General features: G+C 72.3%; 59 protein-coding genes (2 of these 59 running past the window's edge). 27 read left to right on the top strand and 32 right to left on the bottom strand.

The window, feature by feature from the left end; translation table 11 throughout:
* On the bottom strand, positions 1-1,058 hold the 5' portion of the coding sequence (locus ABD419_RS09915) for a BTAD domain-containing putative transcriptional regulator (protein WP_344485206.1). Its footprint begins 64 nt before the window's first position; the window shows 1,058 of its 1,122 coding nt (coding positions 1-1,058); its start codon is at positions 1,056-1,058; its stop codon lies beyond the left edge, outside the window.
* A 293-nt stretch (positions 1,059-1,351) separates the two neighbouring features.
* Here ABD419_RS09915 and ABD419_RS09910 point away from each other — a divergent pair, with 293 nt between their 5' ends.
* Together ABD419_RS09910 and ABD419_RS09905 are read left to right on the top strand one after the other, a co-directional pair.
* A complete protein-coding gene (locus ABD419_RS09910; RefSeq protein WP_344485203.1) occupies positions 1,352-1,891 on the top strand; it encodes a hypothetical protein in 540 nt (179 codons plus the stop codon).
* Positions 1,892-1,914: 23 nt separating this feature from the next.
* Positions 1,915-2,310: a hypothetical protein gene (locus ABD419_RS09905; RefSeq protein ID WP_344485200.1), complete on the top strand. Its 396-nt coding sequence runs from the start codon at positions 1,915-1,917 to the stop codon at positions 2,308-2,310.
* A 49-nt stretch (positions 2,311-2,359) separates the two neighbouring features.
* Here ABD419_RS09905 and ABD419_RS09900 read toward each other — a convergent pair whose 3' ends face one another.
* From ABD419_RS09900 to ABD419_RS09885, 4 genes are all read right to left on the bottom strand, one after another.
* The gene (locus ABD419_RS09900; RefSeq protein WP_344485197.1) at positions 2,360-2,518 is read right to left on the bottom strand and encodes a hypothetical protein; all 159 of its coding nucleotides are present in this window, start codon (positions 2,516-2,518) and stop codon (positions 2,360-2,362) included.
* 89 nt (positions 2,519-2,607) lie between these two features.
* Positions 2,608-3,237, bottom strand: a complete 630-nt coding sequence (locus ABD419_RS09895; protein WP_344485194.1) for a LysE family translocator — start codon at positions 3,235-3,237, stop codon at positions 2,608-2,610.
* A gap of 11 nt (positions 3,238-3,248) precedes the next feature.
* Positions 3,249-3,836: an isochorismatase family protein gene (locus tag ABD419_RS09890; RefSeq protein ID WP_344485192.1), complete on the bottom strand. Its 588-nt coding sequence runs from the start codon at positions 3,834-3,836 to the stop codon at positions 3,249-3,251.
* On the bottom strand, positions 3,805-5,193 hold the full coding sequence (locus ABD419_RS09885) for a chorismate-binding protein (RefSeq protein ID WP_344485189.1): 1,389 nt from the start codon (positions 5,191-5,193) through the stop codon (positions 3,805-3,807). The genes ABD419_RS09890 and ABD419_RS09885 overlap by 32 nt, the downstream gene beginning before the upstream one ends.
* On the opposite strand from ABD419_RS09885, the gene ABD419_RS09880 reads away from it, so the two are divergent.
* Entirely contained in the window at positions 5,185-6,435 is a 1,251-nt protein-coding gene (locus ABD419_RS09880) for a chymotrypsin family serine protease (RefSeq protein ID WP_344485186.1), read from the top strand. The two genes, ABD419_RS09885 and ABD419_RS09880, sit on opposite strands and share 9 nt — an antisense overlap.
* 157 nt (positions 6,436-6,592) lie before the next feature.
* On the opposite strand, the gene ABD419_RS09875 is transcribed toward ABD419_RS09880, so the two are convergent.
* The 3 genes from ABD419_RS09875 to ABD419_RS09865 all read right to left on the bottom strand — a co-directional run bounded on the left by ABD419_RS09875 (position 6,593) and on the right by ABD419_RS09865 (position 9,336).
* Entirely contained in the window at positions 6,593-7,918 is a 1,326-nt protein-coding gene (locus ABD419_RS09875) for a TfuA-like protein (protein ID WP_344485184.1), read from the bottom strand.
* A 3-nt stretch (positions 7,919-7,921) separates the two neighbouring features.
* Complete coding sequence (locus tag ABD419_RS09870; protein WP_344485181.1) at positions 7,922-9,016, bottom strand: YcaO-like family protein; 1,095 nt, start codon at positions 9,014-9,016, stop codon at positions 7,922-7,924.
* 143 nt (positions 9,017-9,159) lie between these two features.
* On the bottom strand, positions 9,160-9,336 hold the full coding sequence (locus ABD419_RS09865) for a hypothetical protein (RefSeq protein WP_344485178.1): 177 nt from the start codon (positions 9,334-9,336) through the stop codon (positions 9,160-9,162).
* Positions 9,337-9,785: 449 nt separating this feature from the next.
* On the opposite strand from ABD419_RS09865, the gene ABD419_RS09860 reads away from it, so the two are divergent.
* Complete coding sequence (locus ABD419_RS09860; protein WP_344485367.1) at positions 9,786-10,262, top strand: lamin tail domain-containing protein; 477 nt, start codon at positions 9,786-9,788, stop codon at positions 10,260-10,262.
* 211 nt (positions 10,263-10,473) lie between these two features.
* Here ABD419_RS09860 and ABD419_RS09855 read toward each other — a convergent pair whose 3' ends face one another.
* Positions 10,474-11,487 carry an MsnO8 family LLM class oxidoreductase gene (locus ABD419_RS09855; RefSeq protein WP_344485175.1) on the bottom strand — a complete coding sequence of 338 codons (1,014 nt, stop codon included), beginning with the start codon at positions 11,485-11,487 and terminating at the stop codon, positions 10,474-10,476.
* A gap of 284 nt (positions 11,488-11,771) precedes the next feature.
* Here ABD419_RS09855 and gadC point away from each other — a divergent pair, with 284 nt between their 5' ends.
* From gadC to ABD419_RS09830, 5 genes are read left to right on the top strand one after another with little or no spacing between them, the layout of a single operon-like run.
* Positions 11,772-13,238: a glutamate/gamma-aminobutyrate antiporter GadC gene (gene gadC, locus ABD419_RS09850; protein WP_344485172.1), complete on the top strand. Its 1,467-nt coding sequence runs from the start codon at positions 11,772-11,774 to the stop codon at positions 13,236-13,238.
* 10 nt (positions 13,239-13,248) lie between these two features.
* On the top strand, positions 13,249-13,695 hold the full coding sequence (locus tag ABD419_RS09845; protein WP_344485169.1) for a hypothetical protein: 447 nt from the start codon (positions 13,249-13,251) through the stop codon (positions 13,693-13,695).
* Positions 13,696-13,740: 45 nt separating this feature from the next.
* On the top strand, positions 13,741-15,051 hold the full coding sequence (locus tag ABD419_RS09840) for a dipeptidase (protein WP_344485364.1): 1,311 nt from the start codon (positions 13,741-13,743) through the stop codon (positions 15,049-15,051).
* The gene (locus ABD419_RS09835) at positions 15,048-16,169 is read left to right on the top strand and encodes a M24 family metallopeptidase (RefSeq protein ID WP_344485166.1); all 1,122 of its coding nucleotides are present in this window, start codon (positions 15,048-15,050) and stop codon (positions 16,167-16,169) included. Before ABD419_RS09840 ends, ABD419_RS09835 begins: the two co-directional genes overlap by 4 nt.
* Positions 16,166-17,629, top strand: coding sequence for an MFS transporter (locus ABD419_RS09830; protein WP_344485165.1), 1,464 nt, complete (start codon positions 16,166-16,168; stop codon positions 17,627-17,629). The genes ABD419_RS09835 and ABD419_RS09830 overlap by 4 nt, the downstream gene beginning before the upstream one ends.
* A 40-nt stretch (positions 17,630-17,669) precedes the next feature.
* On the opposite strand, the gene ABD419_RS09825 is transcribed toward ABD419_RS09830, so the two are convergent.
* Entirely contained in the window at positions 17,670-18,233 is a 564-nt protein-coding gene (locus ABD419_RS09825; RefSeq protein ID WP_344485163.1) for a GrpB family protein, read from the bottom strand.
* Positions 18,234-18,269: 36 nt separating this feature from the next.
* Positions 18,270-18,947 (bottom strand): hypothetical protein, encoded by a 678-nt coding sequence (locus tag ABD419_RS09820; protein WP_344485161.1) that lies wholly within the window; start codon positions 18,945-18,947, stop codon positions 18,270-18,272.
* Between the two features lie 81 nt (positions 18,948-19,028).
* Between ABD419_RS09820 and ABD419_RS09815 the strand changes: the two genes are divergently transcribed.
* From ABD419_RS09815 to ABD419_RS09805, 3 genes are all read left to right on the top strand, one after another.
* A complete protein-coding gene (locus ABD419_RS09815; protein WP_344485159.1) occupies positions 19,029-19,403 on the top strand; it encodes a nuclear transport factor 2 family protein in 375 nt (124 codons plus the stop codon).
* A gap of 67 nt (positions 19,404-19,470) precedes the next feature.
* Complete coding sequence (locus ABD419_RS09810) at positions 19,471-19,854, top strand: nuclear transport factor 2 family protein (protein ID WP_344485157.1); 384 nt, start codon at positions 19,471-19,473, stop codon at positions 19,852-19,854.
* Between the two features lie 162 nt (positions 19,855-20,016).
* Positions 20,017-20,202: a DUF1737 domain-containing protein gene (locus ABD419_RS09805; RefSeq protein WP_344485154.1), complete on the top strand. Its 186-nt coding sequence runs from the start codon at positions 20,017-20,019 to the stop codon at positions 20,200-20,202.
* A gap of 55 nt (positions 20,203-20,257) precedes the next feature.
* On the opposite strand, the gene ABD419_RS09800 is transcribed toward ABD419_RS09805, so the two are convergent.
* Together ABD419_RS09800 and ABD419_RS09795 are read right to left on the bottom strand one after the other, a co-directional pair.
* Positions 20,258-20,878, bottom strand: a complete 621-nt coding sequence (locus ABD419_RS09800) for a LysE family translocator (RefSeq protein ID WP_344485151.1) — start codon at positions 20,876-20,878, stop codon at positions 20,258-20,260.
* 9 nt (positions 20,879-20,887) lie between these two features.
* Positions 20,888-21,589 carry a metallophosphoesterase gene (locus ABD419_RS09795; RefSeq protein WP_344485149.1) on the bottom strand — a complete coding sequence of 234 codons (702 nt, stop codon included), beginning with the start codon at positions 21,587-21,589 and terminating at the stop codon, positions 20,888-20,890.
* 46 nt (positions 21,590-21,635) lie between these two features.
* On the opposite strand from ABD419_RS09795, the gene ABD419_RS09790 reads away from it, so the two are divergent.
* Positions 21,636-22,214 (top strand): CGNR zinc finger domain-containing protein, encoded by a 579-nt coding sequence (locus ABD419_RS09790; protein ID WP_344485146.1) that lies wholly within the window; start codon positions 21,636-21,638, stop codon positions 22,212-22,214.
* Between the two features lie 162 nt (positions 22,215-22,376).
* On the top strand, positions 22,377-23,576 hold the full coding sequence (locus ABD419_RS09785) for an MFS transporter (RefSeq protein WP_344485144.1): 1,200 nt from the start codon (positions 22,377-22,379) through the stop codon (positions 23,574-23,576).
* A gap of 16 nt (positions 23,577-23,592) precedes the next feature.
* On the opposite strand, the gene ABD419_RS09780 is transcribed toward ABD419_RS09785, so the two are convergent.
* From ABD419_RS09780 to ABD419_RS09760, 5 genes are all read right to left on the bottom strand, one after another.
* The gene (locus ABD419_RS09780; protein WP_344485142.1) at positions 23,593-24,369 is read right to left on the bottom strand and encodes an SDR family NAD(P)-dependent oxidoreductase; all 777 of its coding nucleotides are present in this window, start codon (positions 24,367-24,369) and stop codon (positions 23,593-23,595) included.
* A 111-nt stretch (positions 24,370-24,480) separates the two neighbouring features.
* Complete coding sequence (locus tag ABD419_RS09775) at positions 24,481-25,773, bottom strand: hypothetical protein (RefSeq protein WP_344485140.1); 1,293 nt, start codon at positions 25,771-25,773, stop codon at positions 24,481-24,483.
* Positions 25,770-26,279 (bottom strand): SigE family RNA polymerase sigma factor, encoded by a 510-nt coding sequence (locus ABD419_RS09770; RefSeq protein ID WP_344485137.1) that lies wholly within the window; start codon positions 26,277-26,279, stop codon positions 25,770-25,772. Before ABD419_RS09770 ends, ABD419_RS09775 begins: the two co-directional genes overlap by 4 nt.
* Before the next feature lie 108 nt (positions 26,280-26,387).
* Complete coding sequence (locus tag ABD419_RS09765; protein WP_344485135.1) at positions 26,388-27,071, bottom strand: FMN-dependent NADH-azoreductase; 684 nt, start codon at positions 27,069-27,071, stop codon at positions 26,388-26,390.
* A gap of 66 nt (positions 27,072-27,137) precedes the next feature.
* Positions 27,138-27,707: a TetR/AcrR family transcriptional regulator gene (locus ABD419_RS09760; protein WP_344485133.1), complete on the bottom strand. Its 570-nt coding sequence runs from the start codon at positions 27,705-27,707 to the stop codon at positions 27,138-27,140.
* Between the two features lie 89 nt (positions 27,708-27,796).
* Between ABD419_RS09760 and ABD419_RS09755 the strand changes: the two genes are divergently transcribed.
* Entirely contained in the window at positions 27,797-28,762 is a 966-nt protein-coding gene (locus ABD419_RS09755; protein WP_344485130.1) for an alpha/beta fold hydrolase, read from the top strand.
* 36 nt (positions 28,763-28,798) lie between these two features.
* Here ABD419_RS09755 and ABD419_RS09750 read toward each other — a convergent pair whose 3' ends face one another.
* Positions 28,799-29,572, bottom strand: coding sequence for a VOC family protein (locus ABD419_RS09750; RefSeq protein WP_344485127.1), 774 nt, complete (start codon positions 29,570-29,572; stop codon positions 28,799-28,801).
* A gap of 208 nt (positions 29,573-29,780) precedes the next feature.
* On the opposite strand from ABD419_RS09750, the gene msrA reads away from it, so the two are divergent.
* Entirely contained in the window at positions 29,781-30,335 is a 555-nt protein-coding gene (gene msrA / locus ABD419_RS09745; protein WP_344485124.1) for a peptide-methionine (S)-S-oxide reductase MsrA, read from the top strand.
* Between the two features lie 24 nt (positions 30,336-30,359).
* Here the strand turns inward: msrA and ABD419_RS09740 are convergent, their stop codons facing one another.
* Both ABD419_RS09740 and ABD419_RS09735 read right to left on the bottom strand, forming a co-directional pair.
* Positions 30,360-30,902 carry a maleylpyruvate isomerase N-terminal domain-containing protein gene (locus tag ABD419_RS09740; protein ID WP_344485121.1) on the bottom strand — a complete coding sequence of 181 codons (543 nt, stop codon included), beginning with the start codon at positions 30,900-30,902 and terminating at the stop codon, positions 30,360-30,362.
* A 47-nt stretch (positions 30,903-30,949) separates the two neighbouring features.
* Positions 30,950-32,665: an IlvD/Edd family dehydratase gene (locus tag ABD419_RS09735; RefSeq protein ID WP_344485118.1), complete on the bottom strand. Its 1,716-nt coding sequence runs from the start codon at positions 32,663-32,665 to the stop codon at positions 30,950-30,952.
* A 152-nt stretch (positions 32,666-32,817) separates the two neighbouring features.
* Between ABD419_RS09735 and ABD419_RS09730 the strand changes: the two genes are divergently transcribed.
* Positions 32,818-33,501 carry an SDR family NAD(P)-dependent oxidoreductase gene (locus tag ABD419_RS09730; RefSeq protein WP_344485115.1) on the top strand — a complete coding sequence of 228 codons (684 nt, stop codon included), beginning with the start codon at positions 32,818-32,820 and terminating at the stop codon, positions 33,499-33,501.
* 3 nt (positions 33,502-33,504) lie between these two features.
* Here ABD419_RS09730 and ABD419_RS09725 read toward each other — a convergent pair whose 3' ends face one another.
* Together ABD419_RS09725 and ABD419_RS09720 are read right to left on the bottom strand one after the other, a co-directional pair.
* The gene (locus ABD419_RS09725; RefSeq protein WP_344485112.1) at positions 33,505-34,908 is read right to left on the bottom strand and encodes an FAD-binding oxidoreductase; all 1,404 of its coding nucleotides are present in this window, start codon (positions 34,906-34,908) and stop codon (positions 33,505-33,507) included.
* Between the two features lie 114 nt (positions 34,909-35,022).
* Positions 35,023-35,781 (bottom strand): DeoR/GlpR family DNA-binding transcription regulator, encoded by a 759-nt coding sequence (locus tag ABD419_RS09720; RefSeq protein WP_344485109.1) that lies wholly within the window; start codon positions 35,779-35,781, stop codon positions 35,023-35,025.
* Between the two features lie 48 nt (positions 35,782-35,829).
* Between ABD419_RS09720 and ABD419_RS09715 the strand changes: the two genes are divergently transcribed.
* Together ABD419_RS09715 and ABD419_RS09710 are read left to right on the top strand one after the other, a co-directional pair.
* The gene (locus tag ABD419_RS09715) at positions 35,830-36,201 is read left to right on the top strand and encodes a DUF4406 domain-containing protein (RefSeq protein ID WP_344485106.1); all 372 of its coding nucleotides are present in this window, start codon (positions 35,830-35,832) and stop codon (positions 36,199-36,201) included.
* A 39-nt stretch (positions 36,202-36,240) separates the two neighbouring features.
* The gene (locus ABD419_RS09710) at positions 36,241-37,017 is read left to right on the top strand and encodes a metallophosphoesterase family protein (protein WP_344485103.1); all 777 of its coding nucleotides are present in this window, start codon (positions 36,241-36,243) and stop codon (positions 37,015-37,017) included.
* A 52-nt stretch (positions 37,018-37,069) separates the two neighbouring features.
* On the opposite strand, the gene ABD419_RS09705 is transcribed toward ABD419_RS09710, so the two are convergent.
* Positions 37,070-38,332 carry an MFS transporter gene (locus tag ABD419_RS09705; protein ID WP_344485101.1) on the bottom strand — a complete coding sequence of 421 codons (1,263 nt, stop codon included), beginning with the start codon at positions 38,330-38,332 and terminating at the stop codon, positions 37,070-37,072.
* 83 nt (positions 38,333-38,415) lie between these two features.
* On the opposite strand from ABD419_RS09705, the gene ABD419_RS09700 reads away from it, so the two are divergent.
* Positions 38,416-38,925 (top strand): Lrp/AsnC family transcriptional regulator, encoded by a 510-nt coding sequence (locus tag ABD419_RS09700; protein ID WP_344485361.1) that lies wholly within the window; start codon positions 38,416-38,418, stop codon positions 38,923-38,925.
* A gap of 16 nt (positions 38,926-38,941) precedes the next feature.
* On the opposite strand, the gene ABD419_RS09695 is transcribed toward ABD419_RS09700, so the two are convergent.
* The 4 genes from ABD419_RS09695 to ABD419_RS09680 all read right to left on the bottom strand — a co-directional run bounded on the left by ABD419_RS09695 (position 38,942) and on the right by ABD419_RS09680 (position 43,446).
* Entirely contained in the window at positions 38,942-39,370 is a 429-nt protein-coding gene (locus ABD419_RS09695) for a GNAT family N-acetyltransferase (RefSeq protein ID WP_344485099.1), read from the bottom strand.
* Positions 39,371-39,440: 70 nt separating this feature from the next.
* Complete coding sequence (locus ABD419_RS09690) at positions 39,441-40,241, bottom strand: Nif3-like dinuclear metal center hexameric protein (RefSeq protein ID WP_344485096.1); 801 nt, start codon at positions 40,239-40,241, stop codon at positions 39,441-39,443.
* 110 nt (positions 40,242-40,351) lie between these two features.
* Positions 40,352-40,750, bottom strand: a complete 399-nt coding sequence (locus tag ABD419_RS09685; RefSeq protein ID WP_344485093.1) for a cupin domain-containing protein — start codon at positions 40,748-40,750, stop codon at positions 40,352-40,354.
* A 170-nt stretch (positions 40,751-40,920) separates the two neighbouring features.
* Complete coding sequence (locus ABD419_RS09680; RefSeq protein WP_344485090.1) at positions 40,921-43,446, bottom strand: carbohydrate-binding protein; 2,526 nt, start codon at positions 43,444-43,446, stop codon at positions 40,921-40,923.
* 324 nt (positions 43,447-43,770) lie between these two features.
* On the opposite strand from ABD419_RS09680, the gene ABD419_RS09675 reads away from it, so the two are divergent.
* The 3 genes from ABD419_RS09675 to ABD419_RS09665 all read left to right on the top strand — a co-directional run bounded on the left by ABD419_RS09675 (position 43,771) and on the right by ABD419_RS09665 (position 45,502).
* Positions 43,771-44,799, top strand: a complete 1,029-nt coding sequence (locus ABD419_RS09675) for a LacI family DNA-binding transcriptional regulator (RefSeq protein ID WP_344485087.1) — start codon at positions 43,771-43,773, stop codon at positions 44,797-44,799.
* A gap of 80 nt (positions 44,800-44,879) precedes the next feature.
* Entirely contained in the window at positions 44,880-45,302 is a 423-nt protein-coding gene (locus tag ABD419_RS09670) for a hypothetical protein (protein ID WP_344485084.1), read from the top strand.
* Entirely contained in the window at positions 45,299-45,502 is a 204-nt protein-coding gene (locus ABD419_RS09665; RefSeq protein ID WP_344485081.1) for a helix-turn-helix transcriptional regulator, read from the top strand. The genes ABD419_RS09670 and ABD419_RS09665 overlap by 4 nt, the downstream gene beginning before the upstream one ends.
* Before the next feature lie 53 nt (positions 45,503-45,555).
* Here ABD419_RS09665 and ABD419_RS09660 read toward each other — a convergent pair whose 3' ends face one another.
* From ABD419_RS09660 to ABD419_RS09650, 3 genes are all read right to left on the bottom strand, one after another.
* The gene (locus ABD419_RS09660) at positions 45,556-47,271 is read right to left on the bottom strand and encodes an FG-GAP repeat domain-containing protein (RefSeq protein WP_344485078.1); all 1,716 of its coding nucleotides are present in this window, start codon (positions 47,269-47,271) and stop codon (positions 45,556-45,558) included.
* Between the two features lie 151 nt (positions 47,272-47,422).
* A complete protein-coding gene (locus ABD419_RS09655) occupies positions 47,423-47,788 on the bottom strand; it encodes a hypothetical protein (RefSeq protein ID WP_344485075.1) in 366 nt (121 codons plus the stop codon).
* A gap of 102 nt (positions 47,789-47,890) precedes the next feature.
* Entirely contained in the window at positions 47,891-48,133 is a 243-nt protein-coding gene (locus tag ABD419_RS09650; protein WP_344485072.1) for a hypothetical protein, read from the bottom strand.
* A 308-nt stretch (positions 48,134-48,441) separates the two neighbouring features.
* Here ABD419_RS09650 and ABD419_RS09645 point away from each other — a divergent pair, with 308 nt between their 5' ends.
* The 4 genes from ABD419_RS09645 (at position 48,442) to ABD419_RS09630 (ending at position 51,259) form a co-directional block, all read left to right on the top strand.
* The gene (locus tag ABD419_RS09645) at positions 48,442-49,134 is read left to right on the top strand and encodes a hypothetical protein (protein WP_344485069.1); all 693 of its coding nucleotides are present in this window, start codon (positions 48,442-48,444) and stop codon (positions 49,132-49,134) included.
* Positions 49,135-49,149: 15 nt separating this feature from the next.
* On the top strand, positions 49,150-49,314 hold the full coding sequence (locus ABD419_RS09640; protein ID WP_344485358.1) for a hypothetical protein: 165 nt from the start codon (positions 49,150-49,152) through the stop codon (positions 49,312-49,314).
* Between the two features lie 102 nt (positions 49,315-49,416).
* Positions 49,417-49,959 (top strand): anthrone oxygenase family protein, encoded by a 543-nt coding sequence (locus ABD419_RS09635; protein WP_344485066.1) that lies wholly within the window; start codon positions 49,417-49,419, stop codon positions 49,957-49,959.
* A gap of 199 nt (positions 49,960-50,158) precedes the next feature.
* Positions 50,159-51,259, top strand: coding sequence for a PP2C family protein-serine/threonine phosphatase (locus ABD419_RS09630; protein WP_344485063.1), 1,101 nt, complete (start codon positions 50,159-50,161; stop codon positions 51,257-51,259).
* A gap of 77 nt (positions 51,260-51,336) precedes the next feature.
* On the opposite strand, the gene ABD419_RS09625 is transcribed toward ABD419_RS09630, so the two are convergent.
* Positions 51,337-54,095 carry the final stretch of a DUF5979 domain-containing protein gene (locus tag ABD419_RS09625; protein ID WP_344485060.1) on the bottom strand. The gene runs 4,219 nt beyond the window's last position, so the window shows 2,759 of its 6,978 coding nt (coding positions 4,220-6,978); its start codon lies beyond the right edge, outside the window; its stop codon occupies positions 51,337-51,339.

The following is a 54,095-nucleotide window of genomic DNA, read 5'->3' as shown; positions in this document are numbered from 1 at the left end:
ACCGCCGGGATCTGGCGGACCATGTCGGGTCGCAGGGGTGTGCGGGCTCCGTCGCGGGTGAGGACGTCGCGGTGCGCTTCGCGGAGCCGCTGACCGGGGTCGATGCCGAGCTGGTCGCGCAGGGCGGCGCGGACGCGGTCGTACGCGGCGAGCGCCTCGGCCCGGCGGCCCGCGGCGGCGAGGGTCGCGACCAGGTCGGCGTGGAGGGGTTCGTGCAGCTCAAGGCGCTGCGCGAGCCCTCGCAGGCGCGGCAGGACCTGCTCGCATGCGCCGAGTTCGCGAGCGGTCGCGGCGTACGCGCGCAGCAGCTCCGCGTACTCCTCAGTCAGGGCGGTCGCCAGGGGGTGGTGACGCAATGAGTCCACATCGGATTCACCGCGCCACAGCGCGGCCGCCGCGGCGTACTCCTTCAGGGCGCGTTCGGGATCGGCCTCGACCCGGCCCGCCGCGGCGAGACTGCGGAAGCGCAGGAGGTCGAGGCGCTCGGGGCCCGCGACCAGGCGGTACCCGCCGGGGGCGGCCACGATCGCGCAGGTCGGGGGCGCGGCCGGGCGGACGAGCCGCCGCAGCCGCGCGATGTACGTGTACAGCAGGTCCACGGCCGTCGGCGGGCGCCGCTCGCCCCACAGGAGGTCCATGAGCGCTTCGCGGCGTACGACCTCGTCGGCGCTCAACGCGAGTCGCAGCAGCAGGCTCCGGGCCTTCTCCGCGCCAAACGGCACCGCGGCGCCGTCGCGCCATACGGTCAGCGGCCCGAGGACCCCGATGACCAGCTGCGGCGCGGCGCCGGTCCGCGACTCGCGCGGCGCGGCCTCCGAAGTCGCCGCGGCCGGGCCGAACATCGCCGGCACCTCCTCAGGTGGCAGGCCGAGGGCGGACGCGAGCCTGCGGGCCGACTCGCGCCGCGGCCGGCCACTGCGCCCCTGCTCCAGGTCCCGCACGGCCGCCAGGCTGACTCCCGACCGCTCGGCGAGCTCGCGCTGCGTCAGCCCGGCGCGCTCGCGGTGGCGGCGCACGAGCGCGCCCGAGATCGTCCCTGGTCGATGCCCTTCGGCCATTGTCACCACCGCGCTCGTCGATCCGCCGTCATGGTGACCATTCCAGCGGGCACCGCCGGGACCGGCAAGGCGGTTCACCGGCGGCGCACAGGCGGAATCGGTCCGCCGGAGCGGGAGGCCCCGCGGCGCCGCGTCCATCCGCCGGTCTCCCGCCGGTGTCGTGCCTGGTCAAATTGCAGAGGCCATCGGGTGTCAGGTCCCGCCGCAGGGCACGCCGCAGCGCGGCGTTCGATCCGTCCGGCGCCGGGACGGCCCGGTGCGCCTCCACCTCACCCTGCTCAAATGAGAGACAGATGGCAATCAGATCGAGACTGCTCGCGTCACTCGGCGTGGCGCTCGCGATGATCCTGGCGGCCGGATTCGGCGTCGCCGCACCCGCGGCGGCGGGCTCGGACGGCGCCTCCGCAGCCGCCGCCGAGGCCGACCTCGGTGCGCTGCTCGACGTCACGTACGAGTCGCAGCCCGACGGCTACATCCAGGTCACCGAGTACGAGAACGCCACCGAAGTCACCGCGGTCGCCGCCGCCTGCACAGTGACGGCGCGCGCGTACAAGCCCACGAAGTCCGGAGGGTACGTCCGCGGCGAAGGCTATTTCAAGCTGGCGGGCTGCGGCACCAGCCCGTTCAAGATCACCTTCAGCCTCGAGATGTACGTCGGCGGCTACTGGCTGGAGGTGGCCACGTACGACTACACGGTGAAGCCGCCGGCCAGTGGCTATCCCCGCGTCGCCGCGACCTGCAAGCGCGGGTCGTACAGCACCGAGCTGCTCGTCCAGCGCGGCAGCACCGAGAAGTACGTGACCGGCGACGCCCTGAGCGTGACGTCATGCTGACCCAGAACGGAACGAGGAGCAACATGCGACTGCGCCGACTGATCGCCAAGGCCGCGATCGCTTGGATGGTGTTCGGGGCCGGATCGGTCGCGGCGGTCATGCCGGCGTCGTCCGCATCGGCTGCGGAGGCCGCCGGCTGCACCGTCACCACCAGCATCAGCGGCCCGAACAAGGTCGGGTCGAACGTCAACGGCGTCCTGCGCATCACGGTGTCCGGATGCGCGGGCCGGTACTGGACGGAGTACAGCTACCTCAACGGGCCCTCGAACGACGCGCGCACGGTGACCTACAAGGGCAACCGCAGCTACTCGGTGCTGCTGAGCGCCCCGTGCCGGAACGGGACTTACCGGCTCATCCTGCAGATCATCGGCTCCGGGTTCGACTCCTACGACGAGCAGGCGAAGACCATCCGCTGCTGATCCCGCGCCAGTGAGGGCGGGCCGCCGGTCGGCGGCCCGTCCTTCGGGGTCAGTAGCAGTAGGTGCTGGCGGGGATCTCGGGCCGGGTCTCCGGACGCGACCAGAAGATGATGCCCGCGCTGTTGTTCCCGGTCTGGTCGTAGAAGCCGTAGCTCTTCCAGGTGCTGGTGGTAGCGGTCGCGACGGTCCCCTGGAACGAGCCGTCCACGAAATTGGGCAGTGCTTAGCCTGCCAGGGCATGACACGAACAAGTGTCACGCCTTCCTTGCCCCTCCGGACCCTTCCTGATCCAGCCACTCAGGCGAACAGTGTGTACGCGGCGAGGGCGAAGAATGCGGTGCCCGAGATTCGCGCCATGGTTCTGAGGGAGAGTCTGCCGACGAATCGGCGCATGCCGTTGGAGGCGAGGACCCATGTCGAGTCGGGGATCGTGGCGAGGAGGACGAACACGATGCCGAGTTGCACGATCTGCCAGGCGGCGCCGCTCGACGTGCTTGAGACGAACTGGGGCAGGAATGCCAGGAAGAACACGGCGGTCTTCGGGTTGAGCACCCCGACCACCAGCCCTTGTGTGAAGGCTTGGCGAGCGGAGACCGCCGGCACCGCGTCCTCGGTGGTGCTGCTGAAGGTCCGCTTGTCCTTGGAGAGCCAGCCTTTGACACCGAGCCAGATGAGGTAGGCCGCGCCGAGGAGTTTGACCACGGTGAACGCTTCGGGGCTCGCGACGATGAGCGCGGACACGCCGACCGCAGCGGCGACCACGTGGGCGAGGTATCCGATTTCGACGCCTGCGACGGCGGGCAGTCCCGCCCGCCAGCCCGCCGAGAACGTGGTGGTCACGACGAAGGCGACCGAGGTCCCCGGTGCGATGACGATCGGCAGGCTGGCGAGGCAGAACAGCAGCAGCGTCTCAGGCGAGATCCACACGCAGGCGCACCCTACCCGTTCCCGGCGGTCAGGGCGTCGATCGCGGTCTTCGCTGTCCAGATGGAGGCGCAGAGGCGGGCGACGTACTCGGTAGCGGCAAGGTGCTGCTCCTCGGTGTACGCCATCATCGCGTCAGCGATGAAGAACGGCTTGATCCCTCGCTTGAATGCGTCGAAGGCGGTGAGCAGGCAGCCGATATCGGCGTAGATGCCGCAGATGAGGAGCTCGGAGCGGTCCAATTCGCCGAGCACCGATTCGAGCTTCGTGGCGTAGAACGCGCTGTAGATCCGTTTGACGATCTGGACCTCGCCGTCGCGGGGCGTCAGGTCGGGATGGATCGTGTGGTGGGCGGGGTCGTCGTGCATGCCCATGCCGTGGAAGTCCCGCAGCAGACCCCGGTGTTCGGGGGTCAGGCTCGGTTCGGCGACGCTGTAAACGACCGGGATCGACAGCGACCGGGCGGATGCGATGAGTCCGGCAGTGGTCCGCAGCAGGCGGGCCCGCCCGGCCTCCGGGAGCGAATTCGTGTAGAACAACTGCATGTCGTGGACCAGGAGGACGCTCTTGTCAGCTTGCGGCGTCCAGCCCACGCGGTCCATCTGCCGCCAGTCGATTGCTTTCGGACGCGTCGATCCTACTCACCGCCGACCGGACGCCATGGGCGGGTGCGGGCAGTGGTTTGAGTTCGGCGCCAAGGTATTCCCCTATGGCCTGCATGCCGAGGCAGACGCCGAAGACGGGAATGCGCCGGCTGGTGGCGTAGGCGAGGACGCGGCCGGTCCCGAACTCGCCCGGTGACCCCGGGCCGGGTGAGAGGACGATCAGGTCGGGGGACGCCTGGTCGAGGAACGCTTCGGCGATCCCGGTCCCCCGGTCGGAGCGGATGGTCGTCGTATCGCAGCCCGCCCGCCGGAAGTAGTCGGCGAGGGTGTGGACGAAGGAGTCCTCGTGGTCGACGATCAGCACCCGCAATCCCTGGGGCGTAGGCGGGTCCGGCGGAACCTCCAAGTCCGGTCCGCCGGGATGCTGGTCGATCGCATCCAGCAGCGCGGCCGCCTTGAGGGCGCACTCTGCTTCCTCGTACGCGGTCACCGATCGTGCGAGCAGGCTGTTCCCGGCGCGGACGCGCGCCATCCCGTCGACGAGGTGGACGGCGCGGATCGTGATGCCGAAGTCCATGTCCCCGTTGCACAAGAACGCCCCGAACGCGCCCGCGTACCATCCCCGGGCGCTCGTCTCGGTCGCCTCGATGAACTGCATCGCGCCGATCTTGGGCGCACCGGTCACGGTGACGGCCCACATGTGGCTGATGAACGCGTCCAGGGCCGAGTAGCCGTCCCGGAGCGTGCCGGTGATGTGCTCGACGGTGTGCATCAGCCGCGGCGTGGTCTCCACGTCGCGGTGCGCGATCACCTGCACCGATCCGGGCTCGCACACCAGGGACTTGTCGTTGCGGTCGACATCGGTGCACATGACCAGCTCCGAGTCGGCCTTGTCCGAGAGCAGGAGGTCGCGCAGGATCTGGAAGTCCTCGATCGCGTTCGCGCCCCGGGCGGCGGTCCCGGCAATGGGCGCGGATTCGATCCGGCGGCCCCGGGATCGTACGAACAACTCCGGCGAGACGATGACGAGGTGCTCTGCCCGGCCCAGGTTCAAGTGCGCGGCATATGGTGCCGGGTTGGCCGCGAGGACCCGTTCGTAGAGGGCACTGGGCGAGTCGGTGAACGCCCGTTCATAGCTCTGGCGTCCGCCAAACGATAGACGGCCCGCAGGCTCCTCCCGTACCACTTCGCGAGCCGTGAAGACGCTAGCGCGTGCCGCGCCGAGCAGGCGCGGGTTCCCGCCGGTGTCCTGCCTGAGTACCGCCTCGATCTGGAGCGTCCGATTCGTTTGAATATGTTCACGATGGACGTTCGATGAACGCCCCACATGGACAGGAACGATGCGATGGCTCATCATCCGATCAGCGGCCGTACCCCCTCGAAGCGCCTCCTCCGACGGCTGACCGGCGCAGCCGTGCTCTGCGCCGCCCTCCTGGTGCCGGACACGGCCGCGCAGGCACAGGAAGACCCCGACCCCGCCGACCCCTCCCTGCTCCAGTCGGACGCGGAGGCACTCGAAACCGACCTCGCGCTCATCGCCGAGGCACATGGATGGACCGTCGCCCAGGCCAGAGCCCAGCACGTGGCCGCCGAAGCCGTCGAGGACGCGGCCTGGGCCGTCTACGAGCGGGCGCCGGACACCTTCGTCGGCACGGTGCTCTCGCTGACACCTGGCGGCACCCCCTCGCTCCTCCTCAAAGGCCCCGCCGACGACTGGACCACCAGCCTCGCCGCCTCCGGCGCCGTTCCGATCGACATCGTCGACAAGCAGCCGTACTCGTTCACCGAACTGCAATCACTCAACGACCGGCTCATCGACTCCCTCACCGCCCTGGGATACAAGCAGATCTCGAGCGGCGAGGACGTCCTCGCAGGGACCGTCGTCGCCGAGGTCCAGGCCGAACCCGGTCTCCGCTCGTCCAGCGCCGAGATCGAGGCGCTCCTGCCGCCCGACGTCGCGGCCGGCGTCGACCTGGCCGTCACCGACGCCCTCGCCTCCGGATTCGACCACGCCTACGGCGGCGCGCGGGTGCGCAACGGCGCCAGCAACAAGTGCACCAGCGGATGGACCGTCGTCGCCCCGGGCGGCACCACCGGCGTCACGACCGCCGGCCACTGCGACGGCATCGACGGCATCCTCGAGGACGGCGTCGGCGCCTGGGCTCTCACGCACCGGCAGGAGCACATCGGCCGGTACGGCGACGTCGAATGGAAGACCTCCACGCACGCGGAGCCGGCCAAGTTCTACCCCTCCGCCGGTACGCTGCGGACGACGCGCGAAGTCGAGCTCCTCGTCGAGATGTCCCTCAACGAGAGCGTCTGCCTCTACGGCCGCTCCTCGAACGACCGCGACTGCGGCTCCCTGATCAAGAGCAGGGCCCACAGCTGCACCATCGACGGCGTCGGCGTGCGCAACCTGATCCGCACCAACCGCGACATCGGCATCGGGGGCGACTCCGGAGGCGGATGGTCCTACGCGAGCACTGCTTACGGAGGACACACCGGCTGGTGCACCGTCAACGGCGCCACCCGTGACGTCTTCTCCGCCGCGGACCTGTTCTCCTCGGCGATCGGCGTCCGCGTGCGAACCGCCTGACCGTCACCATCCGGGCCTCGGCGCCGTCGCAAGGAGACAGCGCCGAGGCCCGCACACCTCCCCCGCCCTCACCGCCATGCCGAGCACCGGAGTCGGGCCGGAGCCTGTGGTCGCAGCCCGCCCGAGCGTCCGAGTCGACGACCGACCGCCTGCCGACTCAGGCGAGGTGTCTCCACAGGTCCTCTCCGAGTTCGGCGAGGATGAACTGGCGGCAGACCTCGACGGCGCCATCGAAACCGCGGAAGCCCCGGTCGCGGGCCGCGGCGTCGCACTCCTCCGTCGTAGATTCGCCCAGGCGCCACAGCTGCATCAAGTACCGGCGGACCGCACCGAACTCCAGCCGGTGCACGTCGACGCCGAGCGCGGCGGCGCGGTCGTTGACCGAGTACGCCCGGGCGACCGACTCCACTGTGGCGGCATCCGGTGGCGGTGCCGGCCGGTCGCGGCCGGGCGGAGTCGCGCCGGAGCCGGCGCTGCGGACCAGGAGGCGCCCCAGCGCCTCTCCGGCGTCCAGCGTGGCGTCCTCGGCCGCGGTGAGCCAGCGCCGTCGCTGCTCCGTGGTGAGGTCTTGCACGCGCAGGCCGCTGTCCGCGGCGGCACGCTTGGCCGACTCCAGCAGCTGCGAGGCGGTGCACCCGTCCGCCGAGGGTTCGCCTGCGATCCAGGCCAGCACGCGGTCCCGCCACCGCTGCGGATAGTCGGGGTCGAAGATCTGCTGGTACTGGCGCTGCGCCAGCGACGAGATGCGCCGTGTGCCCTGGACCGCCCCCGCATGGCGGTCGATCCACTCCGCCAGGTGCCCGGTCCGCCAATCCTGCTCGACCCAGGCGCCCGGGTCGGTCGGCTGGAACGCTCCCTCGGCGAGGAGGCGCAGCGCGGTGAGGGCGTCGCGGTGTTTGGCGCCGCGAAGGTCGGGATGCTCGGCCAGCCAAGAGCGGAAGCCGGCGATCCCAGGTGCCTCCAGCGTCGCCAGGCGCTGAGGACTGCGCTCGGTGTAGTGCACTTCGCGGAGCACCGCGGCGATGGCGGCGCGTTCGGCGCCGTCGACGGCGCCCGCCAGGTGGGCGTCGAGCAGGTGGGACTCCAGATCGACCATCGCCGCCGTCAGCTGCTCGACCTCGGGGCCTTGCGTGTGGGTCACGGCCACATCCGCATCGGCGTCGAGGAGGCCCTCCTTGTATTTTCGGTAGACCTCGCCGACGCCGATCATGCCGTACACGTTGAGTTCGGCCGCACGCAGCGCGCCCATGCTGGAGCATCCGGCGACGGTGGCGCCGACCGCCATGAGCGCCAGAATCTCCTTGTGGCGCACCGAGGCCGCCTGGTGGAAGACGCCGTCGATGATCAGCACCTGATCGCCGGGACCGACGTCAAGGCGTAGGGAGTCGCCGTGGCGGATCGGCGGATGCGGCACCGCCGCGGGGAACGCCGCGAGGACCTGGTCGGGACTGAGCGTGGGGCCGCAGAAGACGTGCGCTGTCACCGGCTACTCCGGACGCGGGAGTTGATGGCGGGAGAGGAAGGCGAGGCCCGGGCTCAGGGTCTTCACCACCGCGAAGTCCTCGGCCGCATCGGGCCCGGTCAGGACCACCCGCATCGGCGCGGTCCCGGTGGCAGCGGTGATCAGCTCCACCAAGCGGTCTGATTCCTCGTCGTCGGTGCCTGCGGAAGGCGGGGACTCCCCCGCCACTTCTGACCACGGCGTCGTCTGCGGCACCGTCCTCGGGGGTCGGGCCGTTTCGCCTCGGTAGACGCGGGGATCGAGGTCGTCGCGGGTACCGGCGATGAACGTCAGCCGGGACTGGGCGGCCTCGGTGACGGCCCGGGACAGCGCGATCTCGGGGGACGTGTGCGCCCCCGCCCCGCCGAACACCGTGCCCATGTCGGGCATCCACAGACAGCAGGTGAAGCACTTGACGGTTCGCCACCGTTCAAGGGAGGCGTCGGTGATCTCCAGGCGGCCGCCCGCCGAGCGGACGAGTCTGATGAGGTCGGCGCAGTGCGGATCGGACACCGAGTCGGGGGCCACGACGACTCGCTCGCCGACCGGTCGCCGTGCCAGCGCGGCGGTGCAGTCGCGTTCGATCTGCTCGTACAGCGCGTGAACGGTGGCCTCTGCCACGGTGTTCCCCGAAGCCAGTCCGTTGGAACTGGACGAGAGGTGATGGCCGCGCCAGGCCGTGTCCGTCATGCCGATGCGCACCGAATCGCGGGGGACGAGCGTCTCGCCGCCGGTGAGCACCTCGGCGGTGATCCAGTCGAGTCGGGTGTGGTCGGTGAGCAGGCTGCCGTCCACCTGCTCCAGATCGGTCACGGCGTACGGCAGGTCCAGTTCCGCCGCGGCGATGCCCCTGCGCTCCGCCGTCGGCACGGCGTGCTCCGCGTGCCATAGTTCGATCGCCTCCATGGCCGCGGAGACCCGGGCGTGGGTGAGCGTCGCCCCTTTCCCCTGTGAAACCGACAGGGTGGCTGCCAAGGGCCGCACTGACATCACCACCGGGATCCCGATGACGTCCAGACCGGTGACGTCGGCGAGGCGGGTGATCCCGTAATCGCCCAGGCGGCGGGTGATGCGCTCCAAGGTGTGGGACGGGTCCCGAGTCCGGCGGGTGCCTGCGAAGGTCCTCAGTTGCGGCACTGGCATCTCCTGGCGTGAATCGGCGGAGCCGTGCCCGCGAAGCGGGGCTCCGCGGGCACGGTGATTCGGCCCAGCGGCCGCATCGCTCAGTTGTAGGCGGGGGCTTCGCTGTGGGAATGGGCCCATTGGGAGATCGCGTGCACCGGATCGTCGCCGGGCCCGGCGGCGTCCGCGCCCGCCGCGGGGCCGTCCGTGGCATTGGCGGTACTTAGGAGGCGGCTGATGAACTGGTCGGTGATCTCGACGTCAGGTGCGGTGTTCATAGCGTGTGTACTCCAATGCGACAGGGGAAGCGGGACCCGAAGTGGAACCAGTCTGACCGCGGAAGGCGGCCTGCACAAGGCGGAATACCGGCGGTCCAGCGGCGGGAATGCAGCCATCGACGGCGCCGCCGTCCCATGGAGGCGCCACAGCGATCTCCTCAGCCGTGCCGTACCGGCTCAGCAAATCCGCCAATTCCCGCCGCGGTCGATGCCATACCAAGGCAATTAATTCCTTTACCGGCATCATTCGCAAAGTGGGAATCTCAGGGATTTATAACACGGCCTTCGGGAATGGAGAGGCCGCAGGCTGCGACAGGGGCAGGCATGTTCCCCACTGCAATTCCGAGGAGTGCTATCGTTCATTTTCAGCCGCTCGAAATTGCACACGGCATGCAATTCGATCCGACATTCGAATTCGCAAGAATGGGGACATTCTGGTGCTTAAGAAGATGCTTATCGCCGTCGGCCTGGCCGTCGTCACTCTCGCCGCCACCGCAACTCCGGCCGCCGCTACGGAGTACCAATCGGCCCTCAAGATCCGCGGCATCCAGTACAACGCGCCCGGCACCGATGACAACCGCTGCTCGGGCGGGAACACCTCCGAGGAGTACCTGACCATCAAGAACTACTCCAAGACCGCGACGATCAACCTCCGGGGCTACCTGGTGAAGGACGCTGCCGGCAACAGCTTCAAGTTCACCGCCGACCACTACCTCCAGCCCAACGACTACGTCCGGCTCCGCGGCGGCAACGGTAGCGATTCGGACAAGAACAACGTCGTCTACCGGGACAACTGCAACTTCATCTGGAACAACACCGGCGACTCCATCTATCTCTACAAGCCGTCGGGCGCGGGCGCGGACTCCCACTCCTACAAACCCTCGCGTGATGACGCCGACGGCAACGGCTACATCACCTTCCACTAAGCTCCGCAGCGCGCAGGCGCACTACACGATCGGGTGATTGCGGGAGCGGCTCAGTGACGCGACCTCGGCGATGCGGACGTCGCTCCCGTGGAATTGATCGAACTCTTCTCGACATTGATGAGTTCCGTTGCCTGAAATGAAGAAGATCCCGCTAATGCAGCAATTGCCGGCATTCTCATCCTGGACTGAGTGCTGAGTTCGCACACATGACTCAGTGGCTTGCCAGGCCGGAGAGTTCGGCGAGGCGGCGGTGGGAGTCGAACAGCGCCTTGCGGTCGTAGGAGGTGGTACCGATGAGGAGTTCGTCCGCACCGGTCGCTTCGACCAGGTCCGCCAGACGAGGGGCGACCTCGTCGGCGGTTCCGTAGACCGCGCCCGCGAGCGCCTGTTCGAGATACATGGACTCGCGGTGGGTCTTCGCGGCCGCGCGGATCTCGGCCGGGGGCCGCAGGGGCGGGAACTCGCCTTTGGTGCGGGACAGCGCGGTGGACCAGTATTCGGGGAGCAGCAGGTCTTCGGCCGCTTCGCGGGTCGCGGCGACGGCGACGGTCTGCGCCACGAGGACGTACGGCTCAGATCGCCACACGGAGGGCCGGAAACCGAGCCGGTAGTCGTCGATCTTGGCGCGTGTGGCCGCGAGATCTTTCGAAGCGGCGATGACCAGGCCCACGCCGTGCCTGGCGGCGTACTCGCCGCCTGATCCCACCGCCAGGACGAAGGGTTCGGGGCGCAGCCCTTCGCCTGGCCGCGCGTGCACGCCCGGGTGAAATCGCTGTTCGCCGGTGAAGTAGCCGAGGAGTTCGGTCAGGAGGTCGTCGAAATCGTCGCCGTCGTCCAGGTCGCGGCCCAGTGCCGCGCGGACGGCCGGGACGAATCCGAGGGTGCGGCCCAGGCCCATGTCGATGCGGCCTTCGAACAGGGACTCCAGGACCCCGAACTGCTCGGCGACCACCAGCGGCCGGTGGTTGGGCAGCATCACGCCGCCGGTGCCGACCCGAATTCGGTCGGTCGCCGCCGCGACTGCGGCTGCGAGCACGGTGGGCACCGAACCGGCGATGCCGGGGACACTGTGGTGCTCGGCCACCCAGTAGCGGTGGAAGCCCAGTGCCTCGGCCTGCTTGGCGTGGCTCACGACCTCCCGCAGGGTCTCAGCGGCCGTCTCGCCCTCGGCGATGACGGCGCGATCGAGCAGTGACAGCCGAACGGGTCGCGGCGGAGTCCTCATATGCCGCGCAACACCCGCGACGCCGCGAATGTTTCTCGCTCTACTCAGATCGTGCCCGGTCTCACCGCCCTGTCGCATCGCTGCCGAGTCGTACCGAACGACCCGGCAGCGGGCCGTCTTCATGACGTTCGCCGAAGGACTTGAAACCAGTGCTGAGATGTGCGGCGCGCCGGGTGGAGCTGGGCGAAGACACCGCTGTAGTTCGACCGAATCCCCTGCTGTCGCCGCGACCAGGCCATACGCTCAGTGCGGTATGCGGTCCGGGATCAGGGGCGGGAGTTTCGATGAGCGCACAGGATGCAGCGGCCGGAGGCGCGCCCGCCGGCGCGGCGGCGCCCGCGCGGTTGCCGGTCGTCAACTACATCTCGTGGGTGACGCTGGCGTTCATGATCACCAGTTCGGTGGCGAGCCTGCGGGCCGCGCCCTCGATGGCGGTCTACGGGCTCGCCGCGGTGTTCCTGTACCTGCTGCCGGCCATCGTGTTCCTGCTGCCGACCTCGCTGGTCTCGGCCGAGCTGGCCTCGGGCTGGAACGGCGGCGTCTACAAGTGGGTCAGCGAGGGGATCTCCGCCCCGATGGGGTTCCTGGCCGTGTGGTGCCAGTTCGCGATGACGATCTTCTACTACCCGAGCCTCCTGGCCTATGTGGCCTCGACGCTCGCGTACGTCTTCGACCCGTCGCTGGCCTCGAACGGGCTGTGGACGGCGGCGGTGATCATGGTCTGCTTCTGGTCGGGCGTGTTCGTCTCCTCGCAGGGCACGAAGTCCGTGGCCGGGCTCTCAAGCCTCGGCCTGATCATCGGGACCCTCCTGCCGGGCGTGATCCTCGTCGTCCTCGGCACGGTCTTCCTCGGCCAGGGGAACGAGCCGGCCGCGCCGATGGACTCCGACCACCTGCTGCCCGCGTGGGCGGGCCTGGCGAGCCTGGTCCTCATCGTCAACAACTTCCTGTCCTATTCGGGCATGGAGATGAACGCGGTCCACGTCTCCTCGCTCCGCAAGCCGGGACGGGAGTTCCCGCGGTCGATGTTCCTCGCCGTCGCGCTGGTGCTGCTGATCTTCATCCTGCCGGCGCTGGCGATCTCGTGGGTCGTCCCGGCCTCGGAGATCAGCCTGACCTCGGGTGTCATGCAGGCGTTCGACGCCGTGTTCGGGCAGTTCGGGCTGACTTGGATGACCCCACTGCTGGGGATCATGCTCGTCATCGCCTCCCTAGGCGGCATGCTCACCTGGCTCGCCGGGCCATCGAAGGGCCTGCTGCTGGTCTCGCGCAAGTACGGGTACCTGCCGCTGGGCCTCCAGAAGCTCAACAAGCACGGCGTGCAGCAGAACCTGCTGGTCATCCAGGGCCTGATCACCACGGTCATCGCGCTGCTGTACGCGTTCATCCCGGACGTCTCCAGCGCCTACTGGATCCTGTCGGTCATCACCACCCAGGTCTACCTCGTGGTCTACCTGCTCATGTTCATCGCCGCGATGCGCCTGCGCCGCATCCGGCCCGACCACCCGCGCGGCTTCCGCGCCCCGGCCCTGCACCTGCTGTGCGTGGTCGGCCTGCTCGCCTCCGTCGCGGCCATGCTCATCGGCTTCGTGCCCTCCAGCCAGTTCGGCGGCGGCAGCACCCTCCAGTACGTCCTCATCGTCGGCGGCGGCCTCGTGGTCGTGGGCCTGCTGATCCCGTGGCTGTTCTACCGGTTCCGCAAGCCCTCGTGGAAGAGCGCCGACCCCGAACTCACCGAGGCCATCGAATAGGAGGCCGGACATGACCAGCACCGTGAACGAGCAGGGACGCTTCAAGGACCCGGGCCGGCGCCGGCGGACCACCTTCTGGGTGATCGGCGCGGTCCTGGTCGTCCTCGCGGTCGTCGGCATCGCTCTCTACCGCGGCGGGGCCGAGGACCGGGGTGCGACCGACAAGGCCGAGCAGCTGCAGCAGGCCCTCGAGGACGCCGGGCTCACCGCGCCGGACACCGACCAGATCACCGCGGTCCTCGGCTCGGACGGCGGCGCGATGTGCGAGGACCCGGCCGCGGCGCTCCAGCGGGCGCTCGCCGGCGGCACCGCCGGGCCCGGCAGCCGGACCGTGTTCGTCGGCCGCGACTGGGTCACCGCCGAGACGCTCGCCATCCAGGTCTACTGTCCCGACGAGCTGCCCGAGTTCCTCGAATACGTCAACGGCCTCGACCTGACCGACCTCGTCAAGGAGTGACACGTGCCCGCCAACGACAACCTCGCCGACCGCGTCGCCGCCCTCATGGGGCAGGCCCGCGACGAACTCGCCGAACTGGTCGCCGTCCGCTCCATCGCCGACGCCCGCCAGGCCCCGCCCGAGGAGTGCGCACGCGCGGCCGCCTGGGTCCGGGACCGGTTCGCCGCACTCGGGTTCACCGACGCGCGGCTGGAGCGCACCGCGGACGGCAGCGACGCGGTCGTCGGCTCCCGGCCCGGCCCCGCCGGGGCGCCCACGGTCCTGCTCTATGCGCACTACGACGTGCAGCCGCCGCTCGACGAGCAGGCCTGGCGCACGCCGCCGTTCGAGCTGACCGAGTCCGGGGGCCGCTGGTACGGCCGGGGCTCGGCCGACTGCAAGGGCAACATCGTCATGCACCTGGCCGCGCTCCGCGCCCTCGGCGACGACGTCCCCGTGCACTTGAAGCTCGTCGTCGAAGGCTCGGAGGAGCAGGGCACCGGCGGTCTGGAGGCGTTCGTCCCCGACCACGCCGACCTCCTGCGGGCCGACGTGATCCTCATGTGCGACACCGGCAACGCCGCCGTCGGCGTCCCCGCCACCACGGTGAGCCTGCGGGGGCTCGCGAACCTCGTGGTCACCGTCGAGTCCATGTCCTCCGAGGTCCACTCGGGCATGTTCGGCGGCGCCGCGCCCGACGCGCTGGCCGCGCTCATCCGCATGCTCGCCACACTCCGCGACGAGCACGGCGACACCACGATCGCCGGACTCGACCACCTCCAGACGTGGGAGGGCACCGCCTACGACCCTGCCGCGTTCCGCAGCGACGCCGGAGTCCTCGACGGCGTCGACCTGGTCGGGACCGGCACCGTCTCCGACATGCTGTGGGCCCGCCCGGCCGCGACCGTCCTCGGCATCGACTGCCCGCCCGTCGTCGGGTCCGCCGCCGCGATCCAGCCGCGCGCCGCCGCCCGCGTCAACCTGCGCGTCCCGCCCGGCATGGACGCAGGCCGGGCCCAGGACGCCCTCGCCGACCAGCTCCGCGCGGCCGCTCCCTGGGGCGTCAAGGTGACGATCGAGCGCGAGTCCTCCGGGCAGCCGTTCCAGGCCGCGACCGGCGGCCCGGCGTACGCCGCGTTCGACGCCGCGATGGGCGAGGCGTTCGGGAAACCGTGCACGACCCTGGGTCAGGGCGGGTCGATCCCACTGTGCAACGTCTTCGCCGACACCTTCCCCGACGCCGAGATCATCCTCATGGGCGTCGAGGAGCCGCTCGCGCTCATCCACGCCCCCAACGAGAGCGTCGATCCCGGAGAGATCGAGCGGATGGCCCTGGCCGAAGCCCTGTTCCTGCGGTCACTGGGAGGTGCGCGATGACCGCGCGGCCGTTCGACGCCGGCGACTTCGCCGCCCGCATGCGCCGCGCCGGCACCGCGGCGGCCGAGGCCGGGCTCGCCGGAGTCCTCATCACGCCCGGCCCCGACCTGGTGTACTTCACCGGCTACCGGCCGACCGCGATCACCGAGCGGCTGACCATGCTGTTCCTCGCCGACGGCCGCGACCCGGTCATGATCGTGCCCCGGCTGGAGCGGCCCGACGCCGAGCGGGCCGCCGGATCGGCCGCACTCGACCTCACCGACTGGATCGACGGCGACGACCCGTACGCGGCCGCCGACCGGCTCATGCCCGCCAACGGCCGCTTCGCCGTCTCCGACAGCGCCTGGGCCATGCACCTGCTCGGACTCATGGAGGCCGCGTCCGGCAGGTCGTACGCGTCGCTCACGCAGGCGATGCCCATGCTCCGCGCGGTGAAGGGTCCCGACGAGCTCGAGCGCATCGCCGCGGCCGGAGCGGCCGCCGACGCGGCGTTCCGCGGCATCCTCGGCGCGCGCTTCGCCGGCCGCAAGGAGACCGACGTCGCCGCCGACCTCGCCGACCTGCTGCGCGCCAACGGCCACGAGCAGGTCGACTTCACCGTCGTCGGCTCGGGGCCCAACGGGGCCAACCCGCACCACGAGGCCGGCGACCGGACCATCGAGGAGGGCGACACCGTCGTGCTCGACTTCGGCGGGCTCAAGGACGGCTACGGCTCCGACACCACGCGCACCGTCCACGTCGGCGACCGCGTCGGGGACGAGGTGCGGCGCGTCCACGACCTGGTCCGCGAGGCGCAGCAGACCGCGTTCGAAGCGGTCAGGCCCGGCATCGCCTGCCAGGACGTCGACCGCGCGGCCCGGGCCGTGATCACCGACGGCGGCTACGGGGAGTACTTCATCCACCGCGTGGGCCACGGGATCGGGCTGACCACGCACGAACCGCCGTACATGGTCGAGGGCGAGACCCGGGAGGTCATGCCCGGCATGTGCTTCTCCATCGAACCCGGCGTGTACCTGCCCGGCCGGTTCGGCGTCCGCATCGAGGACATCGTCACCGTCACCGAGGACGGCGCCGTCAGGCACAACAACACCCCGCACGAACTGGCGATCGTCCGGTGAGCGCGCGGAAGGCCGGGGGCGTCCTGGCGGTCACGTGCATCTCGGCGCTGGTCGTCAACGCCAACACCTCCGCGGTCGCGATCCTGCTGCCCGCGATCAGCACCGACACCGGCATGGCCGTGTCGACCCTGCAGTGGGCCGTGACCGGCTACAGCCTCGTCGGGGCCGCCGTCATCGTCACCGCGGGCGCGCTCGGGGACATCTTCGGGCGGCGGATCGTCTTCCTCGCCGGGCTGCTGCTCTTCGTCGCCTCCTGCGTCCTCATCGCACTGTCGCCCGGGGGCGGCGGCGTCATCGCCGGCCGCTGCATCCAGGGCGCGGCGGGCTCGACGATCCTCGCCTGCGGTATGAGCCTCCTGACGGTCGCGTACGGCGACAAGCACGAACGCCTGCGCGCGGTCTCGCTGTGGGGCGCGGCCTCGGCCGTCGGCGCCGCGGCCGGACCGCTCGTCGGCGGGGTCCTGGTCGACACCACCGGCTGGCAGGGCCTGTTCTGGATCGACGCCGCGATCGCCGCCGCTTGCATCCCGCTGACCATGGCCGCGGTCGCCGAGTCCCGCGATCCCGGACGCTCCCGGTCGATCGACATCGCCGGCACCGTCCTCGTCGCGCTCGTCCTCGCCCCGCTCATCTTCGCGCTCACCGAGGGCTCCGCCTGGGGCTGGGCCTCGGCCAAGACCGTCGGCTGCCTGCTCGTCTCCGCGATCGCCTGCGTGGCGTTCGTCCTGGTGGAGCGGCGCGTCCGATCGCCGCTGCTCGACCTGGCGCTGCTGCGCAACCGGGCGCTGGTCGCCGCGACCCTCGCGATCCTCATCGGCTCGGGCGCGATCAACGGCATCATGTATGCCGTCAGCCTGTACTTCCAGTCCCCCGACGCCCTCGGCATGAGCGCCATGCAGGCGGGTCTGGCGACCCTCCCGGTCACCGCGGCCGCGGTCGCCCTCGCCCCGTGCATCGCACCGCTCGCCGCGAAGTTCGGCATCCGACCGACCGTCCTGTTCGGATTCCTCATCATGACCGCGTCGTTCACCGCCCTCGCGTTCGTCACCGCCGACTGGCGGTACGGCGCGTTCGTCCTCCCCCTGGTCGGCGTCGCCGTCGGCATGAGCCTGGAGAACGGCCCCGCGTCCTCGGTCTCCACCAGCGCCGTCTCCGAGGACGAGGTCGGGGCCGCCTCGGGCGTGTCCAACATGGCCCGATACGTCGGCGCCGCGGTGATGACCGCGATCGTCGCCTCCGTCTACACCCAGACCGGCACCGACCGGCTGGCCGCCGGCGACGCCGCCAACGACGCGCTCGCCGCGGGCCTGTCGCACGCGGCGATCGCCATGGCCGTCATGTCCGCGGCAGGCATCGGCCTCACCGCGCTCGCCGCGGGCAAGGCCCCGAAGACCCGCCCCATCCACCTCGCCCAGGCCGCCGCGAGCACCAGCCACACCTTGCCGGTGCAGCAGACCTGACAGGTGCCGGGCACTTGCTGCGGGCCGCTGCGAACGCACCTCAGTCGGTCGGGTCGGGGTGTGCTGAGTCGCTGAGCACGCCGGCGACGAATGCGGCCTTGCCGTGGGTGTACGCCTCGCGGTCGTCGCCGTGTCGGTGGGACAGTTCGTGTTTCAGGTCCTCGTAGCGTCGGGCGACCTCGTCGTCGCTGCGGAGCGCGTCGCGGAAGGCGATCTGCGCGTTCCAGCGGGGGTGTCCGGTTTCGATGAGGTGCAGGTGGGCCTCGCGATAACGCCCGGAGGCGTCCGGCTTGACGAAGAAGCGCCGCCAGGGGCGACCGTCGAGTTCCGGCGGCACGTAATGCCAGCCGTTCGCTGCAAGGTCCTGCACGTTCCGTGCAGCGACCGCGTCGAGATCGTCCACGCTCGCAGCCAGGTCGATGATGGGTTTGGCGGCGAGCCCGCGGACCGCGGTCGATCCGACGTGTTCGACGGGGCCGACCAGCCAGGGGCCGAGCAGATCGGTCAACTGCTCGCGCTCTTTCGATGCCCGTGCCGCCCAATGAGGGTCATACGGAAGGACTTCGGCGCGCTCGTGCGCCCACGCCGGCACTGCATCGCTCATCGCCTCACCCTAGTGTTCGGCGTGATGTTGCAGCGTTCAGCGTTGGGGTGAGGAGGCCGGGTGCCGTTCGGTCGCGTCCTGGCGTGCGATGGTCGCCAGGATGCCCGTGAGGAGCAGGACCTCGAAGAGGTTGGTGGCGGCGCCGCTGGGGAAGGGGTTCGGGACACCTGAGCCGAGGGTCATGAGGGCCGCGCTCACGAACAGCCAAGGCCAGCCCTGGCGCCGCCATACGACCACACCGGCCGCGACGAGGACCGCGGCGACAGTGAGGACCATGGGCGGCGGGCCGCCGGCGTGGTCGGAGGCGTAGCTCAGCGCCCCGTACTCGTCGCGGACCTGCAACTCCAGTGCGGCGGTCACCGTGGCCAGTTCGACGACCACGAGGGCTGCCGCGACAGCGATTGCGGTCCATCTTGCCCACGCACGGGCGGCCCACGGTGCACCGGTGCGGCGCACGGCGTCCCAGGACCAGAGCACCAGGAGCGGGGTCACCAGGGCGTGCAGCCAGAACCGGCCCGCGTTCAGCCCCTCCAGCACCGGGCCCGCGCCGATCAGCCGACCCGCGGCGATCACGCCGTTGTCGTACACCAGGGCCGCGACCACGAGCACCGGCAGCACGGCGACCCGCCATCCCGACCGGTTGACGAGCCGCACGCCCCAGAGCAGGAGCGCGGCATGGGCGAGGGCCAGGATCAGAAACAGCAGCGAGTCCACGACTCATTGTCCGCCAACGGGAACCGTGCGCACAACGTGCGATCGCACTCGTTTTGAGCGTCGAATGGCTACGATGGCGGGATGACTGAGCCGGAGAGCGTCGCCGCCAGGTACTTCGCCAGCCTGGACGGGCGGGACTGGGAGGCGCTGCGCCGGCTGCTGGCCGAGGACGTGGTGTACGAGATGCCCCAGACCCGGGAGCGGATCGTGGGGCGCGAGCGGTTCGTCCGGTTCAACCAGGAGTACCCGGGCGCCTGGCGTCTGACGACGCGGCGGGTGGTCACCGAGGGGCGGCACGCCGCGGCCTGGGTGGAGTCGCGGACCGGCGACCAGCGTCAGGACGCCTGCGTCTGGCTCGACTTCGACGAGTCCGGGAGCATCGTGCAGATCGTCGACTTCTGGCCCGAGGCGTACGAACCCCCTCCGGGCCGGGAGCATCTCGTCGAGCGCTTCTGAAGCGGCCCTTGGGGGTGTGTTCGGTCCGGCGGTGTTCCACCGGGGTCGCGTGGAATGATGGACGGCGATGACTGAACCTGTAGAAGACTCATTGTCCGCGGCCGAGGCCGCATTGCAACGCGCGCAGTTGGCGAGTGACGTCGGTGCGCTGGAGGCGCTGCTGCACCCGGACGTCGTATACGTCGCCCCCGACGGTGCCGAGTACGGCAAGGCGCAGGACCTGGAGTCCCACGCCTCGGGGCAGCTTCGGCTTACGAGCCTGGAGCAGCTCCGGAGCACCGCCCGCCAGTTCGGTCAGGCGGGGGTCACCAGGACGCGGGTCAAGATCGCCGGCCTCGCCGGCGGGGAGCCGTTCGCGGCGGAGATGGTCTACACCCGCACCTGGCTGTTCCTGGACGGCAGATGGCAAGTGGTGCAGGCTCACGGCGCGGGTGTGCCCGCCGAAGTGTGAGCCTGGCCGGCCCACTGCCCAAGCCCGCGTGCAGAGATCGGTCGACGGCGGCGCGAAGGCGCTCGACCCGATCGAGCGGGTCGCCCGCGCGACGCACGCCCACGATCACCGGGCGACGCCGCGGGGGGCGGTCGTCCGGAGAGGTCTGCGATCCTTGGCCTCATGAGCACGCCACCTGACGGACTGCCCGTCTACCGAGTCCTGACCGGCCCTGACGACGAGCGGTTCTGCCGCCGTGTGAGCGAGGCGCTCGCGCTCGGATACGAGCTGCACGAGGGCCCTGCCGTCACCTTCAACGGGGAGAACGTCATCGTGGCGCAGGCCGTGGTCTGGCCGGAGGGGCGTTAGGAGCCGAATCTTGGGGCTGTGACGCGCGGGACGCCGCATCGGTGACCGGCCGGCTTCAGGCGGGGCGGGCGGCGAGGAGGGTTCGCAGGCCAAGTCCTATGAGGACGGCTCCGGCGACGGCGGCGAGTGCCCGGCGCGGGATCGGCAGGCGCCGGGCGCGGAGGGTGCGCAACGCTGCGGCGCCGGCGAGGAGCCAGACGGCGGTGAGGGCGGCGTGGACGCCGGCGAGGGCGAGGGCGTTGGGGATCGTGAGGTCGCCGGGCGTGAGGAACTGCGGCATCAGCGTCAGGTACACGGCGGCGGCCTTGGGGTTGAGCAGGTTCGCGAGGAACGCGGTGTGCAGCCGCAGGCGCTGCGCCGGAGGCGGCGGCGCGGCCGTTTTGGTTGCAGCCGTGCGATTCTGGAAGAGCATGAGCACGCCGAGGCCGATGAGGTAGAGCGCCCCGGCGAGCTGGACGGCGCGGTAGACCTGGGCCGACTGCATGACGACGGCCGACAGCCCGACGGCCGCCAGGACGGCGTGGCTGAGGATGCCGAGCGCGGTGCCCGCGGCGATGCGGGGGACGGCGCCGCGGTCGTCGCGGAGGGCGTGGGCGGCCATGAGGGTGAAGCTCGCGCCGGGTGTGAGCACGATCGGCAGGACCGCCAGCGCGAAGGCGGGGAGCGCGTAGGACATCGGTGCGGGCTAGGCGGCGAAGTGGAACGTCGTGGTGACCGCGGGGCCGTCGAAGCGGTGGAGGGCCGCGCCGGGCGGGACGTCGCTGTTCGTGAGGGGCCGGTGGTCGGGGTCGGGGCGCAGGGCCGAGGCGATCCCGGGCGCGAGCAGGAGCGGGACTCCGGCGAAGACGGCGGCGCCGGGGGTGTGGGCGTGTCCGCAGAGGACGGCCGCGACGGTGCCGATGCGGGCGATGAGCGCTTCGACCGCGTCGGGGTTGCGGAGCCGCATGGAGTCGATGTAGCTGTGGCCCAGTGCGAGTGGCGGCTGGTGGAAGGCGAGGACGGTGGCCCGGGCGCCGGCGGCGTGCTCGACCGCGAGGTCGGCGACCTCGGGGCGAAGGCGGCCGTGGTCCTGGCCGGGGACGGTGACGTCGAGGGCGATGACGCGCAGGCCCTCCAGGTCGAGGCTGGTGACGGGTCCGTCGTCGCCGAGGCGGGCGGGGTCGTCGTGGTTGCCGGGGGCGGCGATCCAGGGGCCGCGGTCGGCCATGATGCGGCGGAACTGGGCGTACTCGGGCTCGGTGCCGTGGTCGGCGACGTCGCCGGTGATCACGACGGCGTCGGGCCGCCTCGAGGCGGGCATGAGGTCGAGTGCGGACCGGAGGCGGTGGGCTCGGGTGTCGCCGCCGTCGAGGTGGGGGTCGCTGAGGTGCAGGAGGGTCAGGCTCATGCCTGCTAAGCTAACACTAAATCTGTTTTAAGCATTAGTAGGGGTGATGCGGGTGCTCCCGAACGGCGCCGACGGCGAGCTGGCGCTCGCGCTCGCGGGCACGATCGCGCACGACGGCCACGGCGGCGTCGCCGACCGGTTCGCCGAGGACGCGGGCGTCGACGCCTGGCTCGCCGAGCACTTCCCCGCGCTGCCTCCGCGCACCCAGAAGGAGGCGGAGCGGTTGCGGGCCATCAGGTTCGCGGCGCGTTCGGCGTTCGCGGCGGCGGTCGCCCCGCACCCGGCGAGCCGCGTCGAGCGGCAGCGGCGGATGAGCGACGACGAGGCCGGGGAGTGCCTCGCGGCGGCCGTCAACGCACTCGAACCACAGTGGACTGTGACCGTGGGCGACGACGGCGTGGAGCGGGGCCTGACGACCGCGGCGACAGGCGAGGTCCTCGTCGAGGGCACGCTCGCGCTCGCGGTGCTGGACTTCCTCACCGGCCCGCTCGCGCCGCGGCTGCGGTCGTGCCAGGCGCCGCGCTGCGTCCGCTACTTCGTCCAGGACCACGGCCGCCAGCAGTGGTGCAAGGCCTCGTGCGGCAACCGGGCGCGGGTGGCCCGCCATGCCGAGCGTCGGCGGTAGGACGGGAGCACTGCGGGCAGCAGCGGGGCCGGGTTCACGCGGCGCCGTTCCGGGTCGCACGGCCGTGCGTCGTTGACGTCGCATCGCGGCCAGCGTTCGGGCGCGGCGGCTGGTGAAGTTGGGCTGCAACCCGACCCAGCACCGGACAGGACACACCCGAGCATGCGAACCTCCCTGGCACCGAGACCGACCGACGTCGATGCGGAGCGCCGCGCCTGGCCGGCCGTGGTCGCCGTGATGATGGGCATCTTCACGATCGTCACCACCGAGATCCTGCCGATCGGCCTGCTGACCGCGATCGGGTCCGGCTTCGCGCTCTCCGACGGCACGGCCGGACTCATGATGACCATGCCCGGTCTCCTCGCGGCCGTCGCCGCGCCGCTGGTCACCGCCGCGACCGCCCGGGTCGACCGGCGGGTCGTCCTCTGCGCCCTCATGCTCGTGCTCACCGCAGCGAACCTGATCGCCGCGATCGCCGCCGACTACTGGACACTGCTCGCGTCGCGCGTGCTGGTCGGCATCGTCATCGGCGGGTTCTGGTCGGTCGGCGCGGGGCTCGCGGGCCGGCTCGTGCCCGCCGCGTCCGCCGGCCGGGCGACCGCGGTCATCTTCTCGGCGGTCCCGCTCGGCTCGGTGCTCGGCGTGCCGGTCGGCACGCTCATCGGCGACGTCGCGGGATGGCGCACCGCGTTCACGGCCCTGGCGGTCCTGAGCGCCGCGGTCCTCGCCGCGCTGGTCCTGACGCTGCCGCCGCTCCCGGCGCAGCGGCCGACCCGCCTCGCGGTCCTCGGTCGCGCGCTGCGCCGGCGGGGCACGCTGCTCGCGCTCGCCTTGACCTTCCTGATCGTCCTCGCCCACTTCGGCGCCTACACCTACATCACCCCGTTCCTGGAGCGGGTGACCGGCGCCGACGCCGGGGCCGTCACCGCGGTCCTGGTCGTCTACGGCGCAGCCGGCATCGCCGGCAGTCTCGTCTGCGGCGCAACCGTCAACCAATACCCGCGCGCGACGTTCGCGGCCGCTGCGGCGATGATCGCCGCCGGGACGCTGCTGCTGCCGCACCTGGGGCACACGCTCCCGGGCGCCGTCGCGCTGCTCGTCGTGTGGGGGATCGCCTACGGCGGCATCCCGGTCTGCTCCCAGGTCTGGTTCGCCAAGGCGGCGCCGCTGACCCCAGAGGCGGCGACGGTGCTGTTCACCGCGTCGTTCCAGGCCACCATCTCGATCGGGGCACTGGTCGGAGGGGCGGTGCTCGACCGCTCCACCGTCTCGACCGTGATGACGCTCGGCGGTGCCGCCGCGCTCGCCGTGGTCGTGCTGCTGGGCGTCACGAAGGCGTTGGGGCCCAAGACGTCCCGCTGAACCCCGCTCCGTTTCGTCAGTGGACCGACAGGCCGCCGTCGATGAAGATCGCCTGTCCGGTGAGGTAGTCCGAGGCGCGGCTCGCCAGGAGCACCGCGGCCCCGGCGAAGTCCTCGGCCAGGCCGTTGCGGCCGGTCATCGTGCGCGCGGCCAGCGCCGCGGTCGTCTCGGGGTCGGCGGCCAGCCGCTGGTTGAGCGGTGTCATCACGAACCCGGGCACCAGGGTGTTGCAGGTGACGCCGTGCGGCGACCAGGCCTCGGCCTGCGACCGGGCCAGTGATTCGAGTGCGCCTTTGGAGACGCCGTAGGCGCCGCTCTGGACGAACGCCCGGTGGGCCTGCTGGGAGCTGATGTGGATGATCCGGCCGAATCCGCGCGCGGCCATGCCGGGTCCGAAGCGCTGCCCCAGGAGGTACGGCGCTTCGAGGTTCAGGGCCATCGTGGCGTCCCAGACCGCTTCGCCGATCTCCCCCATCGGCGGGCGGAGGTTGATCCCCGCGGCGTTGACGAGGATGTCGGGCTCCCCGAAGACGGCGGCCGCTTCCTCGGCCGCGGCGCGCACGTCGGCGCGGGTGCTCAGGTCGGCGCTTACCATGCCCGCCCGGCATCCATGGGCCGTCAGAGCGTCGACGGTGTCGGCCAGTGCCGCTTCCGTTCTCGCCACGACCACGGTGCTCGCCCCCGCCCGTGCCAGTGCCGTGGCGATGGCCCGGCCGATGCCGGAGCTGCCTCCGGTCACCACCGCGGTGCGGCCTTCAAGGGAGAACAGCTCGGCGAGGTACGGGTGCGTCATGCCCGAACCCTAGGGCACTCGCGTCCTCGGCCCCGGCACGCCCGGGATCGGGGGGAGGGAGGTCATGGCGCTCGCGCGGCCGATCCCGGGATCGGCCGCGCGAGTCGCGGCTCAGCGGACGGTGTGCACGATCGCGTCGAGCGCGTCGAAGTCGATCGACGGGGCCTCGGTCGAGCCCCGCGATTCGGCGCCCACCCCGACGACCCAGCCGTCGGCCGCACGGTGCTCGATCGAGGTCGGGCCCGGCCGGACGGTCACCGAGTCGCGGTGCACCAGGCCGGTCGAGGCGTCCAGTTGGGTGTACTCGCACTCGAACTGGAGGCAGTTGGCGTAGTGCTCCGCGGGCTCCTGCGTGGCGCCGCCGTCCTCGGGGGCGTCGATCGGCGTCAGCTGCAGGAAGAACCTGACCCGCTCGCCGTCGACCGTGGCGTCGGCGTAGGCGACCCTGGTGCCGTCGTTGCCGTAGTGGTAGCCCTCGGCGTAGGCCTCGGTCTCCTCCTGGGCAGTGAACGCGATCTCGGAGGCCGCGGCGACCTCGGCGCCGGGGTACTGCTCCGCGATGCCGTCGACGAAGGCCTGGACGAGATCGGCGTCGGCGGGGAGCGTGTAACCGCCGGCGCCTTCGGAGTCCGGGGGGTCCTGGCCGACCGGGATGGCGAGCGCGACCTCGGCGAGCTGCTCGGTCGTGGTGCTGAGCGCGCCGGTGCCGTACGCCTCTTCGAGTTCGATGTGGACGATGACGCCGTCTTCGAGTTCGGCGAGGGCCCCGAGCACCGGGACCTGGTCGCCTTCGGCGTCGTCCGCGGCCGCCGTCCGGGTCTTCTGGACGACCAGCAGCGGCACGGCCGCCTCCTCCCAGGCGCAGCCCACGTCGGGGCCGCCGCAGCCGGCGAGGTTCTCCATGCGCAGCGGGGCGGCGACGGCGTTCGGCTCCAGGACGTCCACGCGCAGGATCGCCTGCTCCTCGGAGTCGAAGAACGCGAGTGCCTGGTAGCGGTAGCCGTCGGCTTCGGCGTCGAAGTAGAAGCCGCCGTGCTCGGACTCGTCCTCGCCGCAATAGCTGACGAGGGTCGCACCGATCGCCGCCATCGCCGTGTCGACCGCCTGGTCGTACATCGAGCCGACGGCGGTCTGGGCGTCGCTCTGGTCACCGTACGCTTCGCACGAGTAGGCTTCCGGCCCTGCGGGATCGGTCGACTGGGTCCGGTCCGGGAGCGCCAGGGGGGTCGCGGCGGCCGCGGCCAGTGCGGCGATCGCCGCCGCGGCTCCGGCTCCGGTCGCCGCGCGTCGGCGCCGCACGAGGCGCTTGCCCGCGGCCACCGTCTCGTCGGTGCTCGAGGCGGGGACCGGGGTGGCGCCGTCGAGCGCGTGGTCGAACAGCCGGCGCATGTCGTCTGGGTTCATGATCGGGCTCCTTGGTCTGCGAGGTCCGACTTCTCGAGCAGGTCGCGCAGCGTCTGCAGCCCCCGCGCGGTCTGGCTCTTCACGGTGCCGGTCGAGCAGCGCATGATCCGCGCGGTCTCGTCGACCGGCAGGTCCTCCCAGAAGCGGAGGACCAGGGTCGCCCGCTGCCTCGGCGGCAGCTTGGCGAGCGCGGCGACGGCGGCGAGGCGCTCCTCGGGGCCGTCCGCGTCGGCGGCGCCTTCGGGCAGCTCCGCGTAGGAGCGCTCGCGCCGGAACCAGCCGCGGCGGTACTGGTCGATCACGGCGTTGGTGACGATCCGCCGCGTGTAGGCGTCGGCCGTCTCAAGTTTGGTCTTCGACCACGCCGCGTAGAGCTTGATCATGGAGCTCTGCACCGCGTCCTCCGCCCGGTGCCAGTCGCCGCACATGAGGTAGGCCGTTCGGAGCAGGGCGGGCCGACGCGCCTGCACGTATTCGCGGAACTCGCGTTCCTGGTGTGGGGTCATGGGGGCCTTCCGTCGCGTGGCTGTCCCCGTTTCTACGGATGCGGGGACGTGTCGGGTTGCGTGCCGACCGCCCTCGATTCGCGGCCGCTCGGCGGACCGCTGCGCGGTTCAATCCGTGTCGGGCCGGTCGTCCTGCGGCGCATGCCGAGTGACGGTCCGCGCGAGTTCGATGAGGTGTGCCGCAGCGGTGCGGCGCTCCTCCTCGAACGCCGGCCGCTCGTCCGCCAGGGCCGGGAGGGACGCGGACAGGGTCCGGTTCACGGCGACGACGGTGACCTCCATGCCGAACTCCTCGCCGAGGATCAGCCGGAGCGGCGGGATCGCGTGGTCGCGGTGCTCGTTCGCGGTGCCGGGGCCGTGCACGGTGCCGCGGGTGGCGACGATGACGGCGGCGCGGCCGCGCAGCGGCCGGGTGTCCCGCTCGGCCGCAGAGGTGAGGCCCCTGACGTGCACGTGGTCGAGCCAGGCCCGCAGCGTCGAGGGCGGCGAGTAGTTGTACATGGGCGCGCCGATGAGCAGCACGTCGGCGGCTAGGAGTTCGTCCACGAGGGACCGCTGCACGCGGGCCGCTTCGCGGAGGGCGTCGTCGGCCGGCGGGGCCTCACCGAGCGGCGGGTGCCAGTGGAGGGCCGGGTGCGCGAAGTGCGGCACCGGGTCGGTTCGCAGGTCGCGCTCGACGAGGGTGTACTCGCTGCCGCGGTCGCGCCATGCCTTCGCGAAGACGCCGGTCAGCTCGCGTGACACGGAACCGTTCGGCGCGTAGGAGGCGTCGATGCGCAGGAGCTCAGGCATCAGGAGAGCCTAGACCGCGGCGGCGGGGAGGAGCATCGCCCCGGCGCGCGGGGAGCCGGGCGCCGTTCACTCCGGCCGTGCGCCGAGCGCGCGGCGCACGCCTTCGCGCAGGTGCTCGTCGGTGAGGCGGCCGCGGGTCGTGAACTCGAACATGAGGCCATCGAGCAGTGCAGTGACGACCTCGGCGTCGAAGCCGGGGTCGGGCGCGCCGGCCTGCGCGGCGACGAGTTCGGCGAGGTCGCGGAACTCGCTGCCGCACCGCGCCATCGCGTCGCGGACGGCGGCGTCGCGGGCGCCGGCGAGGTCGAGTTCGTAGCGCGCCAGCAGCAGTTCGCGGCTGTCGGTCCACCAGGTGCGGAGCAGGGCGGCGAGTTCGGCGAGGTCGGTCTGCTCGCGGGCGGCGAGCAGTTTGAGGGCCTGGCGCACGGCGGGGCGGGCGCGCTCGCCGTCGACCTCGACGATGCGATCGACGACCGCGAGGACGAGCTGCTCGCGGGTCTTGAAGTAGTACGTCACCGAGCCGTGCGGCAGCCCCGCCGCGTCCTGGACCGCGCGGTGGGTGAGTCCGCGGAGGCCCTGGTCGGCGATCACGGCGATCGCGGTGTCGAGCAGCTGGGCGCGGCGGTCTGTGGGCATGGTCGCAAGTCTGCCATGGGACTGGACGCCCGGAGCAGGATTCTCTACGTTTGTAGAACATATTTCTACATCTGTAGGAGAGCCTTCGCATGTGCAAGAGACGATCCACCCGCGCGCTCATCGCGAGCGCCGCCTCCCTGGCGGTGCTGACCGCCGCCCTGCTGTTCGCCGCCTACGCCTGGACCCCGGCGACATCGGACTTCGATTCGTCCTATATGGAGGATATCGAGTCGCGGTACGCGGAGACCTCCACCGCCCGCTTCCACTACACCGTCACCGGCGAAGGACCCCCGGTCGTGCTCATCGCGGGCGGGGCCATGTGGCTGCGCTCCTGGCACGACACGATCCCCGCGCTCGCCGCGAGCCACACCGTCTACGCCGTCGACATGCCCGGCCAGGGGTACACGGAAGTCCTGGACGAGGAATTCGCCTACGACCTCGATGCGATGGCCGGCGCGATCGGGGCGTTCTACGACGCCGTCGGCCTCGACGGGGCCTCGCTGGTCGGGCACTCGTGGGGCGGGGCCTGGAGCCTCTACTTCGCCGAGACCCGGCCGGAGCGGGTCGACGCCCTGGTCCTGCTCGACTCCCCCGGCCTGGACGCGGAGCGGGCGCGGCAGACCGAGCTGTTCAAGGTCCCCGTCGTCGGCGACGCCGCCGCGAACCTCACCACCGAGGGCATGTACGCCGACAGCCTCCGCAGCGCCTTCAGCCACGACGAGCTCGTCACCGACGCGATGGTCGACGAGGGCTGGGCCTGGTTCTCCGCACCGGCGCAGCGCGATGCGTTCGTGGCCCTCACCCGCGGCCTCGACTACGACCAGACCCACGCGCGGCTCGGCGAGGTCGCCGCGCCGACCCTGGTCCTCTGGGGCGCCGAGGACGAGTGGCTCCCGTCCGCACAGGCCGAGGGCCTGGCCGAGCGGATCCCCGACGCCCGCGCGGAGATCCTCCCCGGCTGCGGGCACGCCCTCCAGGAGGACTGCCCCGACGCGGTGATCCCCCGCATCGCGGCGTTCCTCGAACTCCGAACGGGCGCAGACGTGTCGCGGTGACGACAGCGCCGGGCGTGGTCATGCCGGAGGACGAGGCTACGGCCCGGCGGTCGGCGGTCCGGCGATGCCGAAGCGCGCGCCGGAGGGCGCGGCGAGCTCGGCGCTGAGGCGGCCGTCGGCGGAGGAGGGCCCGTGCACCAGCGCGCCGCCGTGCTGGTTCGCGCGCGCGACGGCCTCCTCGACCGAGTCCACGCCGTAGTAGGCGACCCAGCCGGTGGCCGGGGCACCGGCGCGCATGTCACCGAACGGGGCCTCGGCCCCCGCGGCGGTCAAGGCCGCCTGGGCCTCATCGCCGGTGACCGTCCAGTCGAACAGCCGCCGGTAGAAGTCGACGGACGCGGCGAGGTCGGCGGCGCCGAACGTGAACCGGACCGGTGCGCCGGTTCCGCCCGACGTCTGGAACCCGGCGCCGTCCGAGCGGATCTCGAAGAGGCCGAAGTGGGCGCCCGACGGGTCGTCGAGCAGCGCGTACACCAGGTCCTCGCCGACCGGGGCGGCCCCGATGACCACGCCGGCGCCGAGCGCGGTCGCGCGGGCGACCGCCGCGCCGCAGTCGGGCACCCGGAAGTAGACCGTCCAGCGGCTGGGCACGCCGGGGAGGAACCCGGGCGCCGAGCCCACGAGTCCGGCGACGGCCAGACCGCCGTCGCCGGGCGCGCCGACGTGGAAGTCGACGTAGTGCTCCACCTCGGCGCCGAAGCCGAGCGGGCTCCAGCCGAACACCGCGGTGTAGCAGGCCAGGTCGCGCTCGAAGTCCTCGGTGACCGAATCGGCCCAGGCGGGGGCTCCGTGCGGCATCGTCGCGGTCATGCTCGGCTCCTTCGCAGTCGGATGCGCCGCTCCGACCCTCCCACGGGGGACCGACACCGGCCGGCCGTTCCGCGCGGGACTGGAGATTGCCGTCACAGTCGCCCCGGTCGAGGACCAAGCGCGGCGGTTCGGTGGTTGGACTTGGAGGCACCGCACCCAGCGGCGCGGGAGGGCCGCCGTTCGGCCCGACGACAGAGGAGCACGGATCATGACCAGTGGAATCAACGACACGGGAGCGGTCACCCGCAGGCCCGGCACCGAGACGGCCGTGCTGGCCGGCGGCTGCTTCTGGGGGATGGAGGACCTCATCCGCAGGCAGCCGGGGGTGCTCGAGACGCGGGTCGGGTACACGGGCGGGACGAACGCGCACGCCACCTACCGCAGTCATCCCGGGCACGCCGAGGCGATCGAGATCGTCTACGACCCCGCGGCCACGACCTACCGCGACGTCCTGGCGTTCTTCTTCCAGATCCACGACCCGACCACGGTGAACCGCCAGGGCAACGACGTCGGCACCAGCTACCGGTCGGCGATCTTCCCGCTCAGCCCCGAGCAGGAGCGGGTCGCGCGCGACACGATCGCCGACGTCGACGCGTCCGGCCTGTGGCCGGGGAAGGCCGTCACCACGATCGAGTCCGCCGGGCCGTTCTGGGAGGCCGAGCCCGAGCACCAGGACTACCTGGTCAACTACCCGAACGGGTACACCTGCCACTTCCCGCGCGCGGGCTGGGTCCTGCCCGAGCGGGGCGCGGCGACCGCCTGACCGCCGCACCGGCGGCCGGACCGGTCACCAGGCCCGGCGCTCCTCGCGCCACGCCCGCATCGGCTCCGGCAGGTCGAGGCCGGTGAACTCCGGCGTCCAGTCGTCCGACCGGTACCCGACGCCGAGGTCGGTGTGGTGCAGCTCGACCTCGGTCAGGCGGCGGGGCAGGAGGAGCCGGGCCGGGAACAGCGGACCGTCCAGCACCGACACCTCGGCGTCCCAGGCGGCGGCGGGCAGTGACGCGGCCTCGGCGGCGAACACGTCGGCGCTCTCGCGCACGTCGTCGCGGAGCGCGGGCCCGGTGCGCGCGGCGCCCGCCTGGATCTCCGCCTCCCGTTCCTCCGGTCCGGCGTAGGCCGGGGTCACGACGCCAGTGCGGGCCCAGGTCAGCAGGTTCCGCAGGGCGTCGGCGTTCCGGGCGACGTGGGTGATGAGGTGCCCGCGCGTCCATCCCGGCAGGAGCGAGGGCCCGCGCACCTCGTCCTCGGCGAGCCGCGCAATGGCGGCCGCGAGCCGGTCGGTCGCCTCCCGCAGGGCGCCCAGCAGTTCGTCACGTTCGGTGGTCATGCTCGCATCGTATGCCCCGCAGGCGGAACGGTTCGGGAGCGCGGGGGTCAGTGGGACTCGCGGTGCACCTCCGCGCCGCTCGACCCCTGCAGGAAGTCGAGGTCGGCGCCGGTGTCGGCCTGGGTCACGTGGTCGACGTAGAGGCGCTCCCAGCCGCGGACGGGCTTCGCGTAGCCGTCCGTCGTGGCTCGACCGGGCGTCCGCGAAGCGAAGTCGCCGGCGGGCACGTCGAGGTCGAGGCGACGGTTCGGGACGTCGAGGATCACGACGTCGCCGGTGCGGACCAGTGCGAGCGGTCCGCCCGCGGCGGCCTCGGGGGTGACGTGCAGGACGACGGTCCCGTACGCGGTCCCGCTCATGCGGCCGTCGCAGATGCGGACCATGTCGCGGACGCCTTGGGCGAGCAGCTTCTTCGGCAGCGGCAGGTTCGCGACCTCGGGCATGCCCGGGTAGCCCCTGGGGCCGCAGCCGCGGAGGATGAGCACGGAGCCGGCGTCGACGTCGAGGTCCGGGTCGTCGACGCGGTCGCGGAAGTCCTCGATCGAGTCGAACACGAGGGCGCGTCCGCGGTGCTGGAGCAGGTGCGGGGAGGCGGCCGCCGGTTTGATGATCGCGCCGCCGGGGGCCAGGTCGCCGCGCAGCACGGTGATGCCGGCCGCGTCCTGGAGCGGCCGCGAGCGCGGGGCGATGACGTCCTCGTCCCAGATCCGCGCGTCGTCCAGGTAGGACACGAGCGGTTTCCCGGTGACGGTGAGCGCGTCCGGGTCGAGGAGGTCGCGGACCTCGCGGAGGACGGCCGCGAAGCCGCCCGCGCGGTGGAGGTCGTCCATGAGGTACCTGCCGGCGGGCCGGAGGTTCACCAGGAGGGGCACGTCGGCGCCGATGCGGTCGAAGTCGTCGACGGTGAGGTCGATGCCGAGGCGCCCGGCGATGGCGAGGAGGTGGACGACCGCGTTGGTGGAGCCGCCGATGGCCGCGAGCGCGACGATCGCGTTGTGGAAGGCGGCCTTGGTGAGGAAGGTCGAGGGGCGGCGGTCGGCGGCGACGAGGTCGACGGCGAGCGCGCCGGTGGCGTGGGCGGCTTCGAGGAGGCGCGCGTCGGGGGCGGGGGTGCCGGCCAGTCCGGGCGGGACCATGCCGAGGGCCTCGGCGACGAGCGCCATGGTGGAGGCCGTGCCCATGGTGTTGCAGTGCCCTTTCGAGCGGATGGTCGCGGACTCGGACTTGAGGAAGTCGGTCTCGCTGAGGGTGCCGGCCCTGACCTCCTCGGAGAGGCGCCACACGTCGGTGCCGCAGCCGAGGGCCTCGCCGCGGAAGGTGCCGGTGAGCATCGGGCCGCCGGGGACGACGACCGCGGGGAGGTCGACGGAGGCGGCGGCCATGAGCAGGGCGGGGATGGTCTTGTCGCAGCCGCCGAGGAGGACGACGCCGTCGACGGGATTGGCGCGCAGCATCTCCTCGGCGGCCATCGCGGTCATGTTGCGCCACAGCATGGCCGTGGGTTTGACGAGGGTCTCGCCGGGGGCGGTGACGGGGAGGTTCAGGGGGATGCCGCCGGCTTCGTAGACGCCGTGCTTGACCGACTGGGCGACCTCGTCGAGGTGGGCGTTGCACGGCACGAGCTCGGAGGCGGTGTTGGCGATGGCGATCTGGGGGCGGCCGCGGAAGGCGCTGTCGGGCAGGCCCCGGCGCATCCAGGCGCGGTGGATGTAGGCGTTGCGGTCGGTGCCCTCGTACCATTCGGCGCTGCGGAGTGGGTCCATGCTGAGCCGACCTCCGGACGGTAGACCTTATGAATCGATGAAGGTTAGTATATCGATAAATATGACTGGAGCGCGACAGCCGATCGCGCCGCCGGTCCGGCGGCGCGGGCCGGTTCCCGCGCTCCGCTCGCGGCCGACCGCAGGAGGAGAGCATGGGCGCATCGAGGGTCGCGGTCGTCACCGGGGGCGCGAGCGGGCTCGGCGCCGCGAGCGCGGCCCGGCTGCGCCGGGACGGCCTGGAGGTCGTGACGATCGACCTCGCCGAAGGGGCCGACCTGCGGCTGGACGTGACCGACGAGGCGGCGCTCGCGGCCGCGGCGGCGGAGACGGGGCCGGTCGACGTCCTCGTGAACTCGGCCGGGGTCATCGGCCGCAGTGCGCCGCTGCTGGATTCGACCCCGGCGGACTGGCGGCGGGTCCTGGACGTGAACGTGCTCGGCGTGGTCGGTGCCATGCGCGCGTTCGTCCCCGGGATGGTCGAGCGCGGCTGGGGGCGGGTCGTGAACCTCGCCAGCATCGCGGGGAAGGACGGCAATCCGGGCCTGGCGCCGTACTCCGCGTCGAAGGCTGCGGTGATCGCCCTGACCAAGTCGGCGGGCAAGGAGCTGGCCCTGACCGGCGTGCTGGTCAATGCCGTCGCCCCCGCGGTGATCGCCACGCCGATGAACGACGCGACGGCTCCTGACGTGCTGGCCCGCATCACGAGCCTGATCCCGATGCAGCGGGTCGGGCGGGCCGAGGAGGTCGCCGAGCTGGTGGCGTGGCTCGCGTCGGAGCGGGTCAGCTTCTCGACCGGCGCGGTCTACGACATCAGCGGCGGGCGCGCGACCTACTGAGGGTCACGCCGGGCCGTCGTCGGCTTCGAAGATGACCCCGGGGTTGAGGATGCCGTCGGGGTCGAGGGCGCGCTTGACGCGGCGCGAGATCCCGAGCAGGTCCTCGCCGATCTGGTCGACGAGCCAGGGGCGCTTGAGCCGGCCCACGCCGTGCTCACCGGTGATGGTGCCGCCCAACCGAATCGCGAGCTCCATGACCTCGCCGTACGCGAGGCGGGCGCGCGCGGCGTGGCCGGGGTCGCCGGGGTCGTCCACGATGAGCGGATGGGTGTTGCCGTCCCCGGCGTGCGCGATGAACGCGATCGCGACCCCGCGGGCGGCGGCGATGGCCTCGACGCCGGTGATGAGGTCGGCCAGCATCGGGAGGGGCACGCCCACGTCCTCCATGAGCAGCGGGCCGAGGCGCTCGACGGCGGGGATCGCCATGCGCCGCGCCTGCGCGAACCGCTCCCCCGCGGCCGGTTCCGCCTCGAAGGCCTCCAGCGCGCCGTGGTCGGCGAAGGCGCGGAGCATGGCCGCGATCTCGGCGCCGTCGGGGTGCTGGTCGTCGGAGCGGGCGACGACGAGTGCGGCGGCGTCGCGGCGCAGGCCCATGCCGAGCACGTCCTCGACCGCGTTGACCGAGAGGCGGTCCATGTACTCGAGCATCGACGGGCGCACGCGCGAGGCGATCGCGACGACCGCGCCCGCGGCCCGCTCGGTGCTGCCGAACCAGGCGACGACGGTCCGCGCGGGGGGCGGAGCGGGCAGGAGGCGGAGGGTCAGCTCGGTGATGACGCCGAGGGTCCCCTCGCTGCCGACGAAGAGCGCGAGCATCGACAGGCCCGCGACGTCCTTGAGCCGCGGCCCGCCCAGCGCGACCGCGCGGCCGTCGGCCAGGACCACTTCGGCGCCGAGGACGTAGTCGGCGGTGACGCCGTACTTGACGCAGCACAGCCCGCCCGCGTTGGTCGCCGCGTTCCCGCCGATCGAGCAGATCTCGAACGACGCCGGGTCCGGCGGGTACCAGAGCCCGTGCGCGGCGGCCGCGGCCTTGACCTCGGCGTTGAGCAGGCCCGGCTGTACGACCGCCATCCTGGTGTCGACGTCGATCCGGATCGCGCGCATCCGCTCGGTGCCGAGCACGATCCCGCCCTCGACGGCGGTGGCGCCGCCGGAGAGGCCGGTCCCGGACCCGCGCGGGGTCACCGGGACCCCGTGCGCGGAGGCCCACCGCATGACCGCCTGGACGTCCGCAGTGGACTCGGGCAGCACCACGGCGAGCGGCACTCCGGCGTCCGGGTCGAGCGCCCGATCGCGCCGGTACGGTTCCATCGCCGCCGGCTCCGCGAGCACTGTTACGTCGCCGAGGGCCGCGCGGAGGGCGCCGTGGAGTTCGCTCTCCCCGTGTTCCGCACCGGATCCCATCTGCACATGCTACTACCGCGGACCTCCTGGAACACGGGTTTGGAAACCGATGAACTCAGATGCATCGATGTGATTCGGCAGTGCGGGCGGGCGGCGGGAATCTCCCGCGTGGCGTCACTCGGCGGCCAGGAGGTCCAGGCCGAGTGCCTTGAGCCGCTTGACGACCGGGTCGCGGGGGTCGGCATCGGTGACGAGCCCGGCGACCTGGCCCCAGTCCAGGACGCGGTAGCGCGAGGCGGTGCCGATCTTCTCGGAGGAGGCGAGGACGTAGGTCTCGGCCGCGCGCGCGGCGAGCGCGCGCTTCATCGCGGCCTCCTCGGCGTCGCCGGTGGTCAGCCCCGCCTCGGGGTGGACGCCGGTGACGCCGATCAGGCACAGGTCGGCGGAGACCTGCTGCGCGGCCTCGACCGCGGCGGCGCCGCAGGCGACCGCCGAGTGCTTGAAGATGCGGCCGCCGAGCTGGAAGATCTCGGCCTTCGGGTGGTCGAGCAGCGCGGCGGCGATGGTCGGGCTGTGGGTGATGACGGTGCAGGCGAGGTCGCGGGGCAGCGCGCGGGCGACGGCGAGGGCGGTGGTGCCGCCGTCGAGGATCAGCGCGCTGCCGGGCCGCACCAGTTCGACCGCGGCCGCGGCGACCTTCCGCTTGCCGTCAGGGGCGACGGCCTGCCGCGCGGCGTAGTCGGCCGTGGCGGGCGAGACCGGGAGCGCGCCACCGTAGACGCGTTGGCACAGGCCCTCCGCGGCGAGGTCGCGCAGGTCGCGGCGCACGCTGTCCTCGGAGATGCCGAGGTCGGCGGCGACGCTCTTGGCGATGATCTTGCCCTCGTCGTCGAGGAGGCGGAGCAGGTGCTCGCGCCGTTCAGCAGCCAGCATGCACGTTCCTTCAAGTTGATGCACGTTTCTGCGTGTATTGTAGGGGGCATGAACGACAGACCGATGCTCATCCTCATCGCCGGCCCCTACCGCTCCGGCACCGGCGGCGACCCGGAGGCGATGGCCGCCAACCTCGCCCGACTCGAAGCCGCCGCGTGGCCGGTCTTCGAGGCCGGCCACCTCCCCGCGATCGGCGAGTGGATCGCACTCCCCGTCCTCCGCTCGGCCGGCGCCGGTCCCACCGACCCGCTCGCCGACCAGGTCCTGTACCCGACCGCCGACCGCCTCCTCCAGCACTGCGACGCCGTGCTGCGCCTGCCGGGCGAGTCGACGGGAGCCGACCAGGACGTCGCCACGGCCCGCCGCCTGGGCCTGCCCGTCTACCACGACCCGGCCGAGATCCCCCACCGCGACGGGTGACCGGCGGCGCCGATGCGGGGCCGTGGAAGACTCGGGCGCGTGTCCTCCTCGCTGCAGCGGATCGCGCTGCTGTCCGACGTCCACGGCAACCTCACCGCGTTCGAGGCGGTCCTCGCGGACATCGAGTCCCGCGGGATCTCCCGGATCTTCAACCTCGGTGACACGGTCGGGAAGGGCCCGCGGGGCTCGGCGTGCGTGGCGCGCTCGCGCGAGTGGTGCGAGGTGCACGTCCAGGGGAACTGGGAGGCGTCGCTGACGAACCCGGCGCAGATGGCCGGGTTCCCGCGCGGCGCCTGGTGGCGTGACGAGCTGCCGGAGGAGCAGCGCACGTGGCTGCGGGACCTGCCGCACTCGCACGACCTCCTCATGAGCGGCAGGCGGATCCGGGTCTTCCACGCCTCGGCGAAGAGCGTGTACCACCGGGTCTTCGCCGACCACGACGAGGCCGAGTTCGCGGGGATGTTCGCGAACACCGAGGCCACAGGCGGCGGCCCCGTCCCCGACGTCGTCGGCTACGGCGACATCCACGACCCGTACCTCGAGGCGGACCGCCAGGGCCGCACGCTGTTCAACGTCGGCAGCGTCGGCAACTGCCTGGCCGACCCGACCCCGAGCTACGTGATCCTCGAAGGCGTGCCCGACGCGGCCCGGCCGGCGCCGTTCTCGATCCAGTTCGTTCGGGTGCCCTACGACCGCGACGCCGAGATCGCGGTGGCGCGCCGCTCGGGCATGCCGGACGCCGACGTCTGGGAGGTCGAACTGCGCACCGGCGTCTACCGCGCCTTCCAGCGCCCGGCCGCCGCTCCTGGGGCTTGATCTGCATCTGCTGCAGGCCGAGATGCGGCACCGCGGCGTGCGGACCGGGCCGTCATTCGGCGCCGACGAGCGTCTCCTCGCGGGCAGCGGGCGGCATCGCCGGTCCGGTCGCCTTCCGCGACCACGCCACCGACGGGATCAGGGCCGCGACGACCGCTCCGGCCATGGCGAGCACGACGTAGCCGCCGAACGCCGCCAGCGGACCGCACGCCAGCCCGGCGGCCGCCGCGGCCGCTCCCATGCCCGCCTCCCCCATGCCTTCGCGCTTGACGCGCACCTCCCGCGGCAGCGACGCCGTCAGCATCGCGCTGCCGGAGACCAGCCCGAGGTTCCAGCCGGCCCCCAGGACCACCATGGCGGCCCCGAGCGCCCAGAGCGAGGAGGTGCCGGTCGCGGGGACGACGCACGCGGCGCTCATCACGACGCCGGCCAGCGCCGCGGTCCGGGCCGCGCCCAGGCGCTGGACCAGGTGCGCGCTGAGCACCGAGGGGGCGAACATGGCGGCGACGTGGGCGCTGACGACCAGCCCGACCGTTCCCAGACCGCCGCCGTGGTGGCCGAGGTGCACCGGGGCCATCGTCGACACGCCGACCATGACCAGGTTGGACAGGGCGAGGACGGCGAGTCCCGGTGCGGCCGGGCCGAAGCGGGCGGGCACCGTCGCCGCAGAGGGTGCGGGAGGGGCCGGCGGGGCGTCGGGCAGCCGTCCCGCGAGCAGCATGGCGATGGTGATCGCGAACGCCAGCGCCCCGAACAGGAACGGGCCGGCCAGTCCGGGCAGGTCGGCTCCTGCGGCGGCCAGGCTCGCGGGGGCGAGGAGGTTCGGTCCGGCGACCGCGCCGATGGTGGTCGCGGCCAGAATCGAGGCCATCGCCTTGGGGCGGAGGGCCTCGGGCACCAGTTCGGCGGCGGCGTAGCGGCCGAGCATGACCGTGCCGGTGCCGGCGCCGAGCAGTGCGCAGCCGATGAGGACGAGCGCGAGCGAGGAGGTCAGGGCCGCCGCGGCGACGGCGGTCGAGCCCGCCGCCGCGACCGCCGCGCCGGCGGCGAGGGTCCGCCGGCGTCCGAAGGGCACCGACAGGCGCGAGGCGGCCGTTGCGGCGACGGCCGAGCCGGCCACGAGCACCGTCTGCGGCAGGCCCGCGGCCGATTCGGAGCCGGTCACCTCGACGGCGAGCAGCACGCCGGCGGTGCCGGTCAGGGACTGGGCGAAGCCGCCGGCGACGCAGGAGGCCCGCAGGACCCGGATCGCGGGGCTTCGGAGAAGCGCGCGGCCGGACGCTTCGGGAAGGGCCGCAGTACGGTTGGATCTCATCAGGCGAGGCTAGAAGGGTCGCCGGCCAATTCGAATGGCTTTCGAACCGGTCTGCGTCTTATCGGCTTTGCGAACGAAAGGACATTGCCGTGAGCACTTGGCGGTCGCCCGAACTCGACGATGTGGACTGGAGCATCCTCGCGGAGCTCCAGGCCGACGCCCGCCTCTCCTTTAAGGAGCTGAGCCGCCGCGTCCACCTCTCGGCGCCGGCCGTGGGCGAGCGGGTGCGGCGGCTGGAGGAGTCGGGGGCCATCGCGGGGTACGCCGCGCGGGTCGACCCGGCCAAGGCGGGCCAGCCGATCCTGGCGTTCATCCAGCTGCGCTGCAAGTTCGGCAGGTGCCTGCTCAAGACCTCGGCCGCCGACGAGTACCCCGAGGTCACCGAGGTCCACAAGCTCAGCGGCGAGCACTGCTCGATGCTGAAGGTCCGCGCCACGTCGCTGGCGCACTTCGAGGGGTTCGTCGAGAAGCTCGGCCAGCACGGCGACATGCGCACCCACATCGTGCTGTCGACGCCCTATGAGGACCCGACGGTCACGCCGACACCGCCGGAGCGGGACGTGAGCGACTCCGACGGCTGGTCGGCCAGGTGACCACCTCCGAGCGGAGTCAGTCGAGGTCCTTGCTGAAGTGGAAGGCCATGATGGTCATCCGCTCCCGCATGTAGAAGCGGTGGGCGTCGCGCCGATGGGTGCCGGAGTCGAGATGCAGTGCGTTGCAGCCGAGTTCGCGCGCCCGCGCTTCGAGGTACCCCAGGAGGGCGCGGCCGACCCCGGTCGAGCGGGCGGCGGAGGCCGTGACGAGGTCGTCGACGTACAGCATCCGGAGCCGGTTGGTGTTCGCCACGGTGCGCCAGCCCGTCACCCCGACGCAGCGGCCCTCCGCGTACGCCGCGGTGAAGCGCAGCCCCTGCGGATGCCCTTCGTCGTAGACGGCGGCGAAGTCCTCGGCGCTCAGGTTCGGGCGGAGCTCTCGGAGGACGGGCAGCAGCTCCTCGATGAGCCGTGCGTCGCCGGGCTCGATGTCGATGATCTCCATCGCGGCATCATACGAGCGCCCGCGGCGGCCCGGCGCCGCACCCGAGGCGGGCGGCCGCGGCCCCGGCGGGTCAGAGCAGGCGGAACGGGTCCTCGGTGGGGACGAAGGCGACGGGGAGTCCGGGCAGGAGCGCCGCGAGGCGGTCGGCCGTCGCCGACATGCCCTCCTGCTCCGAGGGCACGTGCCCGATGACGATGAGCCCCTTGGCGAGGCCCGCGCTGGCGGCGTCGGCGGCGTAGGCGGCGGTCTCCCACTCGTTCGACTCTCCGATAAGGAGCACGTCGACGTCGGGGCGGGCGAGGACGGCGCGGTTCTTCTCGAAGCCCCAGAAGCCGGGCTGGACGCCGGCGGCGGTGACGGGGAGGTCGGGGTCGCCGATGTAGCGGAGGGCGGCGGCGCCGAGCGCCCGCGCCGCGTGCTCGGCGAGCGCGCCGAGGGTGGTGGCCGGGATGTCGAAGACCGTCGGCAGGCCGGCGCGTTCGAAGCCGGTCCAGCCCAGAGCGTGTGCGGCGCCGTCGACGATCCGGTCGGGGCTGGTGTCGTGGACCGCGTCGTGGAGGCGGCGCACAACGAGCCGGTGCCGGGCGATGAACGCCGACTTCGCGCCGTGGACGGGGTCGGCCTCGGCCGCGAGCGTCGCGTTCCACTCCTCGCGGTGGTGGAAGTAGAGGGGCTCATGGGTGATCACGAGGTCGAGCCCTTGCGCGACCGCGCGCTGGAGCACGTCGAGCGTCGCCATCATGGTGAACGCGACGCCGTGGACCTCCTGGTCCGGGCCGCCGGCGAGGTACTCGTCCACCGTCGTCTCGCGCCGGGGCACGCCGAGGTGCGCGTCGACGAGGTCCACCACGTCTTGAGCCGTCATCGCCATGCGAGCACTGTAACCGCTTGCGCAAGGCGCCGGTTCGGGCGTGTGCGCGGATGCCGGGGCAGGGCCGCCGCCGTTCGGCGGCGGCCCTGCCCGTCTCGGATGCGCGGACGCTAGCGCACGGCCCCGACCGGTTCGTGCTCGTGCAGGCGCAGCGACTCCTGCTCGGCCGGGTCGGTCCGGGCGACGAGGGCGGTGACGTCCTCGTCGCCGACGACGGGCTGGTGCAGCATGCCGGCCGGGATGTACACCATGTCGCCCGGTTCGAGGTCGGCCAGGTGCTGGAGCCGGTCGCCGTAGCGGATCTGGTGGCGGCCGGCGAGCACGTAGATCGCCGACTCGTGGCCGTCGTGCATATGGGCGTGCGTCTCGGTGTGCGCCGCGATGAACACGCGGTGCAGGCACAGTCGCTCCGACCCCGCCGACTCCCGGGACACACCCGCGGAGAACTCGCCGCCCTGCGCTCCCGCGTAGGACCCGTTCTCGCTCTTCAGGATTACCACATCATTCACGGCAGCACCATAACGGAGCCGCGGGGCGCGGAGGCGGGATTCATCCGATCGCGGTGTGTCGTATGTGGAGCGGGCAGGGGTCGGCGGCGCCTGTGCGCACCCTCTGCCGCCCCGTCCGGCGCCGGGCGGAGGCGGCCGGACGCGCGGATCGCGCGCGTCCGGCCGTCAGATCAGAACCCCGAGTTGCCGGGGCCCCGGTCGACCGTGAAGCCGCTGGAGGCGCTGAGGCCGCCGGAGGCGGCGCCGGTGACGGTCGTGTAGGCGAACGAAGCGGAGCCGGTCGCCTGGATCTCGATGCCGTAGGTGCCGGCGCCGTCGATCACAACGTCCTCGAAGGTGACGTTCTGGATCGTCCGCTGCCAGCTCATGAGGACGCCGGCGTAGGTGCTGTCCTCGATGACCAGGTCGCGCACCGTGACCGGCGCCGTGATGTCGGAGGTGTCGGCGTAGATCCACAGCGCGCCGAACCGGCTGTCCCAGTTCGGTTCGAGGCCGCCCGCTCGCACGAGGGTGTTGCCCTCGACGAGCGTCTCGCCGCTGAACGGGACGGGACTGAACCGGGTGCTCACCGCGATGCCGGCCGAGGCGGTGACGGTGTCGGCGATGCGGTTCCCGGTGGCGCTGTTGCCGCTGCCGCCGTAGATGGCGATGCCGTTGGCGAGGTTCGGGGTCTGGACCGTGTTGTCGCGGAACGCCGAGTCGGACACGGCGGTGCCGTTGGACCACATGGCGAGCGCGTCGTCCCCGGTGCCGCGGACGTGGCTCTGCTCGACCACGGTGTTGCGGGTGCCGCCGTTGAGGTGGATGCCGTCGGCGAACGTGTTGCGCACGCGCACGCCGGTGACGGTGAGCCCGTCGGTGCCGTTGTGGATCCACAGGCCGACCTTGGCGTGCTCGATCCACACGTTCGAGACCCGGGAGCCGGGCCCGAAGACGCCTTCGATCGCGGTGTCGGTGGTGATCTGGGCGTCGGGGTCGCGGTAGCGGACGTCGCCGTCGAACATGAAGTCCGCCAGGGTGACCTGGCCGCCGGTGGGCTCGATGCCGCCGCGCCCGTTCAGGCCCTCCAGGACCGAGTGCCAGGGGCCGGCGCCGCGCACGTCGGTGCCGGAGACCTGGACTCGCGAGCTGATGATGAAGCGGCCCTGGGGGATCCACACGCCGCCGCCGCTGCCCGCGGCGCTGACCGCCGCCCGGATCGCGGCGGTGTCGTCGCCGGCGTCGCCGGACACGGCGCCGTGGTCGGTGATGTCGACGTACCCGGCGGGCGCCGCGATGGGGTCGGGGACCTCCTCGGCGTCGACCAGGTCGACGTCGATGTACGCGGTCGCCGCGGTGTCCTTCTGGAGCCGGAGCACGGTCCCGGCCGCGAGGCCGCCGATCTCGATGCGGGACTCGTCGAAGAACCGGTGCGCGAGGCCGTCGGCGGGGTTGTTCGAGAACGGGTAGGCGCCGTAGACCCAGCTGTAGGCGCTGGTCAGTTCGAGGTCGGCGCGCTTCTGCCCGTTCGCGTAGACGGCGAGCGGCGCGGTGAGGCCGGCGCCGTTCGCGGAGTCGGGGATCGAGTAGCGCACGACGAGGGCGTCGGCGGCCTCGGCGAGGGTGAACTCGACGTACTCGCCGGTCCGGTCGAGGCGCACGGCCTCGCGGCCCGAGGCCTCGGAGGGCACGGTGCGGTAGGTGCGGTCGGGGCCGAGCACGGACGCGTTCGTGGCCGCGTCCTCGGCTTCGTACTCGGTGTACGGGAGGTCGGCGCCCTCGCCGCCGTCGGCCTCGCCCGGACCGCCGCCGTCGGCGACCGATACGGCGAGGCGGTCGAGGTTGACGTTGCCGGAGTCGGCCGCGTCGAAGCGGACCACGACGTCGTTGCGGCCCGCGGCCAGGTTCACGGCGGCGTCGACCGTGCCCCAGGACGCCCATCCCCCGGTGGCCGGGAGCGCGAGCTGGGTCGCCTTGGCGCCGTTGACGTACAGCGACAGGGTCATCGCGGCGCCGGTGCCGTTGGCGTAGCGCAGCTCGGCCTCGTGGGCCCCGGCGGCGGCCGCGGTGAACGCGAACGCGACGGCGGCGGCGCCCTTGTTGGCGTCGGTGAGGCCGCCGACGTAGCCGGAGCCGGAGTACCCGGCGTGCTCGGTCTCGACGCGGGCGCCGCCGGACAGGGCGGCGGCCTCGGCCTCGGCGGTGCCGGGCACCGCGGTGGCGCCGCCGGGGGCCGCGGGCGCGGCGACGGTGATCCGGTCGAGGTTGACGTTGCCGGAGTCGGCGGCGTCGAAGCGCAGTGCGAGCGTGTTGGCGCCGGCGGCGAGGTCGGCGGTCGCTGCGGCCGTCCCCCACGTCGCCCAGCCGCCGGTCGGCGGCAGCGCGACCTGCCGGGTCTTGACGCCGTTGACGTACAGCGACAGCGTCATGGAGGACCCGGTGCCGTTGGCGTAGCGGACCTGGACGTCGTGGCCGCCCCCTTGGGAGGCGGTGAGGCCGAAGGTCACCCGGGCGCTGCCCTTGTTGGCGTCGGTGAGGCCGCCGACGTAGCCGGAGCCGGTGTACCCGGCGTGCTCGGTCTCGACGCGGGCGCCGCCGGCCAAGGCGGCGGCCTCGGCCTCGATCACCGTCGGCGCGGCGTGGGCCGGTGCGGCGGGGAGGGCGAGGAGGAGCGGCAGTGCGAGGAGCACGGCGAGCAGGTGTCTGATGCGATGCATCGGCGTCGTCCTTTCTGGCGGCCGCGTCGTCGCGGCCCGTGGTGTCGATGTCGGCGGGCCCGGCCTGCCGGAGGGCACGGCCGATGCCCGGACCGGGGCGTCCGGCGGCGACGGTCCGGAGCGGGACGTCGCCGTCGTTCGGGCACGGTCCATCGACGGAGATCACGCTATTCGATGATGTATCGACGGTATAAATGCAGGTGAATATAGGTTAAGCGCTAAACCTTTGCGCTGAGCGTATCCGTGGATGTCACACTTGTCAATGTCGCGATTCGAGGCGGGCTCCGCCCGCGCCGCACCGATCCGCCCCGAAGGGAGCCCGCCTTGCCGCCCACGTTGAAGGACATCGCCTCGGAGGCCGGGGTCAGCCCCGCGACCGTCTCGAACGTGATCAACGGGGTCCAGGCGCGCGTCTCCACCGACACCCGCGACCGCATCCTGCGGATCGTCGAGCGCCACGGCTACGTCCCCAGCGCCTCGGCCCGCAGCCTCGCCGCGCGCTCGTCGCGCATCGTCGGCCTGCTCGTGCCGGCCGCCGACAAGGACAGCCTCACCCTCAGCCCCCACACCGCCGGCGTCGTCGGCACCCTCGAACGCGCCCTTCGCAGGCACGACTACCACCTGATGCTCCGCGGCATCGCCCGTCCGGCGGAGGTCACCGAGGCGCTGCGGTCGTGGAACCTCGACGGGGCGGTGCTCCTCGGCTTCCACGACGCCGACATCGACCGGCTGCGGCGCCGCCACGTCGGCGACGTCGCGCTGGTCGCGATGGACGCCTACAGCGACAACCCCCTCGCCCTCGCCGTCCGCTCCGACGACCACGCCGGCGGCCGCCTCGCCGCCCGCCGCCTCCTCGACCTCGGCCACCGCCGCATCGCCTTCGCCGGGCCCGCGTTCTCGGCCACGGGCGTCGTGCGCCAGCGCTACGAGGGCTTCCGGCAGGCGTTCGCCGACGTCGGCGCCGTCTGGGACGAGCGACTGCACTGCGTCGCCGACACCACCCGCACCGCCGGCCGCGACGCGGGCCTGCGGATCGCCGCGTCGCTCCCCGAGGTCACCGCGATCGTCGCCACCGCCGACGCGCTCGCCGTCGGCATCATGGAAGGCCTTGCGGCCGCAGGGAAGACGGTCCCCGGCGACGTCTCAATCGTCGGCTACGACGACGCCGACATCGCCTCCTTCGTCACCCCGAAGCTCACGACCGTCGCCCAGGACCTCCGCGCCAAGTCCGCCGTCGCCGTCCGGCTCCTCCTCGACCGGCTCGCCGGCCGCCCGCGCCCCGAAACGGCCGTCACCTTGGAGGTGGCCCTGATCGAGCGCGGCACCACCGCACCCGTGAGACGGGCCGCTTAAGCCGAACCCGCGAGTCAAGTGTGCTTGACATCGACGGCGGAAGTCAAGTTTACTTGACTCATCGACGCGAGGAGGAATTCGTGGACACCCCCGAGACGACAGCGCGGTACCGGGTCTCGAACCGGAGGGCCGCGCAGCTCATGCTGTGGACGCTGGCCTGGGCGGCCTCACTCGCCGCGGCGAGGTTCGGGCCCGAGCGGTGGTGGGACGCGCAGGCGTCGCCCGCGGCGAGCTGGGTCGCGATCGGCGTCAACGTGCTGGTCGGCGTCGCCTGGGTCGTCGCGTTCGCGCGCTTCCTGCGGGCGCTCGACGACCTGTGGCGCAAGATCATGCAGGACGCCCTGGCGGTCACGCTCGGGGCGGGCTGGGTGGCCGGCTTCGCCTGGGCCGCGGCGGACGCCGCCGGCCTCGTCACCGGCGAGGTGAACCTCGCCCTCTTCCCCGTGCTGCTGGGGGCCGTCTACGTCGCGGCGGTCGCCGTCGGCTGGATCAGGTTCCGATGAGGAACCGCATCGCGGCGCTGCGGGCCGAGCGCGGATGGACGCAGGCCGACCTGGCGAAGCGCATCGGCGTCTCGCGGCAGTCGGTCAACGCGATCGAGACGGGGAGGTTCGACCCGAGCCTGCCCGTGGCGTTCCGCCTCGCCAGGCTGTTCGGCCTGGCCGTCGAGGAGGTGTTCACCGACGAGCAGACCGACGGGTGAGCCCGTGCGGGGCCGCCCTGCCCTCGATGGTCCGAGGGCAGGGCGGCCCCGCGCTAGGCGATGAGGTTCATGCCGTTCCAGCCGTGGGAGAGGACGACGGGCGGGTGGGTGAAGCCGCCTGCGCCGTTGCCGGTGTACAGCCGCATGAGGCCGTCCGACATCCCGCGGGCGACGAAGTCGGCGTGGCCGTCGAGGCTCATGTCCCCGACCGCGGCGAGGGCGTCCGAGTCGCCCCAGCCGCAGCCGACGCGCACGGCGTTCTTGACGCCGCCGGTGCCCTTGCCGCCGTAGAAGTACAGGCAGCCGTCGGTGCGGTGGACGGCGAGGAGGTCGGCGAGGCCGTCGTGGTCGAGGTCGCCGGCGGCGGTGATCTCCCGCAGCGTGTTCCAGCCGGTGCCGATCTTCACGCGCGAACCGAGGCCGCCGTTCCCGTCGCCCGGGTAGAGCCACAGGTCGCCGGTGGACCGTTCGCGTGCGACCACGTCGACCTTCCCGTCGACGTTGTAGTCCTGACCGGAGACGACGGTGCTCATCGAGTTCCAGCCGGAGCCGATCTGCACCCTGTCGCCAAGCTCGTCGTAGCCGGCGCTCGGATGGAGGTACAGTGCCCCGGTGGCGCTCTCCCGGGTGAGGAGGTCGGCGATGCCGTCGCCGCTCAGGTCCCCCGCCTTCTCGATCAGGTCCATCTCCGGGAAGACGCCGAGCAGGGGGCGCTCGCTGAGCCAGAAGCCCCTGCCGTTGGTCTGGTAGAGGTGCACTTCCCCGGTGGCGGACTTGCGGGCCACGACGTCCGCGTAGCCGTTGGCGTTGGCGTCGTAGGTGCGGTCGACGACGACCGAGGGCAGCCGGTTCCCTCCCCAGTCGGGCGCGATGAGCTCCGGCGCGTGCAGCGCCCCGCCCGTGGTCCTGAAGGAGTTGAGCATGAGCGCGTTGGTGCGCGAGTCGATCCCGGCCAGGTCGTCGACGCCGTCGCCGTCGGCGTCGCCGATCGCGGTCACCTGGCGGTACGGGTTGCCGGTCGCGTAGGGCCAGAAGCCCAAGTGCCACTCGGGCTCGAACTTGAAGAAGTCCTCGCCCGTGTTGAACGCGGGGTATGAGCCCCACGGCCCGTCCACGGCCAGCAGGGCCACCCAGGAATTCGGGTCGACGGTGCCGAAGGTGACCAGCGAGTTGACGGTGTTCCAGGCGGCGGTCGGGTCCCAGTAGTAGGCCTCGCCGAACTTCCCGTTCCCCTGGCCCGGGTAGAGGTAGAGCGACCAGGTCGATTTGCTGACGGCCCAGATGTCGATCTTGTCGTCGTTGTTGAAGTCGCTGCCCGCGGTGAACGTGCTGATGTCGTTCCAGCCGTGCCCGACGGTGATGCGGGACCCGAAGTCCCCCTCGCCGTCGCCGGGGTAGGTGTACAGGTACCCGGTCTTGTTGTCGCGGGCGAGTAGGTCGGGCTGCTCGTCGCCGGTGAGGTCGCCGGCCATGACGATGTCCATGCCGCCCCATCCGCCGCCGCGCGAGACGCCCCACTTGTAGGTCCCGTCGCCCTTGCCCCCGTAGAACACCAGGGACCCGTCTGACTTTCGGATCGCCAGGAGATCCTGGAAGCCGTCGCCGTCGTAGTCGAGGGAGGCGAGGCACTGCCCCTCCTCCGGGGCGCAGCTGCTCTGGGCGTGCGCCGCGGGGACCGGCATGAGCACCGCGGTGAGGGCCGCGGCGGCGATCCACGTGGCGGTGCGGCCCGCGGGCCGCAGTGGAAGTTTCCGGAAGCGTCGGCTCATGTCGCGCTCCTGCGCGAGAACGAGGGCCGAGAGGGAGTCGCGTGCGTGCACGGAGGGGGTTTTCGCATACCGTCCATTATGGGCCCGCAGAGGAGCGTCCGTCGAGACCTGTTCCGCGTGCGTTCTCGCGCGTCCGCCTACTCAGGCGGCGCTACCGGTTTCGCCGGGCCCTCCAGGTCCGGCGCGGCCGGAGTTCGAGGCTGGGGACGACCGGCGGGTACGGCGGGTACTGCTCGACCAGGTCCTCCCAGACCTCGTGCGGGATCGCGAGGCCGGCGTCGATCATCGCCGCGCCGTGCCAGAGCCCGATCCCCTTGAGCGCCTTGGCGGTAGCGCGGCAGATCTCCTCGTTGAGGAACGCGAACCGCTCCCCGGCCGCGTCCCGCTCCCGCACCGCGGCCGGATCGGTCGCGTCCTGCAGGCGGTCCAGCACGTCGCCGAGCCGCTCGCACTCCTCCACCAGCGCCAGCACCGGCCGGAACCCGGCGGCGATCTCCGCGTCGGTCGACTCGTCCACGGCCCACCCCTTTCGGGACGGACTCTAGCCGCCGGCCGCACCGGCCGTGCCGGTTCCCGCGCCGGCCTTCCGGGACGTCACTGCGGGGCCCGGCGCGGTCGGTCAGCGCGGCATCCGCGAGGGGAGGTCGTTGATCGTGCCGGTGAGGTCGTCGAGGGCGCGGGCGATCCGGTCGGCCTGTTCCGCAGTGGCCCGGGAGAGGGCGATCGTCGCCCACACCTCCGCGAGCTGCACGTGGAGATCACGCGCCGCCGGGTCCTGCTCGTTGGCGGCGGCGGAGGCGTGGGTCACGGCGTTCTCCTGCGCCTCGTTCCACGCCGGCAGTTCGGACTCGGGAGTGGCCACGGGGCACCGTCCTCTCATCGGGGGCTCTCTCCTGTCGGCGTACCCCGATACGGCGCTGCGAAGCGTGGACGCACACGAATCCGCTGCGGCGCAAGGCGGTACCGAAGGCGCTGAGCCGCTTCCGGTCGGACTGCCACCGATCGAGTCACTGCCCGAATGCCGCTCTTGCACGGGTTTCATAGACTGCTCGGCGGTGCGACCGCGGCGGTCCGCTGCGCGAGCAGGAGGTGCGGGTGCTGGAGCGCCGGACGGCGCGACTGCGCCGCGACGGACGCCCGTGCCGCCACCCGAGAGAATGAGGACGTCTGATGCCCAAGGCCGCCGCGATCCAGCCCAACGAGTGGGCCACGATCCACGACAACTTCGAGCCGTTCGACCTCCACGCGCTCAACCGGGTCGTGCTCGACTACGCGCACATCGAACTGGCCCTCGCACGGCGCTGGCACCGGCGCACGGCGGCGGGCCGCGCGGCGGCCGCGACCGGGTTCGGCCTGCGCGTCGTCGGCCTGATCGCAGCGGTGGGCACGGGGTTCGTCATGCTCGCCGGCGGCGCGGACGGCGAAGCGCTCCTGCCGGTGGCGTGGGTCGGCGCGATCCTCTCCTGCTACACGGTGCTGAGCATGCTCATCCCCTGGCTGCTGACGCCGTACCGGCAGTGGGACCGCACGCTGGTCGGCATCACGGTGATGGTGGCGGTGGCCGCGGCGGCGTCGCTCGCGTCGGCGCTCGCCCGCGACTGGGAGGCGGCCCCGAACTGGGCCGTGGCCCTGCCGTTCGCGCTGCTGCTGGCGGTGACGGCCGGCGCGCTGGTCGTCCACGCGAGGCGCAGGTCCACCGAGAAGCCCCCGGCCGTGGACGCCGCGTCGCTCACGCCGGAGGAACTCGACCTGCTGCGGCGGGTCCGCCGCAGGGCGCTGGTGATCCTGCGCTCCCGCAACATCGTCGCCTACGCCGACTTGGAGGGGTTCGCCGCCGCCCCGTTCGACACGGACGGGACCTGAACCGGAGGCACGGGCCTGGCCGCCCTCTACGCCGTCGCCGCGGGCTGGTTCGCCCACGGCGTCTGGGACGTCGCCCACCACCGCGCCGACGCCGGCGTGGCCCGGACCGGCGCCGAGTGGTGCGCCGTCGTCGACCTCCTCATCGCCGCCCAGCTCGTCCTCATGCCGCTGCTGCTCTAGCGCACTCCCCAGGAACGGCAGACCGGCGGCGGTAGACGAATGCGCATGCAGTCGCGCCTGCGAGCCATGGAAGACCGCACCGGCGGGGGCTTTGATGGGAACATGACGAACGCACCGCGCACCCCCCGCCCGGCCCGCCGCCCCCTGCGCACCGGGGTCCTGCTCCTCGCAACCATGACGACCGGCCTGACGGCGGGCGTCTACACCGACTGGTCGAACACCGTCATGCCCGGTCTGGGCGGCGTCGACGACCGCACCTTCGTGACGGCGTTCCAGGCGCTCGACGCGGCCATCATGAACCCGCTGTTCCTGGGCGTGGAGTTCACCGGCTCGCTCCTGCTCATCGCGCTCGCCCTGGTCCTCCACCTGCGCTCCGGGCAGCGCGCCGCGCTGGTCTGGCTGTCGGTCGCGCTCGCGGCCTACCTGGTGTCCGTGGTGATCACCATGGGCGTCAACGAGCCGCTCAACCAGCAGCTGCGGTCCGTCACCGAGTTCGGCGGCGACGCCGACTTCGCGGCGGCCCGGGCCCTGCTGGACGAGGCGCGCTGGACCGCGTGGAACACCGTGCGGGCCCTGGCGGTGCTCACGGCCTTCGGGAGCCTCGCCTGGACGCTCGTGATCCACCGGCGGCCCACCGCCGCGTGACGACGGCGCGAATCAGCCGAGATAGCCCCGCGCGCCCCCTCCGACGTGCAATATCGACAGCAGCGGCACGTCGGAGGGAGGGGCCATGGGACCGCGTGCATTCGCGACCGCGCCGTCGGCGCGGTCGTTCGCCGCCCCGGGCGCCGGGATCAGGGACGGGTGCTCCACCGTGCCCGGCCGGGACTGATCGGACCGGGCCGTGGAACGCCTGCCGCAGATGCTCGCGCTCCGCAGGACCGCGGAGCTCGGGTGGCTGCGCGCGCTCCCGATCATCCTCGTGCTGGTCATGGTCCCGCTGGACCTCGTGGTCCTCGACGTCCACCTGTGGGCCGTCATCGCGGCCATGCCGCCCCTCGCGGCCCTGGTGAACGGCCCGCGCACCACCGCGGCCGTCGCACTCACGGCGGTCGCCTCGTGCATCCTGCTGCGGATCACGATGAACCCCGGCGCCCCCGAGCACCTCCAATCCGAGCTCGTCACCGTGGTCCTCATCGGCGCGGCCAGCGTCCTGATCGCGTTCCTGCGCGACCGCGTCCTCGCGCGGCTCCTCAGTGTCGACATGGTCTCGCAGGTCGCGCAGCAGGCCCTCCTTCCGCGACTCCCCCGCCGCGTCGGCGGCCTCGACTGCGCCGTCCGATCGCAGGGGGCGGACGCCGAGAGCCCGCTGGGCGGCGACTTCTTCGACCTCATCGACACGCCGTGGGGCGTGCGGGCCGTCATCGGCGACGTCTCCGGGCACGGCCTGAAGGCCGTCGCGACCACCGCGGCGATGCTCGGGTCCTTCCGCGAGGGCGCCCTCGACGACTTCGACCTGCACGGGCTCGGGGTGCGCCTGGAGCGGCGCATGCGGCTGCGCAACGACGGCAGCGGCGGCTTCACCGAGGAGTTCGCGACCGCCCTGCTCATGGCCTTCCCCGCCGACGGCGGCTTCGTCGAGCTCCGCAGCTTCGGCCACCACGCCCCGCTCCTGCTGCGCGGCGCCGAGGTCGAGCCGATCCCGGTCCGGCCCGCGCCCCCGCTCGGCCTCCTCGGCGAGGAGCACCTCCAGACGCTCGCCGTGGGGCGGTCGCTCGAACCCGGCGACGTGGTCGTCGCGTACACCGACGGCCTCATCGAGGCGCGCGACCGCACCGGGCGCGAGTACCCGCTGGTGGAGCGCCTCCGCGAGCGGCTCGCCGCCGGCGAGGCGTTCCCCGGCCCGGCCGCCGTGGTCGACTTCCTCTTCGCCGACGTGCGCGAGCAGGGCTACCGAGTCACCGACGACATGGCCGTCCTCGCCGTGCGGGTCCGCCCGGCCTGAACGGCCCCGGAAACGCGGTGGCGGGCCGAGGGACCGGGTCGATAGGCGTGATCGACCCGGCCCCTCGGTGCCGCGGTTCAGCTCCTCCGGCGCGAGCCCAGGAGCATGACGGCCCCGCCGACCAGGAGTACCAGCAGCGCGCCCGCGGCGTACCGCAGGTCGGGGCCGGTGGCCGTCAGGGTCGGGCCGCTCCAGGTGTTCAGGACGGTCGCCTCGTCGCACGCGTCCTCGTCGCAGGCCGCGACGGTGAGCTCGCGGCCGTCCGCGCCGTTCACCGCGAACTCGGTCCGCTCGGCGCCGCCGTCCCCGGGTTCGGCGAGCACGCAGCGCGCCCCTGCGGGCAGGTCCGTGTAGGACGCGGTCCCGTCACCGGTCACGGTCCGCTCGGCCCCGCCCGGGATGTCGAACGCGACCCAGTCGCCGTCGACGTTCCGGGTGCAGGTGAGCGCGAACGTGAACTCGTCGTCCCCGTGGTCGCCGGCGCCCTCGCCGCCGAGGCGCTTGAGGACGGTGAGCCCGCCGGTGTCGAACCGGTTGGTCACGGTCAGCTCGGCCTCGTCGCGGAACGGGATGGTCGCCGACGCGTCGGAGACGGTCACCTCGCTCGCGCCGCCGGTCAGCGTCTCGGTCGCGGTGCAGACCGAACCGGTCGGCAGTCCTTCGTAGACGGCGGGCTCGTCCGGCCCGAACTCGCGGGTCGGACCGCCCGGGATCGTCACCGGGACGGTGCCGTTCTGACCGGTGTCGAAGACGCAGTCGAGGGTGACCTCGAAGGGGCCGGCGCCGTACAGGTCGGCGCCGTCGCCGGTGACCTCCTTGACAATCCGCAGGGAGCCGGAGGTCAGGACGTTGATCGCGTGGAACGCGACGGTGGTGCCGTCGCCGACGGTGACCTGCCGGGGCAGGATCACCGCAAGTGTGGCACCGCCCTTGCCGGTCTCCACGGCCGTGCAGGTCGCGCCGGTCGCGATCCCGTCGATCACGGCCTCCATCGGCTGCGTGCCGCCGAGGACGACCGATCCCTCGTAGACGGTCCGGGTGCCGGACTCGTCGTCGAGCGTGCAGGTGACCTCGATCGTGAACGGCCCGGGCGTGACCGGACCGGTGCCGGTCCCGAACACGTGCTTGACGAGCTTGAGCGACCCGGTCGTGTACGTGTTCGCGAGGGTCGCGGTGTTCGTCGTCGAGTCGTCGCCGTCGTTCGCCAGGACGATGTCGGCGGTGTCGTCGTCGACGACCACCGGGTCGCCGCCGTCGCCGGTCGCGGTGACGGTGACGTCGGCGGCGCCCTTGTCGTCGGTCTCGGTGACCGTGCACTCGGCGCCCGCGGGCAGGCCCGTGAACTCGACGCGCTCGCCGTCGCTCAGCTCGGCGGTCATCGGGTCGTCGGGGCCGTAGCCGTCGGCGTAGACCGGCTGCCCCAGGAAGGTGCAGTCGACCTGGACAGTGAAGGGCCCGTAATAGATCGGATTCCCGTCCTGGTCGACGGCCGCAGAGTCGACCCGCTTCTCCACGGCGAGAGCGGCGAGGTCGTAGGTGTTGACCGCGACGATCGTGAGCGGGTCCTCGTCCTCGCGGGTCACCGTCACGGTCGTGGCCGTGAACGAGGAGGCGCCGTTCGCGTCGTCCTCGGTGACGGTGCACTCGGCCCCGTACGGGAGGTCGGTGACGGTGACGGTCTCGCCCGCGGTGACGGTCTGGACCGCGTCGTCGCCGAGGTCCACATCGGCCTCGACGCGGGTCCCGATCGCCGACCGGCACTTGAGGTTCAGGATGAAGGTGTCGGGCGCGTACGCCGCGCCGTCGCCGGCGACCTCCTTCCTGATCGACAGGTGCCCGGTCGCGAGGGCGACGCCGACGCGCTCGCCCTCGGTGAGCGGCAGGTCCACCGTCGCCTCGGCGGGCCCGGAGACCGCCTGGCCGCCGACCGAGGCCGAGTTCCAGGCGATCGTGTCGGGGCCCTCCGCGGGCGAGTCGGCCGGCGCGGTCATGCGGAACTCGAACCCGATCGTCTCCAGCGGGTCGAACAGGTTCCCCTCGGGGAAGAACGCCTCGTAGCGGAGCGCCACGATGCTGTCGAGGATCTCGTCGGTGAACGCGGGCCCGCCGTGCTGGGGGAACGGCGTCCACGACTGGTCGGGGCAGTTGACGGTGCGCCCGCACCGCACGATCTCGTCGGTCCAGGACAGGAGCAGCACAGTGCCGGGCGGCACGGCCGTGGTCAGCCGCGCCGTGCCCTCGAACAGCGGCCGCCACTGGGAGCCGCGCTGGTTCTGGTTGATCGCGCCGGTGTCGCCGGGCTGCGGCAGCTCGTCGAACCCGACGACGTGGTTCAGGCTGAGGTTGCCCGTGTTGGTGCCCTCGAAGCGCCACCAGTGGTCGCCGCCGGGCTTGAGGATCGGGATGCACGGCTCCTTGTAGAACCCGGCCGCGTCGGGCGCGCAGCCCGCCGGGTCCGAGCCGTCCGAGGTGCGGTTGCCGAGCTCGTCGTCCTCGGCCCTGACGGTCTTCACCGAGCGCATCGACGCGGCCGACGAGACCGTGATCGAGGCGCTCGCCCGGCACTGGCCGGTCGCGGGGTCGAGGGTGTCCTCGCACTCGTCCCAGGGCCGGTCGCCGGTGACGCCGACGGTGTTCGCCACGACCGTCCCCGAGGCGACCCCGGGACGGACCGTCAGCTGCACCGTGATCGTGTAGGTCTGGCCGACCTCCAGGACCGAGCCGGCCGGGAAGGTGAAGACGATCTGCTCGACGTCGCCGGTGACGTCGGTCGTGACCTCGGCGGGGTCGGTCGGCAGGGCGGGCCCGCTCGGCGGTTCGGGTGCGGCGCCGTCGA

This window comes from Glycomyces endophyticus (genome assembly GCF_039531525.1).
Classification (GTDB): Bacteria; Actinomycetota; Actinomycetes; order Mycobacteriales; family Micromonosporaceae; genus Glycomyces; species Glycomyces endophyticus.
This window is presented reverse-complemented; position numbering and strand designations above follow the sequence as displayed.

Bases quoted from the DNA above. Each gene is read 5' to 3' on its own strand.
- ABD419_RS09910 (WP_344485203.1), top strand. From the start codon at position 1,352: ATGGCAATCAGATCGAGACTGCTCGCGTCACTCGGCGTGGCGCTCGCG.
- ABD419_RS09905 (WP_344485200.1), top strand. From the start codon at position 1,915: ATGCGACTGCGCCGACTGATCGCCAAGGCCGCGATCGCTTGGATGGTG.
- ABD419_RS09890 (WP_344485192.1), bottom strand. From the start codon at position 3,836: ATGGACCGCGTGGGCTGGACGCCGCAAGCTGACAAGAGCGTCCTCCTG.
- ABD419_RS09880 (WP_344485186.1), top strand. From the start codon at position 5,185: ATGGCTCATCATCCGATCAGCGGCCGTACCCCCTCGAAGCGCCTCCTC.
- ABD419_RS09885 (WP_344485189.1), bottom strand. From the start codon at position 5,193: ATGAGCCATCGCATCGTTCCTGTCCATGTGGGGCGTTCATCGAACGTC.
- ABD419_RS09865 (WP_344485178.1), bottom strand. From the start codon at position 9,336: ATGAACACCGCACCTGACGTCGAGATCACCGACCAGTTCATCAGCCGC.
- ABD419_RS09860 (WP_344485367.1), top strand. From the start codon at position 9,786: ATGCTTATCGCCGTCGGCCTGGCCGTCGTCACTCTCGCCGCCACCGCA.
- ABD419_RS09855 (WP_344485175.1), bottom strand. From the start codon at position 11,487: ATGAGGACTCCGCCGCGACCCGTTCGGCTGTCACTGCTCGATCGCGCC.
- gadC (WP_344485172.1), top strand. From the start codon at position 11,772: ATGAGCGCACAGGATGCAGCGGCCGGAGGCGCGCCCGCCGGCGCGGCG.
- ABD419_RS09845 (WP_344485169.1), top strand. From the start codon at position 13,249: ATGACCAGCACCGTGAACGAGCAGGGACGCTTCAAGGACCCGGGCCGG.
- ABD419_RS09840 (WP_344485364.1), top strand. From the start codon at position 13,741: ATGGGGCAGGCCCGCGACGAACTCGCCGAACTGGTCGCCGTCCGCTCC.
- ABD419_RS09835 (WP_344485166.1), top strand. From the start codon at position 15,048: ATGACCGCGCGGCCGTTCGACGCCGGCGACTTCGCCGCCCGCATGCGC.
- ABD419_RS09825 (WP_344485163.1), bottom strand. From the start codon at position 18,233: ATGAGCGATGCAGTGCCGGCGTGGGCGCACGAGCGCGCCGAAGTCCTT.
- ABD419_RS09815 (WP_344485159.1), top strand. From the start codon at position 19,029: ATGACTGAGCCGGAGAGCGTCGCCGCCAGGTACTTCGCCAGCCTGGAC.
- ABD419_RS09810 (WP_344485157.1), top strand. From the start codon at position 19,471: ATGACTGAACCTGTAGAAGACTCATTGTCCGCGGCCGAGGCCGCATTG.
- ABD419_RS09805 (WP_344485154.1), top strand. From the start codon at position 20,017: ATGAGCACGCCACCTGACGGACTGCCCGTCTACCGAGTCCTGACCGGC.
- ABD419_RS09800 (WP_344485151.1), bottom strand. From the start codon at position 20,878: ATGTCCTACGCGCTCCCCGCCTTCGCGCTGGCGGTCCTGCCGATCGTG.
- ABD419_RS09795 (WP_344485149.1), bottom strand. From the start codon at position 21,589: ATGAGCCTGACCCTCCTGCACCTCAGCGACCCCCACCTCGACGGCGGC.
- ABD419_RS09790 (WP_344485146.1), top strand. From the start codon at position 21,636: ATGCGGGTGCTCCCGAACGGCGCCGACGGCGAGCTGGCGCTCGCGCTC.
- ABD419_RS09785 (WP_344485144.1), top strand. From the start codon at position 22,377: ATGCGAACCTCCCTGGCACCGAGACCGACCGACGTCGATGCGGAGCGC.
- ABD419_RS09780 (WP_344485142.1), bottom strand. From the start codon at position 24,369: ATGACGCACCCGTACCTCGCCGAGCTGTTCTCCCTTGAAGGCCGCACC.
- ABD419_RS09775 (WP_344485140.1), bottom strand. From the start codon at position 25,773: ATGAACCCAGACGACATGCGCCGGCTGTTCGACCACGCGCTCGACGGC.
- ABD419_RS09770 (WP_344485137.1), bottom strand. From the start codon at position 26,279: ATGACCCCACACCAGGAACGCGAGTTCCGCGAATACGTGCAGGCGCGT.
- ABD419_RS09765 (WP_344485135.1), bottom strand. From the start codon at position 27,071: ATGCCTGAGCTCCTGCGCATCGACGCCTCCTACGCGCCGAACGGTTCC.
- ABD419_RS09760 (WP_344485133.1), bottom strand. From the start codon at position 27,707: ATGCCCACAGACCGCCGCGCCCAGCTGCTCGACACCGCGATCGCCGTG.
- ABD419_RS09755 (WP_344485130.1), top strand. From the start codon at position 27,797: ATGTGCAAGAGACGATCCACCCGCGCGCTCATCGCGAGCGCCGCCTCC.
- ABD419_RS09750 (WP_344485127.1), bottom strand. From the start codon at position 29,572: ATGACCGCGACGATGCCGCACGGAGCCCCCGCCTGGGCCGATTCGGTC.
- msrA (WP_344485124.1), top strand. From the start codon at position 29,781: ATGACCAGTGGAATCAACGACACGGGAGCGGTCACCCGCAGGCCCGGC.
- ABD419_RS09740 (WP_344485121.1), bottom strand. From the start codon at position 30,902: ATGACCACCGAACGTGACGAACTGCTGGGCGCCCTGCGGGAGGCGACC.
- ABD419_RS09735 (WP_344485118.1), bottom strand. From the start codon at position 32,665: ATGGACCCACTCCGCAGCGCCGAATGGTACGAGGGCACCGACCGCAAC.
- ABD419_RS09730 (WP_344485115.1), top strand. From the start codon at position 32,818: ATGGGCGCATCGAGGGTCGCGGTCGTCACCGGGGGCGCGAGCGGGCTC.
- ABD419_RS09725 (WP_344485112.1), bottom strand. From the start codon at position 34,908: ATGGGATCCGGTGCGGAACACGGGGAGAGCGAACTCCACGGCGCCCTC.
- ABD419_RS09720 (WP_344485109.1), bottom strand. From the start codon at position 35,781: ATGCTGGCTGCTGAACGGCGCGAGCACCTGCTCCGCCTCCTCGACGAC.
- ABD419_RS09715 (WP_344485106.1), top strand. From the start codon at position 35,830: ATGAACGACAGACCGATGCTCATCCTCATCGCCGGCCCCTACCGCTCC.
- ABD419_RS09705 (WP_344485101.1), bottom strand. From the start codon at position 38,332: ATGAGATCCAACCGTACTGCGGCCCTTCCCGAAGCGTCCGGCCGCGCG.
- ABD419_RS09695 (WP_344485099.1), bottom strand. From the start codon at position 39,370: ATGGAGATCATCGACATCGAGCCCGGCGACGCACGGCTCATCGAGGAG.
- ABD419_RS09690 (WP_344485096.1), bottom strand. From the start codon at position 40,241: ATGGCGATGACGGCTCAAGACGTGGTGGACCTCGTCGACGCGCACCTC.
- ABD419_RS09680 (WP_344485090.1), bottom strand. From the start codon at position 43,446: ATGCATCGCATCAGACACCTGCTCGCCGTGCTCCTCGCACTGCCGCTC.
- ABD419_RS09665 (WP_344485081.1), top strand. From the start codon at position 45,299: ATGAGGAACCGCATCGCGGCGCTGCGGGCCGAGCGCGGATGGACGCAG.
- ABD419_RS09660 (WP_344485078.1), bottom strand. From the start codon at position 47,271: ATGAGCCGACGCTTCCGGAAACTTCCACTGCGGCCCGCGGGCCGCACC.
- ABD419_RS09645 (WP_344485069.1), top strand. From the start codon at position 48,442: ATGCCCAAGGCCGCCGCGATCCAGCCCAACGAGTGGGCCACGATCCAC.
- ABD419_RS09635 (WP_344485066.1), top strand. From the start codon at position 49,417: ATGACGAACGCACCGCGCACCCCCCGCCCGGCCCGCCGCCCCCTGCGC.